This is a genomic window from Nocardia sp. JW2 (assembly GCF_051843015.1).
Taxonomy (GTDB): domain Bacteria; phylum Actinomycetota; class Actinomycetes; order Mycobacteriales; family Mycobacteriaceae; genus Nocardia; species Nocardia coubleae.
Map to the genome: position 1 here is coordinate 111,891 of NZ_JBPXLK010000010.1, position 56,676 is coordinate 168,566.

The 56,676-nt window shown below is 68.7% G+C and carries 49 protein-coding genes and 1 pseudogene (2 of these 50 running past the window's edge); 26 read left to right on the forward strand and 24 right to left on the reverse strand.

Annotated elements, in window-relative coordinates; translation table 11 throughout:
* A protein-coding gene (locus ACSVDM_RS16420) for a YqgE/AlgH family protein (protein WP_084457503.1) crosses the window boundary here: on the reverse strand, positions 1–98 show its 5' portion. 541 nt of this gene lie to the left of the window's left edge; the window shows 98 of its 639 coding nt (coding positions 1–98); it begins with the start codon at positions 96–98; its stop codon lies off the left edge, out of view.
* A gap of 105 nt (positions 99–203) precedes the next feature.
* Here ACSVDM_RS16420 and ACSVDM_RS16425 point away from each other — a divergent pair, with 105 nt between their 5' ends.
* Complete coding sequence (locus tag ACSVDM_RS16425) at positions 204–965, forward strand: lysophospholipid acyltransferase family protein (protein WP_067643509.1); 762 nt, start codon at positions 204–206, stop codon at positions 963–965.
* Here ACSVDM_RS16425 and ACSVDM_RS16430 read toward each other — a convergent pair.
* A complete protein-coding gene (locus ACSVDM_RS16430; RefSeq protein WP_439265934.1) occupies positions 959–1,270 on the reverse strand; it encodes a GNAT family N-acetyltransferase in 312 nt (103 codons plus the stop codon). The two genes, ACSVDM_RS16425 and ACSVDM_RS16430, sit on opposite strands and share 7 nt — an antisense overlap.
* A 135-nt stretch (positions 1,271–1,405) precedes the next feature.
* Between ACSVDM_RS16430 and ACSVDM_RS16435 the strand changes: the two genes are divergently transcribed.
* A complete protein-coding gene (locus ACSVDM_RS16435) occupies positions 1,406–2,530 on the forward strand; it encodes a glycerate kinase (protein WP_439265936.1) in 1,125 nt (374 codons plus the stop codon).
* An 8-nt stretch (positions 2,531–2,538) separates the two neighbouring features.
* Here ACSVDM_RS16435 and ACSVDM_RS16440 read toward each other — a convergent pair whose 3' ends face one another.
* Positions 2,539–2,865: a winged helix-turn-helix transcriptional regulator gene (locus ACSVDM_RS16440; protein WP_067497730.1), complete on the reverse strand. Its 327-nt coding sequence runs from the start codon at positions 2,863–2,865 to the stop codon at positions 2,539–2,541.
* A 144-nt stretch (positions 2,866–3,009) separates the two neighbouring features.
* On the opposite strand from ACSVDM_RS16440, the gene ACSVDM_RS16445 reads away from it, so the two are divergent.
* Positions 3,010–3,879, forward strand: coding sequence for an NAD(P)-dependent oxidoreductase (locus ACSVDM_RS16445; protein ID WP_439265939.1), 870 nt, complete (start codon positions 3,010–3,012; stop codon positions 3,877–3,879).
* A 46-nt stretch (positions 3,880–3,925) separates the two neighbouring features.
* Here ACSVDM_RS16445 and ACSVDM_RS16450 read toward each other — a convergent pair whose 3' ends face one another.
* The 3 genes from ACSVDM_RS16450 to ACSVDM_RS16460 are packed head-to-tail and all read right to left on the reverse strand — an operon-like array spanning position 3,926 to position 5,908.
* Positions 3,926–4,162 (reverse strand): helix-turn-helix transcriptional regulator, encoded by a 237-nt coding sequence (locus ACSVDM_RS16450; protein WP_067643518.1) that lies wholly within the window; start codon positions 4,160–4,162, stop codon positions 3,926–3,928.
* Positions 4,152–4,991, reverse strand: coding sequence for an ABC transporter permease (locus ACSVDM_RS16455; protein WP_439265941.1), 840 nt, complete (start codon positions 4,989–4,991; stop codon positions 4,152–4,154). Before ACSVDM_RS16455 ends, ACSVDM_RS16450 begins: the two co-directional genes overlap by 11 nt.
* Entirely contained in the window at positions 4,988–5,908 is a 921-nt protein-coding gene (locus tag ACSVDM_RS16460) for an ABC transporter ATP-binding protein (protein ID WP_357150683.1), read from the reverse strand. Before ACSVDM_RS16460 ends, ACSVDM_RS16455 begins: the two co-directional genes overlap by 4 nt.
* A gap of 132 nt (positions 5,909–6,040) precedes the next feature.
* On the opposite strand from ACSVDM_RS16460, the gene ACSVDM_RS16465 reads away from it, so the two are divergent.
* Positions 6,041–6,487: a nitroreductase/quinone reductase family protein gene (locus ACSVDM_RS16465; protein ID WP_439265943.1), complete on the forward strand. Its 447-nt coding sequence runs from the start codon at positions 6,041–6,043 to the stop codon at positions 6,485–6,487.
* Here ACSVDM_RS16465 and aroQ read toward each other — a convergent pair.
* Entirely contained in the window at positions 6,484–6,936 is a 453-nt protein-coding gene (aroQ, locus tag ACSVDM_RS16470) for a type II 3-dehydroquinate dehydratase (protein ID WP_439265945.1), read from the reverse strand. The two genes, ACSVDM_RS16465 and aroQ, sit on opposite strands and share 4 nt — an antisense overlap.
* Before the next feature lie 83 nt (positions 6,937–7,019).
* Positions 7,020–7,586, reverse strand: a complete 567-nt coding sequence (locus tag ACSVDM_RS16475; RefSeq protein ID WP_067497800.1) for a hypothetical protein — start codon at positions 7,584–7,586, stop codon at positions 7,020–7,022.
* Between the two features lie 479 nt (positions 7,587–8,065).
* Here ACSVDM_RS16475 and ACSVDM_RS16480 point away from each other — a divergent pair, with 479 nt between their 5' ends.
* Positions 8,066–9,652 (forward strand): NTF2-like N-terminal transpeptidase domain-containing protein, encoded by a 1,587-nt coding sequence (locus ACSVDM_RS16480; RefSeq protein ID WP_439265948.1) that lies wholly within the window; start codon positions 8,066–8,068, stop codon positions 9,650–9,652.
* A 25-nt stretch (positions 9,653–9,677) separates the two neighbouring features.
* A complete protein-coding gene (locus ACSVDM_RS16485) occupies positions 9,678–10,034 on the forward strand; it encodes a DUF3054 domain-containing protein (RefSeq protein WP_439265950.1) in 357 nt (118 codons plus the stop codon).
* Here the strand turns inward: ACSVDM_RS16485 and ACSVDM_RS16490 are convergent.
* The gene (locus ACSVDM_RS16490) at positions 10,031–11,113 is read right to left on the reverse strand and encodes a lysylphosphatidylglycerol synthase transmembrane domain-containing protein (protein ID WP_439265952.1); all 1,083 of its coding nucleotides are present in this window, start codon (positions 11,111–11,113) and stop codon (positions 10,031–10,033) included. The genes ACSVDM_RS16485 and ACSVDM_RS16490 overlap by 4 nt on opposite strands.
* Positions 11,114–11,117: 4 nt before the next feature.
* Positions 11,118–12,638: an adenylate/guanylate cyclase domain-containing protein gene (locus ACSVDM_RS16495; RefSeq protein WP_357150781.1), complete on the reverse strand. Its 1,521-nt coding sequence runs from the start codon at positions 12,636–12,638 to the stop codon at positions 11,118–11,120.
* Positions 12,639–12,710: 72 nt separating this feature from the next.
* On the opposite strand from ACSVDM_RS16495, the gene ACSVDM_RS16500 reads away from it, so the two are divergent.
* From ACSVDM_RS16500 to ACSVDM_RS16520, 5 genes are all read left to right on the forward strand, one after another.
* The gene (locus ACSVDM_RS16500) at positions 12,711–13,949 is read left to right on the forward strand and encodes an AI-2E family transporter (RefSeq protein WP_067643536.1); all 1,239 of its coding nucleotides are present in this window, start codon (positions 12,711–12,713) and stop codon (positions 13,947–13,949) included.
* Complete coding sequence (macS, locus tag ACSVDM_RS16505) at positions 13,930–15,111, forward strand: MacS family sensor histidine kinase (protein WP_439265955.1); 1,182 nt, start codon at positions 13,930–13,932, stop codon at positions 15,109–15,111. The genes ACSVDM_RS16500 and macS overlap by 20 nt, the downstream gene beginning before the upstream one ends.
* Positions 15,112–15,119: 8 nt before the next feature.
* A complete protein-coding gene (locus tag ACSVDM_RS16510) occupies positions 15,120–15,770 on the forward strand; it encodes a response regulator (RefSeq protein ID WP_067643539.1) in 651 nt (216 codons plus the stop codon).
* 60 nt (positions 15,771–15,830) lie between these two features.
* Positions 15,831–16,514: a DUF1707 SHOCT-like domain-containing protein gene (locus ACSVDM_RS16515; RefSeq protein ID WP_084457505.1), complete on the forward strand. Its 684-nt coding sequence runs from the start codon at positions 15,831–15,833 to the stop codon at positions 16,512–16,514.
* Positions 16,515–17,152: 638 nt separating this feature from the next.
* Positions 17,153–18,844, forward strand: a complete 1,692-nt coding sequence (locus tag ACSVDM_RS16520) for a DUF2339 domain-containing protein (protein WP_439265958.1) — start codon at positions 17,153–17,155, stop codon at positions 18,842–18,844.
* A 2,078-nt stretch (positions 18,845–20,922) separates the two neighbouring features.
* On the opposite strand, the pseudogene ACSVDM_RS16525 reads toward ACSVDM_RS16520, so the two are convergent.
* The 3 genes and pseudogenes from ACSVDM_RS16525 to trmB all read right to left on the reverse strand — a co-directional run.
* Positions 20,923–23,469 (reverse strand): annotated as a pseudogene (locus ACSVDM_RS16525) (MMPL family transporter); the annotation flags it as partial.
* Positions 23,470–24,192, reverse strand: a complete 723-nt coding sequence (locus ACSVDM_RS16530) for an NYN domain-containing protein (protein WP_067497765.1) — start codon at positions 24,190–24,192, stop codon at positions 23,470–23,472. It lies immediately after the preceding pseudogene.
* Positions 24,189–24,932, reverse strand: a complete 744-nt coding sequence (gene trmB / locus ACSVDM_RS16535; protein ID WP_243749826.1) for a tRNA (guanosine(46)-N7)-methyltransferase TrmB — start codon at positions 24,930–24,932, stop codon at positions 24,189–24,191. Before trmB ends, ACSVDM_RS16530 begins: the two co-directional genes overlap by 4 nt.
* Positions 24,933–25,118: 186 nt before the next feature.
* Between trmB and ACSVDM_RS16540 the strand changes: the two genes are divergently transcribed.
* The 3 genes from ACSVDM_RS16540 (at position 25,119) to ACSVDM_RS16550 (ending at position 29,714) form a co-directional block, all read left to right on the forward strand.
* Positions 25,119–26,213 (forward strand): hypothetical protein, encoded by a 1,095-nt coding sequence (locus tag ACSVDM_RS16540; RefSeq protein WP_245655517.1) that lies wholly within the window; start codon positions 25,119–25,121, stop codon positions 26,211–26,213.
* Positions 26,200–27,645 carry a hypothetical protein gene (locus ACSVDM_RS16545; protein ID WP_439265961.1) on the forward strand — a complete coding sequence of 482 codons (1,446 nt, stop codon included), beginning with the start codon at positions 26,200–26,202 and terminating at the stop codon, positions 27,643–27,645. The genes ACSVDM_RS16540 and ACSVDM_RS16545 overlap by 14 nt, the downstream gene beginning before the upstream one ends.
* 239 nt (positions 27,646–27,884) lie before the next feature.
* Positions 27,885–29,714, forward strand: coding sequence for a phosphoenolpyruvate carboxykinase (GTP) (locus ACSVDM_RS16550; RefSeq protein WP_067497193.1), 1,830 nt, complete (start codon positions 27,885–27,887; stop codon positions 29,712–29,714).
* Positions 29,715–29,766: 52 nt separating this feature from the next.
* Here ACSVDM_RS16550 and ACSVDM_RS16555 read toward each other — a convergent pair whose 3' ends face one another.
* Entirely contained in the window at positions 29,767–30,513 is a 747-nt protein-coding gene (locus ACSVDM_RS16555) for an HD domain-containing protein (protein WP_439265963.1), read from the reverse strand.
* Positions 30,514–30,616: 103 nt separating this feature from the next.
* Here ACSVDM_RS16555 and ACSVDM_RS16560 point away from each other — a divergent pair, with 103 nt between their 5' ends.
* Entirely contained in the window at positions 30,617–31,567 is a 951-nt protein-coding gene (locus tag ACSVDM_RS16560) for a GlxA family transcriptional regulator (RefSeq protein ID WP_439265965.1), read from the forward strand.
* Between the two features lie 202 nt (positions 31,568–31,769).
* Positions 31,770–31,949 (forward strand): hypothetical protein, encoded by a 180-nt coding sequence (locus ACSVDM_RS16565; protein ID WP_067497189.1) that lies wholly within the window; start codon positions 31,770–31,772, stop codon positions 31,947–31,949.
* On the opposite strand, the gene ACSVDM_RS16570 is transcribed toward ACSVDM_RS16565, so the two are convergent.
* On the reverse strand, positions 31,946–33,391 hold the full coding sequence (locus ACSVDM_RS16570) for an aldehyde dehydrogenase (protein ID WP_439265967.1): 1,446 nt from the start codon (positions 33,389–33,391) through the stop codon (positions 31,946–31,948). The genes ACSVDM_RS16565 and ACSVDM_RS16570 overlap by 4 nt on opposite strands.
* Positions 33,392–33,689: 298 nt before the next feature.
* Between ACSVDM_RS16570 and ACSVDM_RS16575 the strand changes: the two genes are divergently transcribed.
* A complete protein-coding gene (locus ACSVDM_RS16575; protein WP_243749784.1) occupies positions 33,690–33,899 on the forward strand; it encodes a hypothetical protein in 210 nt (69 codons plus the stop codon).
* Between the two features lies 1 nt (position 33,900).
* Here ACSVDM_RS16575 and ACSVDM_RS16580 read toward each other — a convergent pair whose 3' ends face one another.
* Positions 33,901–34,692, reverse strand: coding sequence for a class I SAM-dependent methyltransferase (locus ACSVDM_RS16580; RefSeq protein WP_067643553.1), 792 nt, complete (start codon positions 34,690–34,692; stop codon positions 33,901–33,903).
* A gap of 139 nt (positions 34,693–34,831) precedes the next feature.
* Between ACSVDM_RS16580 and ACSVDM_RS16585 the strand changes: the two genes are divergently transcribed.
* Complete coding sequence (locus tag ACSVDM_RS16585; protein WP_439265970.1) at positions 34,832–36,004, forward strand: glycosyltransferase family 4 protein; 1,173 nt, start codon at positions 34,832–34,834, stop codon at positions 36,002–36,004.
* Here the strand turns inward: ACSVDM_RS16585 and ACSVDM_RS16590 are convergent.
* Together ACSVDM_RS16590 and ACSVDM_RS16595 are read right to left on the reverse strand one after the other, a co-directional pair.
* Positions 35,994–36,392, reverse strand: coding sequence for a hypothetical protein (locus ACSVDM_RS16590; protein ID WP_439265971.1), 399 nt, complete (start codon positions 36,390–36,392; stop codon positions 35,994–35,996). The two genes, ACSVDM_RS16585 and ACSVDM_RS16590, sit on opposite strands and share 11 nt — an antisense overlap.
* An 88-nt stretch (positions 36,393–36,480) precedes the next feature.
* Positions 36,481–38,391, reverse strand: coding sequence for a hypothetical protein (locus ACSVDM_RS16595; protein WP_439265973.1), 1,911 nt, complete (start codon positions 38,389–38,391; stop codon positions 36,481–36,483).
* 255 nt (positions 38,392–38,646) lie between these two features.
* Here ACSVDM_RS16595 and ACSVDM_RS16600 point away from each other — a divergent pair, with 255 nt between their 5' ends.
* The gene (locus ACSVDM_RS16600; RefSeq protein ID WP_439266111.1) at positions 38,647–39,828 is read left to right on the forward strand and encodes a polysaccharide biosynthesis protein; all 1,182 of its coding nucleotides are present in this window, start codon (positions 38,647–38,649) and stop codon (positions 39,826–39,828) included.
* Between the two features lie 25 nt (positions 39,829–39,853).
* Here the strand turns inward: ACSVDM_RS16600 and ACSVDM_RS16605 are convergent, their stop codons facing one another.
* Entirely contained in the window at positions 39,854–41,044 is a 1,191-nt protein-coding gene (locus ACSVDM_RS16605; protein ID WP_067497175.1) for a DUF3068 domain-containing protein, read from the reverse strand.
* A 109-nt stretch (positions 41,045–41,153) separates the two neighbouring features.
* On the opposite strand from ACSVDM_RS16605, the gene ACSVDM_RS16610 reads away from it, so the two are divergent.
* Positions 41,154–42,317 carry an acyltransferase family protein gene (locus ACSVDM_RS16610; protein WP_439265975.1) on the forward strand — a complete coding sequence of 388 codons (1,164 nt, stop codon included), beginning with the start codon at positions 41,154–41,156 and terminating at the stop codon, positions 42,315–42,317.
* 66 nt (positions 42,318–42,383) lie between these two features.
* Here ACSVDM_RS16610 and ACSVDM_RS16615 read toward each other — a convergent pair whose 3' ends face one another.
* The 4 genes from ACSVDM_RS16615 to ACSVDM_RS16630 all read right to left on the reverse strand — a co-directional run bounded on the left by ACSVDM_RS16615 (position 42,384) and on the right by ACSVDM_RS16630 (position 48,703).
* Positions 42,384–46,814 carry an alpha-(1->3)-arabinofuranosyltransferase domain-containing protein gene (locus tag ACSVDM_RS16615; RefSeq protein WP_439266113.1) on the reverse strand — a complete coding sequence of 1,477 codons (4,431 nt, stop codon included), beginning with the start codon at positions 46,812–46,814 and terminating at the stop codon, positions 42,384–42,386.
* Positions 46,815–46,848: 34 nt separating this feature from the next.
* Complete coding sequence (locus tag ACSVDM_RS16620) at positions 46,849–47,019, reverse strand: DUF2613 domain-containing protein (RefSeq protein ID WP_022566695.1); 171 nt, start codon at positions 47,017–47,019, stop codon at positions 46,849–46,851.
* A gap of 67 nt (positions 47,020–47,086) precedes the next feature.
* Positions 47,087–48,178: an isochorismate synthase gene (locus ACSVDM_RS16625; protein ID WP_439265976.1), complete on the reverse strand. Its 1,092-nt coding sequence runs from the start codon at positions 48,176–48,178 to the stop codon at positions 47,087–47,089.
* A 57-nt stretch (positions 48,179–48,235) separates the two neighbouring features.
* The gene (locus ACSVDM_RS16630; RefSeq protein WP_067497170.1) at positions 48,236–48,703 is read right to left on the reverse strand and encodes a universal stress protein; all 468 of its coding nucleotides are present in this window, start codon (positions 48,701–48,703) and stop codon (positions 48,236–48,238) included.
* 105 nt (positions 48,704–48,808) lie between these two features.
* Between ACSVDM_RS16630 and ACSVDM_RS16635 the strand changes: the two genes are divergently transcribed.
* The 3 genes from ACSVDM_RS16635 (at position 48,809) to ACSVDM_RS16645 (ending at position 51,875) form a co-directional block, all read left to right on the forward strand.
* Entirely contained in the window at positions 48,809–49,978 is a 1,170-nt protein-coding gene (locus tag ACSVDM_RS16635; protein ID WP_439265979.1) for a glycoside hydrolase family 3 N-terminal domain-containing protein, read from the forward strand.
* An 85-nt stretch (positions 49,979–50,063) separates the two neighbouring features.
* Entirely contained in the window at positions 50,064–50,660 is a 597-nt protein-coding gene (locus tag ACSVDM_RS16640; protein WP_067497168.1) for a TetR/AcrR family transcriptional regulator, read from the forward strand.
* A 66-nt stretch (positions 50,661–50,726) separates the two neighbouring features.
* A complete protein-coding gene (locus ACSVDM_RS16645) occupies positions 50,727–51,875 on the forward strand; it encodes a DUF5685 family protein (RefSeq protein ID WP_439265980.1) in 1,149 nt (382 codons plus the stop codon).
* Between the two features lie 7 nt (positions 51,876–51,882).
* Here ACSVDM_RS16645 and ACSVDM_RS16650 read toward each other — a convergent pair whose 3' ends face one another.
* Entirely contained in the window at positions 51,883–53,730 is a 1,848-nt protein-coding gene (locus ACSVDM_RS16650) for a VanW family protein (RefSeq protein WP_439265982.1), read from the reverse strand.
* A 306-nt stretch (positions 53,731–54,036) separates the two neighbouring features.
* Between ACSVDM_RS16650 and gnd the strand changes: the two genes are divergently transcribed.
* From gnd to ACSVDM_RS16665, 3 genes are all read left to right on the forward strand, one after another.
* Positions 54,037–55,062, forward strand: coding sequence for a phosphogluconate dehydrogenase (NAD(+)-dependent, decarboxylating) (gene gnd, locus ACSVDM_RS16655; protein ID WP_439265983.1), 1,026 nt, complete (start codon positions 54,037–54,039; stop codon positions 55,060–55,062).
* A 241-nt stretch (positions 55,063–55,303) separates the two neighbouring features.
* A complete protein-coding gene (locus tag ACSVDM_RS16660) occupies positions 55,304–56,005 on the forward strand; it encodes a hypothetical protein (RefSeq protein ID WP_439265985.1) in 702 nt (233 codons plus the stop codon).
* On the forward strand, positions 56,005–56,676 hold the 5' portion of the coding sequence (locus ACSVDM_RS16665; RefSeq protein WP_439265987.1) for an alpha/beta hydrolase. It continues 312 nt past the right edge of the window; 672 of the gene's 984 nt are visible here — the first part of the coding sequence; the start codon lies at positions 56,005–56,007; its stop codon lies off the right edge, out of view. The genes ACSVDM_RS16660 and ACSVDM_RS16665 overlap by 1 nt, the downstream gene beginning before the upstream one ends.

The window sequence follows — 56,676 nt, forward strand, 5'->3', positions numbered from 1 at the left end:
TTACCGGCACGGATGCGGGCACCGAGCTGTCCGCGCCGTCGGTCGTCGCCGTGCCCGTCGCGAGTCCGGCGTTCGTCCGGGTCGTCTCCGCGTGCCACCGGCCCATCATCGCATTGGATCGGGGTCCCGCGCTTCCCTCGACCCGGGGAGAGCCGGAAATATCTCGCCCCGACCGGCCCGGCGCTGCCCGGTAGGGTCGCGGCATGCACACGCCCGAAGTCCTGCTCGACGACAGCGACGCCGTGTACGACTACTACCTGCGACATCGGCAGAACCGGTGGAAGGCGCTGGCTTCCTACGCGGTGCTCGCCCGGCGGTTCCGGCCGAGGATCAGCTACGCCGAGGGCGCCAAGGCACAGGTCGCCGCGCTGGTGCGCGGCAAGCGGCCGATCATCTACGCCATCAACCACCTGTCGACAAGCGACCCGTACACCGTCGCCGCCGCGGCCTGGCGGTCCCCGCTGCGCGCCAAGATCGGCCGGGTGCGGGTGCTGGCCAAGGACGAGCTGTTCGCCGATCCCGAACAGCGCCGCAAGGTCGACATGATGGGTGGGATCCCGGTGTTCCGGGGCAAGGACCACGGCATTCGCGCGGTGAACGCGGCAGGTCAGCGCATGATGGACGTGTGCGCCCAGCGCCTCGCCGACGGCGATCACCTCGCGGTCTTCCCCGAGGGCACCTGCAACCTCGTCGACCACAAAACGGTGCAGCCGGTCGGTAGCGGTATCGGGCACATCGCCTTCCGCGCCGCCAAACTCGGCGCCCCGCCCGCCCTTGTCGCCATCGGCCTGAGTTACGGGCCACGCCCCGCCGACGCGATCGAACCCGGCGCCGACGAGGTGGTGTCGTCGAGCTTCTACTTCCGAACGCCCGTGCTGGAGCTACCCGCGCGACCTGGCGATATCGCCCGCCTTGTCAAGGACGAACTGCAAGCCGCCGTCGACGGCGCCGTCGCCAACTACTGAGGCAGCCCGAACATCTCCCTGGCCCCCTGTGGGACCAGGGAGATGTAGCGAGGGTTTTCGGTGATGAAGTGCAGCACCATCGAACACATCGGCAGGATCTCGAACCCTTCTTTGCGGCTGGTGGTCAGCGCGGACTCGACCAGCGTGTTCCCCAACCCGCGACCCTGGAATTCCGGGTAGACCTCGGTGTGGACGAGGGCGCGTTCGGCACCGGTGTCCTGGTATTCGATGTAGCCGGCGGGGGTACCGTCGGAGATGAGTTCGAACCGCTCCAGCGCGGTATTTTCGCGGACCTCGGTCGCCATGGGTAGAAGCTACAGTGTTTGTTGGAGCGCTGGCGCGCTCGAGTTCGCGGCCGGGAAGGCGGGGTGGTGCGTTCTCGCGCAGTGGTGTTGTCGAAGACGGTGGCGGGTTCTGGGGTTTGCCCGGAGAATGTCGGGATGAGTGGTCCTCGAGTGGTGCTTGCCCCTGACAAGTTCAAGGGTTCGCTGACCGCGCCCGAGGTGGCGGCCGCGTTGGGGGTGGGGATCAGGCGCCGGGTGCCAGGGGCCGATGTGCGGGCGGTGCCGGTGGCCGACGGTGGGGACGGGATGGTCGAGGCCTTCGCGGCGGCCGGGTGGCAGCGGGTCGAGATCGACGCGCCGGGGCCCACGGGTGAGCCTTCGCGGGCGGTGTACGCCATGCGCGACGAGACCGCGGTGGTTGAGCTGGCCGCGGCGGTCGGGTTGGTGAAACTCCCCGGTGGCAGGCTCGCACCGTTGCGGGCCGACACCTTCGGTCTCGGCGTCGTGGTGGCGCACGCGCTGGACGCGGGGGCGCGCGAGATCGTGCTCGGGCTCGGAGGAAGCGCCTCGACCGATGGTGGATCGGGTCTGCTGCGGGCACTCGGCCTGCGCCTGCTCGACGAGAACAACGACGAACTGGACGGCACCGCGATGGACGTCGTCACCCTGCTGAGCCGGGTGGCGGCCGTCGACCGGGCCGGCCTGCATCCCGCTGTCGCGCGGGCACGGTTCACCCTCGCCTGCGATGTCGACAACCCGCTGCTCGGCCCGGCCGGTGCGGTGGCGGTGTACTCGCCGCAGAAGGGCGCCGACCGGCACATGATGGTGAAACTCGAAGCGGCACTCACCCATTGGGCTGCCATCCTCGGCACCGGCTATGCCGAGATCGGGGGCGCGGGCGCGGCGGGCGGCACCGGTTTCGGGGCGCTGGCCGTCCTCGGCGCCGAGGTGCGCAGCGGCATCGACGTGTTGCTCGAGCTGCTCGAGTTCACCGCGCTGGTCAAAGGGGCGACGCTGGTGGTGACGGGTGAAGGGTCGCTCGATCACCAGAGCATGCACGGCAAGGCGCCAGTGGGTGTCGCCGCGGCGGCCAACGCGGCGCGGGTGCCGGTGGTGGCGGCGGTGGGTCGAACGATGCTGTCGCCGGGCGAGATTCGCGCCGCCGGGTTCGCCGCCTGCTACCCGCTCAGCGAACTGGAACCCGACGCGGCCCGGTCGATGCTGACCGCCGGGAAACTACTCGAACGCATCGGCGAGCGCATCGCCCGCGAACACCTGTAGCCCGCCGGTCACACCAGCACGGCGCGATGCCGGTCGCCCCACGCCTCGAGCGGGGCGAGCGCGTCGCGCAGCGTTTCGCCGAGCGGGGTCAGCGAGTATTCGACGCGCGGCGGGATCTCCGGGAAGATCTCGCGACGCACCACCCCGGCCGCCTCGAGATGGCGCAAGTTCTCGGTGAGCACCTTCTCGCTCACCCCGTCGAGCAGCCGCCGGATGTTGCCGAATCGCTGCGGCCCTTCGCCGAGCACCCACATCAGGTGCAGTTTCCATTTGCCACCGACCACGTCGATAGCCAGGCTCATGCCACACACCTGGTGATCTGCGTCACTGCTCATCGTCTGCGCACCCTTCTGACCGTATTTCGAACCTATAGGTAAGCAACCGCACTGCGACGTGCGGTCTTCCCGCGCGCTGCCGACGCCGACACCATGGAAACCGGCGCCGAACCAATCCGTATCGAAAAAGCGAAGGGCTACACCATGAGTACCCGATCAGTTTCCGTTCTCGGCCTGGGCCCGATGGGTCAGTCCATGGTCAAGGCCTTCCTCGAGGCGGGCGTCGAGGTGACCGTGTGGAACCGCAGCACCGCCAAGGTCGACGCCATGGTCGCCCTCGGCGCCAAGCGGGCCGAGACCGTCGCCGAGGCGCTCGACGCCAACGAGGTGTCGGTGCTCAGCCTCACCCACTACGACGCCATGTACGACGTGCTCGGCCAGGCGGTCGACCACCTGCCCGGCAAGGTGATCGCCAACCTGTCCTCCGATTCGCCGGAGAAGGCGCGCGCCGGTGCGAAGTGGGTGCGTGAGCGCGGCGCCGAATTCTTCTCCGGCGGCGTGATGTCGGCGGGCGACAATATCGCCCATCCCGCGTCCTACATCTTCTACAGCGGCCCCAAGGCGGTGTTCGACGCGCACGCCGACCTGCTGCGCCCGCTGAGCCCGCAGGAGTACCTCGGCGCCGACGACGGCCTCGCGCAGGTCTTCTACCAGGCGTTGCTGGTGATCTTCCACCCCTGGCTGCTCGCCTTCGACCAGGCCACCGCCGTGATCTCGAAGTCCGGTCACGACATCGCCCAGTTCGTTCCGTTCGCGGTCCGCGCCAGCGAGGCGTTCCCGTACTTCATGGAGCAGTTCTCGGTGGCGAACCAGAACGGCGGCTGGGCCGACCTGGCCAGTCTGAAGATGATGGACGCCGGCGCCCAGCACATCATCGACGCCAGCGAGGAAGTCGGTGTCGACGCGGCGTTCTCGCACCTGGCGCAGTCGTTCTGGCGCAAGGCCATCGCGGCCACCGAGACCGCGGGCAAGCCCGTGTCGACCTATGAGCTGATGCGCGGCGAGAACTCCTGAGGCAGTAGCGAAACCGTCCGACGTGCGGTCGGACGGTTCGCTCGTTCTAGGCCGTTCCGGTGCCGAGCCGGGGGAACGGCTCGGTGGAGAACACCACCTCCACGGCTACCTCGAAATAGGCCGCGATGCGCAGCGCCAGGTGCAGGCTCGGGCTGTACTCGCCGCGTTCGAGGTAGCCGATGGTCTGGTAGTGCACGCCGAGTGCTTCGGCGAGGTCCCGCCGGGAGATGCCACGCTCGGCGCGCAACATCGCGATGCGGTTGTAGATGACCTCAGAAGGCACGCTGCATCGCCTTTTCCCGTCGCGTCGCCATGGTGGCACCCGATTCGTGCTGGGCCATCCGCCGCAGCACGAGGGGTGCGAGGGTCAGGCCGGCGACAGCCCAGATACCAAGAACCCCAACCATTTCCAGATGCCGCCAGGACTGGTCGAGTTCGATGCCGACGGCCTCGCCCGGCAACAGCGCCGAGCGCATGCCGAGGGCGAGCCAGTACATCGGGAACAGCTGGCCGAGCACCTGCAACCAGCCGGGCAGCGCCGTGATCGGGTAGAAGACGCCGGAGATGGCGATCAGGCCCATCAGCGGGATGGTCAGCAGGAAGGCCGTCCTGGTGTCGAGTACGCTGCCGAGGATGGCGCCGATCGGCAGCACGGCCAGCAGGCCGAGCGCGAGCACCCACGCGAAGGTCGCCACCGCGCCGGGTCCGCTCAGCGACGAGCCGCCGATGATCGCCATTCCCACACCGAGCACGATAACCACCTGCGCTACCACCGCCCCCGTGGTGCTCACGATTTTGCCGACGAAGTAGCCGACCATGCCCTTGGGCACCGCTTTGGCCCGCAGCAGCGTGCCGTCCTCGCGGTCGAGCACCAGCACATTGAGGATGGCGTACATCCCGTTGAAGGCGATGATGCTGCCGAGCAGGCCGGGTACCGCCAGCTCGGCGATACCGAGCCCGCTGTCGCCGTAGTCGCGGTCGCGCAGCAGGAACAGCACGCCGAGAGTGATTGCCGGGGTGAGGAATTGGCCGATCAGATCGGGTGCGTTGGTGTAGACCTGTCGCAGTTCGATCAGGCCGCGGGCGAAGCCGGCGCGCAGAGCGGTGTTCATCGGGTCACCTCCGTGAGGGCGTGGACGGTCTCGCCGGACTCGGCGCGCCGGACCAGGGTCATATAGGTGTCTTCCAGCGAGGCGCGGCGCACCTCGAGGTCGGCGATGTCGGTGCCGTGCTGGGTGAACAGCTCGTGCACGAACTTGGTGGACTCGGTGGTGGTGTGCACGAACCGCTGATCGTCGACGGTCCAGCTCACCTGCGCTTCCCCCGCGATCGAGCGGGCCAGCGCGTCGGGTGAGCCGTCGGCGATCACCCGCCCACCGGCCAGGATCAGGATGCGGTCGGCCAGCTTCTCCGCCTCGTCCAGATCGTGGGTGGTGAGCAGGACGGTGGTGTTCTCCAGATCGGCTAGCCGGTGCACCAGATCGTGGAAATCGCGGCGCGCGGCCGGGTCGAAACCGGCGGTGGGCTCGTCCATGAACAGCAGTTCGGGCCTGCCGACGATGCCGATGGCCACATCGAGCCTGCGCCGCTGCCCGCCCGAGAGGGTGGCGATCTTCGCGCCCGCCTGCTCGGTGAGGCCGACGAGTTCGATGAGCTCGTCTGTGTCCCAAGGCCGTTGGATATTCGCCGTGGCGTAGGGGCGGTAGTAGGTGCCGAGGTGCTGAAGTAGTTCGCGCACACGCCATTTCGCGTGGTCGCGCCAGGACTGCAACACCACCCCCACCCTGGCGCGCCAGTGTTCGTCACCGTGTTCGGGATCGGCCCCCAGCACATCGACCCGACCGGCCGACCTCCTGCGGAACCCCTCGAGGATCTCGATCGTGGTGGTTTTGCCCGCGCCGTTCGGCCCGAGCATGACGAGCACCTCCCCGCGCGTGGCCTGAAATGTCACATCGTGCAGCACGTCCGCCTCGTCGTAGCGCATCCGCAACCGCTGGACGTCGAGAACGACGCCGTTACTCGAAGCCATGATTCCTCCCAGTCATCGACCTTCGATGATATGTAGCATATGTACTACATCTGATCGTGGCAATGCTTTCGCGAAATCGGGCAAATCGGATCTCGATGCTCCCTCCTGATCGATGGCTGACATGCTTGGGGCATGGAGAACGCGAGTCGCTACCTGGCTCCCTCGGGTATCGAGGCGACACTGCTCGGAGTCGTCAATTGGCTGCCGAGACTCGGCATCAGCATCATGGGTTCGCGGCTGCTCGCCGTGCGCGGCCGCACCAGCGGCGAATGGCGCACCACCATGGTGAACGTGCTCACCGACGCCGACGGCACGCGTTATCTGGTCGCACCGCGCGGCCACACCCAGTGGGTGCGCAATCTGCGCGTCGCGGGTGGGGGTGAACTGCGACTGGGTCGCAAGGCCGAAACCTTCGCGGCCACCGAGGTTCCCGATGCGGACAAGGTGCCGGTACTGCGCCTCTATCTGAAGAAATTCGGCTGGGAGGTCGGCGCCTTCTTCGAGGGCGTCGGCAAGGATTCGACCGACGAGGAACTCGCCGCGATCGCGCCGGGATTCCCCGTCTTCCGCCTGGCCTAGATCCGCGTACTCAGGAACTCGATCGCCGCCGCGTAACCCTGGATGCCGAGTCCGGCGATGACGGCGGTGGCGATGGGGGAGACGAAGGAGTGGTGCCGGAACTCCTCGCGGGCATGCACATTGCTGATGTGCACCTCGACGATCGGCACCTCCGGGATCACCAGGGCATCGCGCAGGGCGACCGAAGTATGGGTGAGGCCACCGGGATTCACGACGATGGCCGACTCGACGCCGCGCGCCTGATGGATCCGATCGATCAGGGCGCCTTCGTGATTGGACTGGAACGCCACCACCTCGCGCCCGAAGCGGGCCGCCGTGCGCTCGCAGAGGGCGACCACGTCGTCGAGGGTGTCCGAACCGTAGATCTGTGGTTGACGGGTGCCGAGCATGTTCAGGTTCGGCCCGTTCAGTACGAGAATCGGACCGGTGGCCTGCACGGACGTCTCCATGCGTCGAGCCTAACCCGCGGCCCCGGCCTCGGGTCGTCGCACCGTCGTCGGGTCGACCGTTCCGTGTGCCGGGGCCGCCGAACTCAGAGGCCGGTAGGGCCTTCCGCGCGTAGGTCGTCCACTTTGCGCATGGCTTCGCGCAATTCGGCCAACCAGCTCTCGGCGTGCTTGCCCGCCAGTTTCACCGTCCAGGCCAGCGCGTCGGCGCGGGAACGGGCGACGCCCGCGTCGATCAGGGTGTCGAGCACCTGGCGTTCGGGCTGACGCAGGCGCGTCATCACGGGAACAGCCAAGTGGGTGAACAGGATTCGTTCACCGTTCACCCGAACGCCCCAGGCGACACTCCGCCCGTAGCGGCGCTGAGCCTCGTCGGCGATGCGCATGCGTGCCGGGCGGGTCGACTCGCGGAAGCGGGCGAGCGCGCCCTCGCGGGTCGCCGCCGAGGCGGGTGCGTCCGCGTCGCCGGGATCGGGGAGTTCGCCGACGACGACGATCTCGTCGCGGTCGATCTCGAGTTCGGGCGGGCCGGTGAACCAGTCGGCGGGCAATCGCCCGGCGAACCAGTCGGCGGCATCGGCCGCATCGGGGAGGTCGGCCTGTTGCCAGCCGCCGGGACGGCCGAATCCGCGTTCGCGATGGGCGTTGCGCATGATGATCACCTGCTGTCGGAGAGTGCATGTGCTGCAGTGATTACAAGATTACGCCGAAATTCGGGTGTGCGATTGTGCCGTGGGTGAACGCGAAATCGGATGGCCGGTGGCGCGCGATTGGTTGTCGGTGCCGATGGGTACCCTCGCTGTGAATCGCCAGACGATGCGAGATACTCACAAGTGTGCGGGCCTGCCGGTACGGTAAGCGCGCCAGTTGTTGCCACTGGCAGGGCGAGGTTCGAAATCACCCCCTCACGGGGTCGGAGTTCGGGCACAATCGATGTGCTGAGGTCGGATAGCGTCCCGTTTACCGGGGCATCGGAGACGGGTCAACTTCCGGTACGGTTGTTTTGTTACCGGAGTGGCAAGAGTGAAGAGTGGGCGATATGGATGTGTGGGGATCCCGCCGCTTTCGCGTCCGGGGCGCAATGGCGATCGCGGGGGTTGCGACCCTCGCCATGGCACTGTGCTCGTGCGGCGTGGGTGGGAAGACGAGTGAGTCCGAGACCGTGGTCCAGCGGTTCACCGACCTGCTCGACAAACAGGACTACACCAAAGCCGCCGACCTGACCTCCTACCCGGCCGCCGCTTCGGCAACCATCAAGCAAATGTTCGAGGGGCTACAGTCGGGCACCGTCGACTACGAGAAGACCCAGGTCATCGACCTCGACGCGCAGTCGGCCATTTTCAGCATGGACGTGGCCTGGAACTTCGGCGAGAACAAGGACTGGAGCTACACGCTGCAGGGCACCGTTCGCAAGCTCGCCATCGGCTGGCGGATCAGCTGGGACCCCGCCGTGGTGATGCCGCAGCTGGCGAACAACCGCACCGTGAAGCTCGTGCGAACCACGGCCAAGCCGCCGCCGCGCGTGGTCGACCTGGCGGGCGAGCCGCTGATGACCGAACAGATCATCAATGTCATCAAGATCGACCCAGCCCGCACCGGCGACCTCGTCGCCTCAACCAACGCACTGGCCGAGGCCATCGAACCCGTCGCCCCGCTCATCACCGGGCCCTACCTGATGGAGCAGCTCGCTGCCTCGCAGGGCAAGCCGGTGGTCGCGGTGAATCTGCGCGAGGGTGATTTCGCCATTCTCGAGCCGAGGATGGCCAAGGTGCCGGGCGTGGTGATGGAAAAGCAGCCCAAGCTGATCTCCGCCGACCGCCGCACCTGGTCGCCGATGCTCGACTCGCTGCGCGAGGTGTGGAAGGCCAGCCTGGAGGCCACGGCCGGCTGGGGCGTGCAGATCTTCGAGGCCGACGGACGGTTCGTCAACCAGGTGGCCGGATACCAGGGCCCCGCCGGTCCCGACATCGCCGCGACCATGGACCAGCGCCTGCAGCGGGCCGCCGAGGACGCGGTGGTCAGCGTCGGCACGCCTGCCTCGGTGGTGGCGATCCAGCCGTCGACCGGTGCGGTCGTCGCGGTGGCGCAGAACAGTTACGCCACCGAGAAGGGGCCCATCGCGTTCACCGGGCTGTTCCCGGCGGGCGGCACGATGGAACTGTTCCGCGCGGTCGCCGCCGCGACGAAGAACAAAGCACCACAGGATGTTTCGGTGCAGGAAGCCGCGGAGGCCGCCGCCGCGCTCGGCGTGGGTGTCGACTTCAAGGTGGCCGGGCTCGACGAGGTCACGGGACGGATCGCCGCACCCGGACGCAGCACCGAACAGGTGCGTCAGGGCGCCGGATCCGATGCGGTGCTGGCCAGCCCGTTCGGCATGGCGCTCGCCGCCGCCGCCATCGCACGCGGCGAGGTGGCCGCGCCGATGATCGAGGCGGGCAAGCCGGGCAAGGTCGACAACCCGATCCCGGCCCTGCCCCAACCCGCCGTCGACCGGTTGCGCGCGATGATGCACGAGGGCATCAACAAACCGGAAACCGCCGCGCTGCGTGGGTTCCGCGACGTCACCGCGTTCGCCGCGACCGGCGGATCCGACGGCTGGCTGCTCGCCACGATGGGCGACCTGGCGTTCGCGGTCCACATCGCCGATGTCGACAGCGGCGACGCCACCTCCCGCCTGGCCGCGGTCCTCCTGAAGTCCCTGGCCACCCCGGACGCTTGAGAAGCGCACAACTAGTCTGCTGAGTGTGAAGAGATTCGCGCCTGCTGCTGTCGACGCCCTGCTCGTGATCGTTTTTTGTGCGATCGGGCGGCGTAGTCATGACGAGGATGTGCTTGCCGGGCTGGTGAAGACGGTGTGGCCGTTCGCGGTCGGGCTTCTCGTCGGGTGGGGGGTCGCTTGGGCCGTCGCACGGGGGAGGCGGTTCGATCCGGCGGCGCTGTGGCCGAGTGGGGTGGTGATCTGGGGGTCGACGCTCGTCGGTGGGATGGTGTTGCGGGCTGTGAGTGGGCAGGGGACCGCGGTGAGCTTCATGATCGTGGCGGCCTCGGTGCTCGCGCTGTTCCTGCTCGGGTGGCGGGCGGCTGTGCGCGCGCTGCGCTAGATCCGGCGCTGCTTGAACTCGGCCTCGTATTCCTCGTCGTCGGCCTGCTTGGTGCGGAACAGGAACGCGAAGACGATCCAGCCGACGATCGCGACCAGGATGAAACTCACGAACCGGTACACGAACGCGGCGGCGACCGCCTGCGCGGCGGGCAGGCCCGCACCGGCGGTGAGACCGTAGATCAAGGTGGCGTCCACGTAGACGATGCCGCCGGGCGCGAAGGGAATCGAACCCACCGCCTTGCCTGCGGCGAACGCGATGAGCAGGCCGGACAGCTTGGGATCGGCACCCACCGCGTAACACGCCGCACCGAGACAGGCCACGTCGGCGAACCGGTGCACCAGCGCCCACACCCCTACCAGCGCGCCGTCACGTTTGCCCAGGTCGACCGATTCCAGTTGCGCCCGGATCTCGGCCAGCTCGGGGATGCCGTGGTCGGCGGGCTTCTTCCGTAATCGGTTGACCAGCGCCAGCACCTTGCGCAGCATCGCCTCGAGCGTGCCCGGATGCCTGGCCAGATAGGAGCCCGCCACCAGCACCGCACCCAGCAGCACCAGGGTGGCGATGAGTTTCACGCCGATGCCCTGGCCGACGAGGGCAGCGCCCGCGATACCGAGCAGCGCGAGCCCGGCGGCGGCGACCACGCCGGAGAACACCAGCTGCCACGACGCCACGATCGGGCTCGCACCCCAGCGCCGGGTCTGGCGGTAGGTGAAGGCGGTGGAGAACACCTGGCCCGCGGGCAGGGTCAGCGACATGGCGGTGGCGCCGTACACCACCGACACCGACTTGCCCTGGCTCACGTCGACCCCGCCCGCGTGCAGCAGTTGCTTCTGCACCCGCCCGAACCCGCTCATGGACACGGCCTGGGCGAACACGCACAGCAGCACCCAGCCCCAGTGGATCTCGGTGAGCGTGCGCCACGATTCGTGCAGCCGGGGCCACAGGTACACGCCCTCGCCGACCAGCAGCGCGAGCAGGATCGCGCCGAGTACCCACTTCACCCAGCGAAAACGGTTTCCTCGGCGCGCGACGGGATGCGCGGCGGGATCGCCTGCTAGGTCGCCGTCGGCCGTCACCATGTCAGCCTAGCGAACGCGACTGTTCTCCCTGGTCCACGCCGGGCGTGGCCGCCACCGGTTTCGGCCAGGCCAGGCGGGTTTTTCTGCGTCTGCCACGCAGCTGGACCTCGTCGCCGGTCTCCCAATGGTCTTGCTCGCTTTCCGAGGCGAAGTACAGCGCGCTACCCGAAGCGAGAACGCGGCCGGGGTGCTCTTTGGCCAGTTCGGTGAGTCGCGACGCCTCGTTGACGGGGTCGCCGATCACGGTGTATTCGAAACGATTCGCCGCGCCGATATTGCCCGCGACGGCCAGCCCCGCCGACACGCCGATGCCGACGTCGAGAGTGGTCACTTCCCGCAGCGCTTCACGCAGCTCACGGGCAGCGGCCAGGGCGGCGGTCGGCGCGTCGGGGCGGTCGAGCGGTGCGCCGAAGATGGCGAGGGCGGCGTCGCCGACGAACTTGTTGACGAAGCCGTGGTGGCGGTCGATCACGTCGACGACCACCCGGAAGAACTCGTTGAGCAGGCTCACCACCTCGGTGGGCGGACGTTCGGCCGCGGCCGCGGTCGACCCGACCATGTCGACGAAAAGCACCGCGACGAAGCGGGTCTCACCGCCGAGTTCGGTCCCGTAGTCCAGCGCGCGCTGCGCGACTTCCTCACCGACGTGCTGACCGAACAGTTCCTGCAGCTTGCGGCGTTTGGCTGCCTCTTCCATCATCCGGTTGAAACCGACCTGCAGCAGGCCGATCTCGCTGCCGTCGTAGACCTCCACCTGCACGTCACGCGCGCCCGCCTGCACCCTGTTGATGGCTTGGGACAGCTGGCGGACAGGGTCGGAGATGGACGATCCGGTGAGCATCGACAGCGCGAGCGCCTGCAGGATCACCACGCCGCACAGCAGCAGGATGGAGATGGCAAGCGACTTCGCCGAGAACTTCACGTCCGAGGAGATCTGGGTGACGCACAGCAGCACGATCGCGATGGTCGGCGCGAAGGTGCCCATTCCCCAGGTCATCGCCATGCGTGTGCCGACGCCGGGGGTGAGGGTGTGGTCGAAGGTGCCCTCGGTGAGCGCCTCGGCCGCGACCGGGCGCAGAATGCGTTCGCCGAGCATGTAGGTGAAGCCGAACACGATGGTGGCGGCCATACATTCGGTGACGATCACCGCGCCGGCCAGCTCCGGCGATTCGGCGATGATCAGCGCGGCGAGGATGGCGCCGCCGATGATCCACAGGACCAGGTGCACGATCGACTGCCGCAACGGCACGTGCAGCGCCGCCATCTGTTCGCGCCTGCTCGGCGGACCACCGCGCATCTGCCAGCGCATCACCGGGCGCAACATGATGGCGGCGGCGATGATGCTGAGCACCGCGGCGGCACCGAACACGACGAGCGGAGCGAGCAGACCCGCTTCGCGCACGCCACCCTGATGACCCTCGGGAACCGGCAGGCCGTACTGGATGAACGCCCAGACCAGCACCGCGCCGAAGGCATTGGCCAGCAGTACCGAGGTCAGATACAGCGGCCAGCGCGTTCGCATGGTCTGTTTGACCGCTTCCAGAGGCGCCGACACGACAACCAATCTAGCGTTGCGACCGATAGGCTCTCTCGGGTGACCGTCCAGAAGCCGGATTCCGGGCCCGCGTCCACGCCGTGGCGTTCCGACGCAGAGGCAGTACATCCGCTGGTCCGTAAAACGGCCGCGTGGTGCTGGCGGTTGCTGATCATCTTCGCGGCGCTGATCGCGCTCGGGATGATCGTGCAGAAGTTCGCGACGGTCGTTATCCCGCTGGCCATCGCGCTGCTGGCGGCCGCGCTGCTCGCGCCGCTGGTCGACTGGATGCAGCGGGTGGGGATTCCGCGCGCGATCGGCGTGTCGGTGGCGCTGATCGGCTCGATCGGGTTGCTCGCCGGGATCATGACCTTCGTCGTCGAACAGTTCGTCGACGGTGTGCCCGCGTTGTCCAACGAGGTCACCAACAGCGTGCACAAGGTGCAGGACTGGCTCATCAACGGGCCCGCGCACCTGAGCGACCAGCAGATCCGCAGTGCGGGCGACACCATCGTGCGCACCATCCAGGACAACCGCGAAAGCCTCACCAGCGGCGCGCTCACCACCGCCACGACCATCGGTCACATCCTCACCGGCGCGTTCCTGATCCTGTTCATCCTGATCTTCTTCCTCTACGGCGGCGATCAGATCTGGAACTTCATCACCCGGGTGGTGCCCACCGCGCATCGCGAAAAGGTCCGCACCGCAGGCGAACTCGGTTTCGGCACACTCGTCGGTTTCGTGCGGGCCACCGTGGTCGTTGCCGGTGTCGACGCGATCGGTATCGGGGCGGGGCTGGCGATTCTGCACGTTCCGCTGGCGCTGCCGTTGGCGTCGCTGGTGTTCATCAGCGCGTTCATCCCGATCATCGGCGCGGTCGTGGCCGGGTTCGTCGCGGTGTTCATCGCGCTGGTCACCAAGGGTTTCGTCACCGCGTTGATCGTGCTCGGCATCATCATCGCGGTGATGCAGCTGGAAGGGCATGTGCTGCAACCGTTGCTGCTCGGGCGCGCCGTGAGCATCCATCCGCTGGCGGTGGTGCTGGCGATCACCGCGGGCCTTGTCGTCGGCGGGATCGCGGGCGCGCTGCTGGCCGTGCCGCTGATCGCGGTGGGCAACACCGCGATTCGCTATCTGCTGGCGGACACTCCCGACGAGGCGTACGGCGAGCTCGCCGGTGCCAGGGACGGCGGCCTGTTCGACGCCGAACCCGACAAACCCGAGCCGGGCCGATTCGACGTGACCGCGCGGTTGCGCAAGGCGACAGACGAGTCCGGCGATGCGGACCCACACAGCTGAGCTGAGCTCGGCCGACGCGGCGACCGCGCCCCTGTGGCGGGCCGCCCAGGCATTCCGGCTGGTCACGTTGCTGTACGCGATCGGCCAGCAGATCGCGTCGGTGCCCTATTACCAGCATCCACGGCTGAGCTGGGTGCTGATCGCGCTGATGGCGATCTGGTCGGGTACCTCGGCCTTGCTGTTGTCGCAGTGGTACTTCCCCGAGGCCACCAGCCGGATTCGCGGGTGGGTCGTCGTCGGCGACCAGGTGGTGACGGTGCTGCTGATCGCCTCCACCCGGCTCGTCGCCGACTACGACTGGTATCACGGGCATCAGACCCTGCCGACCACGCTGTGGATCGCCAACTCGGTGATCTCGATGGCGATTCTGCGTGGACCCGTCGCGGGAGTCGTTGCGGGGCTTGTGATGTCGGCCGTTGTGGTGACCGTGCGTGACCAGTGGGGTCAGGACGTGTGGGGTGATGCGACCGCGCCCGTGCTGGTGTCGGTGGGGTTGGCGCTCGGATTGGCGGCCAATACGGCGCGGCGTGCGCAGGGGCAGCTCGAACGGGCGCTGCGGATCACCGCCGCCGCGCAGGAACGCGAGCGCTTGGCGCGTGAAGTGCACGACGGAGTGCTGCAGGTGCTCGCCTACATCAAACGACGCGGCGGCGAGATAGGCGGGGCGGCAAGCGAACTAGCGCAGCGGGCGGGTGAGCAGGAGGTGGCGCTTCGGGTGTTGCTCTCCGAACAGGGTGACCGGGCGGATTCCGGTGCGGCCGAGGTCGACCTGCGGCCGTTGCTCACGGCACACGCCACACCGAAGGTTTCGGTGGCCACACCCGGCGACCCGGTGCTCGTCGGAAGGCTTGTCGCCCAGGAGATCTCGGCTGCGGTGGCGACGGCGCTGTCGAATGTCGAATTGCATGCCGGCGCGGCGGCGAAAGCCTATGTCCTGCTGGAGGACACCGGTGACATGCTGGTGGTGAGCGTGCGCGACGACGGTGTCGGCATCGCACCGGGCAGGCTGGCCGAAGCGGCTGCCGAAGGGCGGATGGGTGTTTCGCGCTCGATCGTCGGGCGCATCTCGGCGCTCGGTGGCACCGCCGAACTGCTGAGCGAGGACTTCGGCACCGAATGGGAATTCCGGATCCCGCGCCACGCGGCGCACCGAGCGAGCTAGGAGCAGCGATGGGCGACATCAGCGTGATGGTGGTCGACGACCATCCGATGTGGCGCGAGGGCGTGTCACGCGACCTCACCGAGGCCGGGTTCACCGTGGCCGCCACCGCCGACGGGGTCGGCACCGCCACCCGCCGCGCCGCCGCCGTGCAACCCGACGTGGTGCTGATGGACATGCAACTCACCGACGGCAACGGGGCGACCGCCACCGCCGAAGTGCTGCGCGTATCGCCACACAGCCGGGTGCTGGTGCTCTCCGCATCGGACGAACGCGACGATGTGCTCGAGGCGATCAAAGCCGGGGCCAGCGGGTATCTGGTGAAGAGCGCGTCGGCCGCCGAACTCATCGACGCGGTGCGCGCCACCGCCGCCGGTCAGCCGGTGTTCACGCCCGGGCTGGCTGGAGTGGTGCTCGGCGAATACCGGCGCATGGCCACCGCACCCGCCGAACCCGATCAACCACACCGGCCGTCGCTGACCGAACGCGAGACCGAGGTGCTGCGGATGGTCGCCAAAGGGCTCTCCGCCAAGCAGATCGCCGCGCGGCTCAACCTCTCGCATCGCACCGTCGAGAACCACGTGCAGGCCACGCTGCGCAAACTTCAGCTCGCCAACCGGGTGGAACTCACCCGGTACGCCATCGAACAGGGCCTCGAGTAGGACACGGAATTGGGGGTTTGCCCTGATGCGCTGGTCGGTGTTCCTGGCTAGCCTCGAAACATGGGTGGTCCCGATTCCCTCTTCGCTCCCAGCGCCTTCGTCCCCGGCACGCCGACGGCGGGCCCGGTCGGCGACCGCGACCTGCGCGTCTCCGATTCCGAACGCGAACACGTCGGCCAGCTGCTACAGCGCGCCGTCGGCCTCGGCATGCTGTCGCTGGGCGAGTTCACCGAACGGATGGACACCGCGCTCGCGGCCAAGACGCGCGGCGAACTGAACGCCGTCCTCGTCGACCTGCCCGGCATGCGAGTCGCGGGTGCGCCGCAACCGGCCGCCATGCCCAAACCCCGGCACACCCCGGTTCCGGGCGGCACCAATCCGGCCGTCATCCGCAGCAGGCTGTCCAGCGTGCAGCGGCGCGGGCCGTGGCAGGTGCCGCCGAGGCTGCACCTCAACGGCCTGATGTCCGGGGTGACCCTCGACTTCACCTCGGCCGTGATGCAGACCCAGGTCGTCGAGATCCAGGTCGACGACTACTGCACAAGCCTCACCCTGCTCGTCCCCGCCGCCGCGACCGTCGACCTCAACGGCCTCACCCTCATCGGCTCCAGCGCCAACAACCGCGTCCGCACCGGCCCACCCATCGGCCCACTGCACCTGGTGGTCCACGGCCGCGTCCGGTTCGGCTCCGTCACCGCCAAGTACCCCCTGATGGTGCAATGGCGCCGCTTCCTCGGCCAATGATCAGGTAGGAAGAACCACCCCACCCGGGTGGTTCTACTCATGCCCGGCGACCGGGGTACGCGGACGATGGGTTCATGAACGCCATCGATCCTGCGCTGGTCGCACGCCTGTCGGATGAATTGACGACCCTCGGGACGCGGTTGGGTCGGGTCGGTGCGGATCTGGGTGTTCTGCGTGAACAGTTGAGCCGGCCTGGGCAGTCGGTCGGTACGCAAACCGGTGGGCGAGTGCCGACTGGACAGGAGTCCGCCGGGTGGTTGCTCGCGCAGGCTCGTCTGGCTGCGGCTCGTGGTGGCGCGGTTCGTGGTGACGTTCGGTCGGCTACAGGTTCCGGCGATGGTGCTGTGCGGGGCGCGACGAGTGGGTACCCGATCGGACAAGGGCAAGGAGTGCGGGAGTACGCGGCCGGAGGTTTCCCGACGCACGGTCAGGCGAGCTCGGGTGGGTCTGTGGCCGGACTCAGGCCGCCTGAATCGGTGCCCGGATCTACTTCGGCCGGTCCGGCGACATCCGGATCCGCAGTGCCCGTTCCGGGCGAGCCCGGGTTCGCGGTGCCGCCGGTGCCGGGCGGATCTCCTGCGCCGGGGACTGCCGTGCGAGGCTCCGTGCCGGATTACGCATCGGGAGCGGGGACGTATATGCAGGCGCCGTACGGTGCTCCGATCGGTGGGCGTGGCGGTCGGGGGCCGGGTGTCGGGCCGGTGAGGCCGGGTGGGGAGCCTCGGGTTGCGTGGTGGCAGCGGGAGGGGGTGATCGCGCGGGTGCTGGCGGTGGCTGGTGCTGGGGTCACCTTGATCGGGGTGTTGATGTTGTTGGTGTTGGCGGCTCAGGCGGGGTTCTTCGGGCCGGTGGCGAGAGTTGTTGCGGGCGGGGTGTTTTCGGTGGCATTGGTCGGGGTGGGCTGCCGGGTGATGGGGCGGGCCGGTGGGCGGGTCGGTGGATTGGCGTTGGTTTCCACCGGTATCGCGGGACTGTATCTGGATGTTGCCGCGGTGACCGGCTTTTACCGCTGGGTGCCGGGTGGGGTCGGGCTCGCGGTGGCGTTGATCGTGGCGTTGGTGGGGCTCGGGTTGGCGATGCGGTGGCAGTCGCAGCCGTTGGCGGTGGGGGTTGTGGTCGGGGCGGCGGTGTTGTCGCCCGCCGTGGCGAGCGAGTTGATGCTGCTCGCGTTTCTCGTGGTGTTGCAGGCGGCCGGGGTGCCGGTGCAGCTGCGGCGGGACTGGCCGGTGCTGCAGGTGGCACGCACCCTGCCGGTGGTACTGGCCGCGCTCGGGTTGATCGCCGTCAGCGGCTTCGAGGCGGGAATTGCCGGGGAGGAGGCAGCGCAGCGGCAAGGGTTGCTGATGGCGGCGATCGCGGGCGCGGTGGTCGGAATCGTCGGCGCTCTGCTGACGGTGCGGCGTCGCGCCGGGGACATCACCGCCAGTGTGACCATTGCCCTCACCGCACTGCCGGTGCTCGCCGCGGCACCGCTGTTCGACCGAGCGGTCTCCGCGTCCATCACCGGCGTGCTGGCCAGCGTGCTCCTCGCGGTGGCCGCGACCGCATTGCGACCGGAAATGGCCGCACGGCTGAACATCCCACGTCACATGGCTCTGGTCTCGGCGCTCACCGGTGCGGTTGCGCTGCTGCACACCTGCGTCACGGCGACCGGCGGCAATCCGCATTTCCTGCCGACCGCGCTGTTCACGGTCGCGCTCGCGTTCCTCGGTGTCGCCGCAGTCGGCCGAAACCGGGTTTGCGCAGTTCTCGGTGTTGCCTTCGCCCTGCTCGGCGGACTGGTGCTCTTCGCGATCGCCGACCCGGAAACCCTTGCGGCACAAAGCCTCGCGATCCGACACCTCGACGGTGCAACAGTGCTCGCCGCACTGCTCGGCCTCGGCACCGCCGCGATGGTCGCCTGGGCCGTGCGGCGACTGCCCGGCGGGAGCGACGCGCTCATCACCGGAACATGGGTCGCCGTCAGCCTCGCCAGCCTGTACTTCGTCCTGGTGGCGACGGTTTCGACGGGTGTGACCCTCAGTGGCACACAGGGTTTCCTCATCGGCCACAGCATCGCGACCATCATCTGGATGGCAGCCTCGACCACTGCCCTCTTCGTCGGCCTGCGCAACCTCCGCACCGCCCCCGCCGTCGCCAAAGTGTGCCTGGCCTCCGGCCTCCTGGTGGTCGCGGCGGCCCTCGCCAAACTCTTCCTCTTCGACCTGGCCACCCTCTCCGGCCTCATCCGCGTCGCGGCCTTCCTCGCAGTCGGCACCCTCCTACTCCTCACCGGCACCCGCTACGCCCAAGCCTTCGCCATCCCCGACCACACCGATTCGAAGCCCTGACCCCGTCGAACCCACCCCTACCGCGCTCCCAACCACGCGAGATCATCCAGCGAGCCAGTCGGCGTCGGACCATGAGGATGTGCTGAGGAGACGACTCCGGCCACGGTGATCCCGGAGGGGCCGTGGCCGGAGTTCTTGTCGGAGGGGGCTTACGGAGTCTCGTCGTTGCGGCGGCGGAGGAGTTCGTTGACGCTCACCGTGCGGCCGTCGTCGCCGTGGTGGCGGCCCTCGTCGACCGGAGTGCTGCCGCGGCGGGAGGACCGCAGTTGCGCCATCCAGTTCTCGATCTCCGTGCGGGTGTCCGCCTGGGGGTCGTCCTCGGGAGTCGCCGTCGAGCCGTTTTCCGAGGAGGCGGCGCCGTTCGTATCCGGGGCGGGCGGTGAAGACGGCTCTGCCGCATCGGAATTCGGGATCGGCGTGAATCCGGGAGGCGCTTGCCATCCGCCTGCCGTCCGCGCACTTTCACCGGTCGCGTGACCACCGTCGGCACCCTGATCGCCTGCCTCGTCGGCTGCGGTGAAGGGTGCGGTTTCGGGGTCGTCCCCCGCGGGGGACACCGGCTCGGCCGGACGCGATTCCGGCGACGTGGTCTCCGCGGCAGACACCGGAGTGAATCCGGGCGGTGCGACCTGAGGGCGCAGAACGTTCGGCGTGCGGCTCGTATCCGATTGTGCGGCAGTCTGTTCCCGCGCGGCAGGGTCCTGCGGCGTACGGCTCTCGGTCGATTGCGCGTTGTCCGGGGAACCTATTTGCGCGGACCGCCGCGCATTGTCGATCGACGCCCACATCGACGACGCACCGGCCGACATCGGCGGTTCCGCTCCCTCCGCGGTCGACGCATCGCCCGGGACACCATCGGTCCACGGGAGTTGCTGTGGGTCGACGGGAACCGGAGTGCCGAAGACGTTCTGGGCAGCCGGGGTCTGCGGTTGCGCGTCGCGTTCGTCGGGCGCGGGGCGGCGCATCGGGAGGTCCGGGAATTCCGGAAGATCGGCCGCCGGCTCGGCGGCCTGCTGCGCATCCGCGCGGTGGGCACCGGGAGTCGCGGTCAGGTCGGGTTTGGGCGGAACGAAACCCTGCGGACGTGAGTCCGGTTCGCGCGCAGCATCTTTCGTAGCGGGTCGGCTGCTCCGGTCAGCGGCGGGTGCCTGCGGTTCCGGTGCATCCTGCGATGCGCGACCCGACTCGTCCTCGCCGGTTCGCGGGAGCGGAGTGAACCCGTTGAAGGTTCCACCCGCCGGGAAGTCGGAAGGACGCGACACCGGACGCGGCGTCGGCGGGTGCACGATGCTGGGCGGTGGCGTCACTGGAGGCGGCGTGTTCACGATGCCCGACGGAGGCGTCACCGGGGGCGGAGTGTTCACGATGCTCGGCGACGGCGTCACCGGGCGCGGCGTATCGGTGCTCGGCCGAGCGGGCGTGACGATGCTCGGTCGGGATTCCGGTGTGTCCCCGGGGAATTCACCACCGACAGGCGTGCCAGGCGTCGAGATACGAGGCGTCGTCGGGCTGTATCCCGCAGGTGGCTTGACCCGCTCCGAACCGCGCGGCGCGGGCTCGTTGCCCCGGGAATCGGGCAGGTCGAGACCGCCGATCACACCATCGACGGGGCCTGCCACATCGGCCGGTCCGGAACCGCCGATCACACCGTCGACACCGAATTCCGCACGGCCCGAATGGTTCTCCGCGGCTGAATCGACGGGTGTCGAGCTCATGTACCTCTGATCATCTCCGGCATTCGAGCCGGGGGCAGGGGTTCCGGAACCTGCGCCGAAAACCTGGTGGTCGGAACGGTTTCCAGCTGCCGGATCCCCGGGCGCGACCGCACCATGATCCGGCCGGATCGCAGTCGACTTCCCGGAAGCGCCTGTATCCCCACGTCCCGATCGGAACGCGGTCGGGTCCCCAGTGGCGCCTGTTTCCCCATGTTCCGATCGGAACGCGGCCGGGTCCCCAGTAGCGCCTGTTTCCTCACGTCCCGATCGGAACGCGGTCGGCTCCCCGGGGGCGGCCGTATCCCCATGGTTCGATCCGTCTTTGGGCGATCCCATAGGCATGCCCGAATCCCCACGGCCAGAGCGATTTTCGCTGCCCGGCTCAGGGGCGGGTGAATCCGGCTGCACAGCAGGCAGCATCTGCGTCGGCTCGTCATCGGCGCCGACAGGCTTCGCCGAACCGGGCTGCACAACCGGCAGCACCCGCGTCGGCTCACCCGAAAGCATCGACGCGCGCGGCCGCGTGGGATCCGGCGACATCGGCTTGCGCGGCCGGGCCGGTTCGGCGGACTCGGTGATCTTGTCGATGCGCTGAGTGGGCGCCTCGGCCTCGATCTCGGCCACCGTGCGCGGACGACGCGGTGTCTTGGCCAGTTTGGCGTCGGGGACGGAGACCATCTGCATGGTCGGCGGGTCGGTGATCGGGGTGGTCTTCACCAGGTCGACGACGGTGCCCTTCTGTGGACGCTCGTCATCGAGGATGGGTTCGCCCAGGCCGATCTTCTCCTGGATCCGCTTCATCCACTTCGGCGCCCACCAGCAGTCGTCGCCGAGCAGTTTCATGATCGCGGGGACGAGCAGCATGCGCAGAACGGTGGCGTCGAGGAACAGCGCGGCGATCATTCCGTAGGCGATGTACTGCATCATCACCATGTCGGAGAAGGCGAAGGCGCCGGTCACCACGAGGAGAATCAGCGCGGCGGCGGTGATGATCCGACCGGTTTGCGCGGTTCCGATCCGCACGGCCTCCGTGGTGGATGCCCCCTGCGCACGCGCCTCCACCATGCGCGACAGCAGGAAGACCTCGTAGTCCGTCGACAGGCCGTAGATGATCGCGATGATCAGCATCAAGACCGGCGCGCTGATCGGCTGAGGCGTGAAGTTCAGCAGACCTGCGCCGTGACCGTCGACAAAGATCCAAGTCAGGATGCCGAGCGTTGATCCGAGACCGAGCGCGCTCATCAAGGCGGCCTTCAACGGCAGTACCAGTGAGCCGAACGTCAGGAACATCAGTACGGTCGTGGCGACCAGCACGAGCAAGATCATCCACGGCATCAGGTCCAGCAATGTGTCGATGCTGTCGGCCATCAGCGCTGGCTGACCCGTGACATACATCGTGACGCCGTCCGGCACCTCGATCGCGCGGATGTAGTCGATCGTCTGCTCGGCGCTGCCCGTGGGATCCACGAGGGTGGCGGAGGTGCGGAAAACCGTTGCGTCAGTGGGAGATTTGACCGGGACCTCGAACGGGCCGACCAGCCCGGGCGCTTGGTTGGCTTCCTTCCACACCTTGCCGATCGCGGTGGTGTTGTCCGAGACGAAGACCAGCTGAATCGGGTCGGTCTTCTTCTGCGGGAAGACCTCGTAGAAGTGCTCGAGCGCGAGACGGGTCGAGTTGTCCGGCGGAAGGTACTTCTCGTTGATGCCGCCGAATGCCAGGTCTTTGACCGGGATGATCAGCAGCAGCAGGCCGACAGTGATCGGAATGGCGATCTTGAGCGGGTGCCGCATGACCCAGCGGGTCGTGTTGCCCCAGAAACCGTTCTCGATCTGGTCGGCGGTCTTGGTCTTGCGGAATCGCTTGAGCCCGAGCATGTCCACGCGAGGACCGAGAATGCCGAGCATCGCGGGCAGGATCGTGATCGCGGTGAGCGCGGCCAGCGAGACGGCGGCGATCGTGCCGTACGCGACCGACCGCAGGAAGCCCTGCGGGAAGATCAGGATGCCGCCGAGGCTGGCGATGATCATGGTCGCGGAGAAGACAACGGTTCGACCGGCGGTCATCACCGATCTTCGAACGGCGGCAGCCGTGTCGTACCCCTCGGCCAGCTCTTCTCGGAACCGGCTGACTATGAAGAGTCCGTAGTCGATCGCCAGACCGAGACCGATCATCGATACGACGCCACCGACGAAGATGTTGACCTCGGTGAAGTTGGTCAACCCCATGACGAGGCCGTTCGCGCCGATGATCGTCAGACCCCCGATGATCAGGGGCAGGGCGGCGGCGACGATGCCGCCGAAGACGAAGAACAGCAGCACCGCCACCGCCGGAAAGGCCAGCAGCTCCATGCGTTTGGAGTCGTGGTCGAGCGTGTCGGTCAGGGTGACGCCGAGTGGCTGCAAACCCGAGACTTCGACATCGACGCCGGGAATGTCGAAGGCGCCCTGAACAGCGCGATAGTTGGCCATGACGGTGGTGTCGTTGTCACCGATGATGGCTATCGAGGCGAATGCGTGCTTCTTGTCCTTGGACCCGAATGCCGACGGCACCGCGGGCGCATCGCCCACCTTCCAATAGGTGCCGTTGATCTTGTCGATGTGGTCGGGGTGATCGGCGACAGCCTTGCTGAGGCTGTCCACGGCCTTCTGCCGGAACTCCGGGTCGTCGATCGTTTTGCCCTCGGGGGCGTTGTACATGACGATGACATCCGCCATGTGGTCGCGGCCGAAGGACTGGTCGGCGATCTCCGCGCCTTGCACCGACTCCGAGCCGGGGTCGAACCAGCCGCTCTGCGTCAGGCGCGGGCCGAGGCCCATGCCGTAGGCGCCCAGCGCCAACAACGCGGCCCCGACCACACCGATGACGGCGAATCGGAACCGATAGACCAGATCGCCCCAGCGGGTGAACACTTAAGCGACTCCTTGACCAGGGCGAGATGTGAGTAGCGCAGAAAGCGGCCGGAAGGGCTGCAACCATGCGCCCTCGTCGGGCAGCGAATCGAGGCTCACCCGCGGTAGCGGTTCCCGGAATACTCCCGGGATGTCCTCGAGGTCGACGAACTCGAGAGTATCGGAAGTGACAGCCCAACTCGCGTGCTCACGGAATCCGAGTACCTGAGCTGGGGTTCCCTTGGCGGCGATGGCTTCCAACGGTTCGCGGAAGGCTTGACCGTCGGCGGAGGCGACCATGATTCCGGCCAGTCCGCCGTGCCGGGCCCGCATGGCGATGTGGGCGAGCATGTCGGCGTCGACGTCGGAGTCCTCGTCGATCTTCGGCTTGGCGAAGACCGCGAAACCCACATTGCGTAATGCCTCGACCCAGGGTCGGACCACGTCGGCGGTGCCGGGGGCGATGTTGGTGAAAACGGTTGCTTCGGCTTCGATGCGGGTTTTGGAACCCACCGACAGCTCGGCGGTCCTGGCGAGCAGCCAGCGGCCGAGCGCGTCGAAGCGGGGACGATAAGCGGCCGTGGGACGTCCACCGAGGATGGCGCCGAGTCCCATGTCGAGGTTCGGCGCGTCCCAGACGAGCAGGACGCGCCGGACATCGGGCCCGGAACCGCTCAACGCCTCGGCGCCGGCACCTGACTGGTCGAGTTCCGGCATCTCGGGGGCGATCTCACTCACGCTCATCTCTCGATCTTCCCCCATATGAACTCGTTGATGACGCTTCCGGCACGCAGGCCTTTGCCCTCGAACTTGGTGACCGGCCGGTCGAAACCGATCGGCGCGGTGTCGCGGTTGGCCGCGCTGTCGCCACCTGTGGTGTCGTTCAGGCCGGTGAGCAGCGGTTCCTGTGAGCCTACTTCGAGAATGTGTTCGGCGTAGTCGGCGTGGTCGGTCGCCACGTGCAGCACCCCGCCGGGCTTCAGCCTGCTCGCGATCAGCGCGAAGGTCGGCGCCTGCAGCAGCCGGCGCTTGTGGTGGCGGGCCTTGGGCCACGGGTCGGGGAAGAACACGCGCACACCGGTCAGCGACTCCGGGGCAACCATGTTCTCCAGCACGTCGACGGCGTCACCGCGCAGCAACCGGATATTGCCGATCTCCTCGCGTTCCACCTGCTGCACCAGCTGGGCAAGGCCCGGTTTGTAGACCTCGATGCCGATGAGGTTCAGGTGCGGCTCGGCCTTGGCCATGGCGGCCGTGGCGGTGCCGGTTCCGCAACCGATCTCGATGACCAGCGGCGCGCTGCGCCCGAACCAGGCGTCGGCGTCGATGGGCTCGTTGGACACGTCCCGGCCGATCACCGGCCAGGTGCGTTCCCAGGAGGCCTGCTGGTTGGGCGTCAATGCCCCTCGGCGCGAGCGGAAGCTCGTCACGCGGGGGTAGAGCCGGGAGCCGGTGGTCGAGCGGCGGCCCGCTTCGTTCGGCATCTCCGAGAGCTTCAGGTGCTCCGGGGCAGTGGACGGCGGCCCGGGAACCGACTCGACAGGGTGGTTGGCGGCGTCGTTCACGTCGTCCATTGTCCAGCATGCGCCGAGTTACGTCGCAGCCGCCTCACGCCGGATCTGACAGAATGCCCTCCGAAAAGGGGGTGCGCGCAAATGCCGACAGGGACCATGACCGCACAGACACGGCCATCCGACCAGCTCGATCAGCTGATCTCGGACCTCGGCGCAGGTGGGGGAACCGACCCGGTGATAGCCGAGCGGCTCGTCGAGGCAGTACACCGCAGACGCAGGCCGTTGCGGATCCAGGTTGCGGGGCGCGCGCTCAGCGGGCGGACCACCGTCCTCGCGGCGCTGGCACTGCTGTCCGCGCAGGAGACCGACCCGGTCGACCAGCCCGAGCTGCCCGATCCCGTGCTCGACGGTGATCTGGTGGTGTACGTGCTGGCCGGCGCGCCGCAGGCGGCCGATCTGCGGGTACTGGAAACGTTGCCGAGGGACCGCAGCATCGTGGTGTTGAACAAGGCCGACGCGATGGGTTCGCGCTGGGGTGATGCCGTGGCAGCCGCCGAACGGTTCGCCCGTGAGCTGCGCTTGCCGGTGGTTCCGGTGGTCGCCTCGCTGGCGGCGCGCACCCGGGCGGGCAGCGTCGACGCGGCCGATCTGAGTGATCTGCGCAGGCTCGCGGTCGGCCCGGACGTGCCGTCGGTGCTGGCCGCTGACCTGTTCATCGGTGCCGGTTCCGATCAGGACGCCCGCAGGCGCCTCATCGAGAACTGGGACCTCTACGGCGTGGACTGCGCGCTCACCGCGCTGCGCGCCGACCCGGATCTCACCTCCGCCGCGCTGATACAGATCCTGCACTCAGCGGGCGGCATCGATCCGCTGCACCGGCTGGTCCACCGCCGTTACGAGCAGGTCGAAGCCGTGCGCGGGGGCGAACTGCTCGACGAGCTGGTCCGGCTGGCGGCACGTGCCGTCCCCGGTGACGGCGGCCGCGCCCGCGCGCTGATCGAGCAGTACCTGGCCGGTGACGAGGCCTTGTGGATCGGTCTGTGCGCCGGTCTGGCCTGCCCGCAGGTCGCCCACCTGGCCGCCGGATATCCCTCGCCCGCGCCCGGCGACGCCGACGAGGCGCTCTCGCGCGCCACCCGCTGGCGGGCCGTGGTGTCGAGCGACATGCCGCCCGCCGCCCGCCGCGCCGCGCTGCGCGTGCACAACGGGTACATCAGAGCCTGGGAGCGGATGAGCAGTGCCGGACTCTGACGAGGCCGCACTGCCCGCCGACGTCGACGCCGTCATCGAACGATGGAATCCGCAGGGTAAGGCGCTGCTGGGGGCGATGGCCGGTTCCGGCGCCGCCGCGAGCGTGCTGTTCTACGCCCCCGACGACGCCAACACCACCCTGCTGCGTACCGAACTGGCCCGCTTCGAACCGCGCATCGACCTGATCGATCCGGCCACCCCGACCACCGAACCCGCCCCGGCCCTGATCCTGTTCGACGCGGGCAGCGTGATCGGTGCCGACCTGCTCGCCCTCATCGACCGCCTGCGCGGCGCGGGCGCCCCGATCCTGCTCGCCATGAACGGCTTCCACGCCTATCAGGACTGGCGTGCGATGCGCGAACGCAGCCTCGCCCTGCTCGCCGCCCGCGGCAGCACCGACCTCGACATTCTCGCCGTCTCGGCCCGGCTGGCCGCCGCCGCCCGCGCCGCCGACGACTCCGCCCTGCTCGACCGCTCCGGTCTCGGCGCCCTGCATGCCGCCCTCGCCGCGGCCACCGCGCAGACCCCGGTCGACGGCGCCCGACGCCGTGCCGCCGTGCTCGCCCGCGTGCTCGCCGACACCAGGGCGCGCATCGCCGAGCAGATCGCCGCACTGCGCGCGGGCACCGAGACCGCGCGTATCCGGGAGGAGCGGGTCGCTCTGCTCGCCGAGCGCGACGGCGGCCGTCAGACCGGTCTCGCGGCGGTGCGCAGCCAGGTGCAGCTGGCCCGCGTCGACCTGTCGACCGAGGTGGGGGCCATGGTCCGGGCCCTGCACATGCGCTCACGCGCCGAACTCGACCGCTGCGACCGCACCGAACTGCGCGCCTACCCCGAGCGCTTGCAGCAGGCCGCCGGTGAGCTGTCGGCCGCGGTCGACGCCGTCATCGACGAGCGCGTGCTCGAGACCGCGCGGCGTGTCGGCACCGCCGCACCCGCCCAGCGCCGCTACGACGCGGCGCCCCGAGTTGGCCCGGAACCCACGCCGAGGCACCGTGGTGTCGAAGATCACCTGGTGATCGCGCTCGGCGCGTCGGCCGGTGTCGGTCTAGGCCGGTTGATCGTCGCGCCGCTGTCGCTGGTGCCGACGCTCGATGTGGCGAGCGTGCCGGTGGCGTTGCTGCTCGGCGCCGGTGCGGCGGCATGGGTGGTGCGTGCGCGCGGGCAACTGGCCGAACGCAGTCACATGTCACAGTGGGTGTCGGAGGCGCTGGTGAATGTGAAAGCCCAGCTCGAGCAGCGTGTCGCGGCCGTGCTGGTGGACGTGGAGGCGGAGCTGGCCGAACATGTCGTCCGCGAATCCACAGCCCGCGCGGTGGCGGTGGACCGGCGCATCGCCGAGCTCGACACGCTCGTCCGGCGCCTCGCCGCCGAGCGGCCCGCACAACTTTCCGCCTGCGAACGCGATATCGAGACACTCGACAAGGTGTGACGAGAACGATTGGTCCACCCGCCGATGGGTACTAGGTTGGGCGAACCCGATTCCTTATCGATCGTCATATCGCGTTAACCTTTAAGCAGGAACCTGGGCGTCCTGCTCCGTGCCAGTCGATGCGCGGCTCCGTCCGTGTGCGGCCCTGTACGCCGTCCATTGGGGTTGTGCGGTGGCTGGTTCGCTGCCGGACGTCTTCCCGCCACGGTGGCGCCCCCGCCCATCTCAGGAGAGTTTTCATGACCTCAGCGACCATTCCTGGTCTTCGTGGATCCGACGGCACCGCGCCGACCGAGCACAGTGAACTGCTCGCCTGGGTACAGGAAGTCGCAGAGCTCACTCAGCCTGACCGCGTTGTCTGGGCCGACGGCTCCGACGCGGAATGGGATCGCCTGACCACGCAGCTGGTCGAAGCGGGCACCTTCAAGAAGCTCGACGAGAAGAAGAAACCGAACTCCTTCCTCGCTCTGTCCGACCCCTCCGATGTGGCCCGCGTGGAATCGCGCACCTACATCTGCTCCAAGACCGAGGCCGACGCGGGTCCGACCAACAACTGGGTCGACCCCGCCGAGATGCGCGCCACCATGACCGAGCTGTACCGCGGCTCGATGAAGGGCCGCACCATGTACGTGGTGCCGTTCTGCATGGGCCCGCTCGGCGCCGAGGACCCCAAGCTGGGCGTGGAGATCACCGACTCCGAGTACGTGGTGGTCTCGATGCGCGTGATGACCCGCATGGGCCAGGCGGCGCTCGACAAGCTGGGCACCGACCGTCCGTTCGTGAAGGCGCTGCACTCCGTCGGCGCTCCGCTGGCCGAGGGCCAGGCCGACGTGCCGTGGCCGTGCAGCGACACCAAGTACATCACCCACTTCCCCGAGGACCGCGAGATCTGGTCCTACGGCTCGGGCTACGGCGGCAACGCGCTGCTCGGCAAGAAGTGCTACTCGCTGCGCATCGCCTCGGCGATGGCCCACGACGAGGGCTGGCTGGCCGAGCACATGCTGATCCTCAAGCTGATCTCGCCCGAGAACAAGGCGTACTACATCGCCGCCGCCTTCCCCAGCGCCTGCGGTAAGACCAACCTGGCGATGATCCAGCCGACCATCCCCGGCTGGCGCGCCGAGACCCTGGGCGACGACATCGCCTGGATGCGTTTCGGCAAGGACGGCCGCCTCTACGCGGTGAACCCGGAGTTCGGTTTCTTCGGCGTCGCGCCGGGCACCAACCACAGCTCCAACCCCAACGCGATGGCCACCATCGACGCGGGCAACACCGTCTACACCAACGTCGCCCAGACCGACGACAACGATGTGTGGTGGGAGGGCCTGGAAGGCGACCCGCAGCACCTCATCGACTGGAAGGGCAACGACTGGACGCCCGAGTCCGGCACGCACGCCGCGCACCCGAACTCGCGCTACTGCACCCCGATGTCGCAGTGCCCGATCCTGGCCCCCGAGTGGGACGACCCGCAGGGCGTGCCGATCTCGGCCATCCTGTTCGGTGGTCGCCGCAAGACCACCGTCCCGCTGGTGACCGAGTCGTTCGGCTGGGAGCACGGCGTGTTCATGGGCGCGACCATGGGCTCGGAGCAGACCGCCGCCGCCGAGGGCCAGGTGGGCACCGTCCGCCGCGACCCGATGGCGATGCTGCCGTTCCTCGGCTACCACGTGGGCGACTACCTCGACCACTGGATCGAGCTGGGCAAGAACGCCGACTCGACCAAGCTGCCGAAGATCTTCTACGTCAACTGGTTCCGTCGTGGCGCCGACGGCCGCTTCCTGTGGCCCGGATTCGGTGAGAACTCCCGCGTGCTGGAGTGGATCGTCGGCCGCATCGAGGGTTCGACCGGCGCGTCGTCCACCCCCGTCGGCCACGTCCCCACGGCCGCCGACCTCGACCTGGACGGCCTCGATGTCGACCCGGCCGACGTCGACGAGGCCCTCGCGGTGAACGCCGACGAGTGGCGCCAGGAGATCCCGTCGATCGAGGAGTGGTTCGAGTTCATCGGCGACCGCCTGCCCTCGGGTGTCCGCGACGAGTTCGAGGCTCTCAAGCAGCGCCTCGGCTGATCCCCCGAACAACGAACCGCCCGCGCCGATTTCCGGTGCGGGCGGTTTCGTTCTATTCGGGGAAGGGCGCGAACTTGACGAGCTGGATGAATCCGGTCGACGTCAGCCAGGCCACCCGCCCTTCGGGGACCGCGGCGGCCTCGGCGGCGAACACCGCGGCGAGGTGCTTCTTCAGCTGGTGACGAGGGTGCCGGGCGAGCAGTTCGCCGACCCATCGGGGATCGAGGTCGGCCAGCCGGTCGCCGAGCACGTCCACCGACGCGCCCGCGGATACGAAACCACCCGGGTCGCCGAGGTTCGCCGCGACGCCGGGGGTGAGATGGGCGGCGATGGCCGCACCGATGATCGCGGCCCGTTCGGCGGAGGCGCCGTGCCGCCGGGCGAGGCCGACCGCGCTCTCCCCGCCGACCACCGCGAAACACCTTCCAGGCGTCGGTGTTTCGAGGGCGATGTCGTGCAATAGACAGGAGACGTAGGCGATTTCGTCGTCGTACTCGGCACCGTCGAGGTCGGCGAGGGCGCGGCCGAAGAAGTAGGTGCGGAAGGAATGCGCCAGCAGTGCGTCCGAAAGTTCCTCGCGCGCGTGTAGTTCCGCCTCTCTGGCCAGCGGGGTGTCCGGGAGACGCACGTCCTCGACGCGTCCGGTGCCGCGCCGGCCGAGTGCCAAGCGCAGCCGTCCCGGCGCGAATCTCGGTACGGTGCGCCCGAGTACCGCCAACAGCCGACGGCGCTGCGCCGCGGTGAGGTTCCCGCCGGTGCGCTGTGCCCAGGTCCAGTCGAGGCCTGCCGGATTCGTCATCAGATCTCCCTTGTCGTGCCTGCGTCAAGCAAAGCCGGACCGGGGCGGGGAGAACGAGTGGCAGGTATGCCAGCAGTGCCCGGATTCGTGCCAAACTCGAGGAGTGATCTCGGTGGCCGCACTCGCCCTGGACGGCGTGATGACCTACGACCTCGCGTGTGTGGTCCAGATCTTCCGCCACGGACCGGGCCGGACCGGCGAGCCCGCCGGCTTCGACATGCGAACCTGCGCTGTACGTCCCGGTCCGGTGTGGACGCCGAACGGCTTCGAGCTGCGGGTGGAGCACGGACTCGAGCTGCTCGCCGACGCCGATCTGATCGTGGTCCCCGGCATCGGCCTCCCGACTCTGCCCACCCCGCCCCCGGCGCTCGACGCGCTGCGTGCGGCCGCCGCCCGAGGCGCAACCATCGCCAGTATCTGCGTCGGCGCCTTCGTCCTCGCCGAGGCCGGGCTGCTCGACGGCCGCCCGGCCACCACCCACTGGGGCTACTGCGACGAGTTCGCCCAGCTCTACCCGGCCGTGAAACTCGATCCCACCGCCCTCTACGTCGACGACGGCGACATCCTGACCTCGGCGGGCCTGTCCGCCGGACTGGATCTGTGCCTGCACATCGTCCGCCGCGAACTCGGTGCCGCGGCCGCCGCCGACCTCGCCCGCTGGAATGTGGTGCCGCCGCACCGCGAAGGTGGTCAGGCGCAGTACATTCCGCGGCCGATAGGGCGCGTTGCGGCGCACGGTGGCCTGGCGGCCACGCTCGATTGGGCAGCGGCCGATCCCGTGGCCGCCGTGGATGTCTCAGCGCTTGCCGCGCACGCGTTGATGAGCGAACGGACTTTCATCCGCCGCTTCAAGGCCGAGGTCGGCACCACGCCGCGCGCCTGGCTCGATGCGCAACGGCTCGGACGGGCAAGGGTACTGCTCGAGCGAACGACCTTCACCGTGGAGACCGTTGCCCAGCGATCGGGCTTCGGCAGTGTGACAGCCCTGCGCGAGCACTTACGTGCGGCGACCGGGCTTACACCGTCCGCATATCGACGCTCATTGCGTCATTGACCCACTTTCCCGACGCGAAGTTTCCTTTCGGGCACAAAATAAGACGATTCCCCCGTGTGAATTTCGGGTACCTATTTCGATGACAGAGAGTCGCTGGGGCAAGGGAATCGCCGTCACCTATATTCCCAGTCAGGTTTCTGTGAACGTCGCACCATCCCCCGAGCAAACTCCGTTGAGATCGACGCTGAGAGGTGGTTGACGCATGACCGATCTGGTGACCCGCCCGGAGGACGACACCTGCTCGAGCACGCCACTGCACCGGGTGGCAGGCCGCCTGCAGCGCGTCCTGCCACCCGGATGGCGCGTCGACGTCGTCGACCTGCCCGCCAACGGTGAGGTAGGTGCCCAACCGGTGCTGCGGGTAGTGATGCCCGAGGACTAGCCGGTCCAGCCCATCGGCATCAGGACCGACTTCTGCTCGCAGAAGGCGTCCAGGCCCTCGGGCCCGTTCTCGCGGCCGATGCCGGAACTCTTGTACCCACCGAACGGCGCGGTGGGGTCGAAGGCGTACCAGTTGATCGCGTAGGTGCCCGTGCGCACCCGTGCGGCGATCTTCGCGCCGCGTTCGATGTCGGTGGTCCAGACCGAGCCCGCCAGGCCGTACACGGAGTCGTTGGCGATGGCGACGGCCTCGTCCTCGGTGTCGTAGGGGATCACCGACAGCACCGGCCCGAAGATCTCCTCCTGGGCGATGGTGCTGGAGTTGTCGACGTCGGCGAAGATCGTCGGCTCGACGAACCAGCCGCGCTCCACCCCCTCGGGCCTGCCGCCGCCGAGGACCAGCCGCGCCCCCTCGGCCTTGCCCTTGGCGATATAGCCCTCCACGCGCTCGCGCTGCCGCTCGCTGATGAGCGGGCCGAACTGCACCGACGGGTCGGTGGGGTCACCGGTCTTCAGTGTGCTCACGTGGGCGACGAGCGCGTCGAGGATCTCTTCGTAGCGGCTGCGCGGTGCGAGGATGCGGGTCTGCGCGACACAGCCCTGCCCGCTGTTCATCAGACCGGAGAACGCGAGAACGGGAATGCTCGCCGCCAGGTCGACGTCGTCGAGAATGATCGCGGCCGACTTACCGCCCAATTCGAGGGAGACGGTCTTGAGTTGTTCGCCGGCGATAGCGGCGAGTTTCCGGCCGACGGCGGTACTTCCGGTGAAGGTCACCTTGTCGACGCCGGGATGACGGGCCAGGTATTCGCTCGCCTCGGCCTCGGCGGGCAGCACGGAGATCACACCGTCCGGCACACCTGCCTCGGTGAAGATATCGGCGAGGATATTCGCGCTGAGCGGGGTGAGTGGCGACGGTTTGAGCACGATCGTGCACCCCGCGAGCAATGCGGGCGCGAGTTTGTTCACCGCGAGGAACATCGGAACATTCCATGCGGTAATAGCGGCGACGACACCGCGCGGTTCCCGTGACACACGGGTAGTTCCGAACGGGCCGACCCGAGTCTCGTTCCAGGGGAAGGTCTTAGCGAGCGAGACTAACGCGTCGAGCGCCGCGACGGCGGGAATTTGGTTGAATGTCAAGGCGCCTACCGTTGTTGCGCCCATCTCGGCCGTGAGTGCGGCGAGCAATTCCGGGGAACGCTGCTCGATGAGGCGCGCGGCCTTGCCGAGCACCTCGGCTCGTTCCAGTGGATCCTTCTTCGGCCACGGTCCGCTGTCGAAGGCGTCGCGCGCCGCGGCGACCGCGGCGTCGACATCGTCCTTCGTTACCGCGGGCACGCTGCCCACGGTCTCCTCGGTGGCCGGTGAGACCACGGGAATGCGGTCACTACCGGCCGGGGTGGTCCACTTGCCGCCGATGAACAGACTGTCGTAGTGCATGAGAACACGTTACAGTTTCGCGGCCGGATTGTCTGCAACACGTTCTACTTTGCCTGGTCGCAGGCACTCTGAAGTGCGTGAATTCCAACCCGTCGGTTCGCTTTTCGGGAAAACGCACTATTGCGTTCTCGTGGTGAAAAGGGGATGCTTTAGCTACTGATCAGCTCGCTCGATTCATCGGACCTTTACAGCGAATTGGGGAGACCGACTCATGGCTGTGCAAGTGATCGGCCGATCGTTGATGACCAGCGACCAGACCGACCATCAAGCGAAGAGTGTGGGCAGTGGAGGATGGGTTGTGTCATTCCTTCCGGGCCGCACACTGACGATCGAGCAGGCAACTGCCGCCATTCAGGCCGCTGAGGCGGTCGCGATGGTCGGGGCGCTCGCCGATCAGGTCGGCCTGACCACGTTGGAGACCGTCGGCCTCGCGATTCAGGAATCCCCGTGGGCCAGTGCGTTACCCGAGCCGGTGCGCCGGACGCGGCGATTGAGCTGGCTGGCCTGAATCACCGTTTCGTCGCCACCACAACGAGATTGCTCACGAGTAGCTCGCGAATCACCGGAATCCGAACCAGCCACCACGCCCAGCGCGGGTGATAACGAGGAAAAACGGTTCGCACGTCCGCCGGTGTCGTTGCCGCCCAGCGCAAACCGTCGGCGGCGGTGACAGCGAACAGTGACCTGCCGAATCTGTTCTTGGGTTCACGACCGTGCTTACGGAAGTACCTTCGGGCCGCATACTCGCCGCCGAGGTAATGCCACAGCCCGGTCTCGTGCCCACCGAACGGCCCGTGCCACACCGTGTACGAGTAGACGATGAGCCCGCCGGGCTTGGTCACGCGGACCATCTCGTCGGCCATCGCCCACGGCTCGGGGACGTGTTCGGCGACGTTGGAGGAGAAGCACACGTCGAAGGCGTTGTCGCGGAACGGGAGCGCCATGCCCGAGCCGCGCACCGAACCGGCCACCCGCAGGCCCGCGGCGTGCATCTCCGACGGGTCGGGTTCCACCGAGATATAGCGCGCACCGCGTGCGGTGAACTCGTCGGCGAAGTAGCCGGGCCCGCCACCCACGTCGAGCACCACGGTTCCGGCGAGATCGCGGCCGGTGATGTCGGCGTAGAAGTCGTCGATCAGCTCGGCGCTGTCGGTGGCTATGCCGCCGTAGAACCTGGCCGGGTCGGACTGCTCGAACCGGAAGCTCGTCAGCAGGCGCACGGAGCGGCGCAGCGTGGCGCGACGGGCGAAGCGGGGGGCTCGGCCCGGCTGGTCGGTTCTCGGCGGGGATGCGGTCGGCACGGCAGGAGTTTAGGGGCTCGGCGGCGGCGCATCGCGGCCGTGTGCGGGTTCGGCGGTGATATTGCCGTGTCGCGTGGGCCACACCCGCTAGGGTGGTGGCCGACGTTTGTCCGAAGCCGATCCGATTGCGAGCCCGACCGTGCGTGAAGTCCTCCTGTTGTGCTGGCGTGACACGGGGCACCCACAGGGCGGCGGCAGTGAGCGGTACCTGGAGCAGGTGGGTGCGCAGCTGGCGGCCCGAGGGGTCAAGGTCACCCTGCGTACGGCCGGGTACCCCGGTGCGCCGCGCCGCGAGCGGATCGACGGTATCGACATCAGTCGCGCCGGTGGCCGCTTCACCGTGTACCCGCGCGCGCTGGCCGCCATCCTCGCCGGTCGGCTCGGTGTCGGCCCGCTGCGCGGTGTGCGGCCCGACGTGGTGATCGACACCCAGAACGGCATCCCGTTCTTCGCGGCGGTCACCGGTGTGCCGTCGGTGGTGCTCGTGCACCACGGACATCGTGAGCAGTGGCCGGTCGCCGGGCGGCTGGTCGGGCGGATCGGCTGGTGGATCGAGTCCAAGCTGTCGCCGCGCGTGCACCGCGACAACCAGTACCTCACGGTGTCGCTGCCCTCGGCCGAGGAGCTGTCGGTGCTCGGGGTGGACCGCGAACGCATCGCCGTCGTCCGCAACGGTGCCGAGCCGGTGCCCGCCGAGGTCGTCCCCGGCGGCGCGAGCACCCGCGCCACCCACCCACGCATCGCCGTGCTGTCCCGTCTCGTCCCGCACAAGCAGATCGAGGACGCCCTCACCGCTGTCGCCACGCTGCGCGAACGCTTCCCCGACGTGCACCTGGACGTGATCGGCGACGGCTGGTGGGCGCCCAACCTGCGGGCGTGCGCCGACGACCTCGGCATCACCGACGCCGTCACCTTCCACGGCCACGTCGACGAACGCCGCAAGCACGAGATCCTGGCCACCGCGTGGGTGCACGTGATGCCCTCCCGCAAGGAAGGCTGGGGCCTGGCCGTCATCGAAGCCGCCCAGCACGGCGTGCCGACCATCGGCTACCGCAGCTCCCGCGGCCTCACCGACTCCATCGTCGACGGCGTCACCGGCCTGCTGGTAGACGACGCCCCCGCCCTGGCCCGAGCCGCCGCCGACCTCCTCGCCGACCCGGAAACCCGCGCGATGATGGGCGAAAAGGCCCGCGCCCGCGCCCACGAATTCTCCTGGGAACAAACAGGTTCCGGCGTCTACGAAGTCCTCGCCGCCGCAGCCCGGGGCACCTACACCACCGGCCTCGTAGCCCCGTCAGCTCTCAATCACTGAACACATCGTCAACGCTCTGCGCCCCGATCGCCCGATCGAGCCATTCGCCGAGCTGTACTCGGTCGTGACACGACACGATCTTGTCTTCGGCCGCCGAGGAAACGTCTATCCCTCGGCGGCGCAGAATCCGCAGAATGCTGTGCGAAACACCCTCTTCGCGCCCTTCTGCGCGGGCTTCTTCACGCATCCGCTGCGATGTCTCGGAGCGGAAGAACGACAGGTCTACCGACATCAACTTCCTCCAGATTCGGGCGCCTCGCGTACGGCCGAGGCCCAGTTCGACAAGTTCGGCATAAAAGGGAAGGTCGAGTGCGTGGAAGGCGCGGGCGAAGGTGCGCGCATCGTGCCGGAAGATCCGGTGCATAGCCTCGTGCTGTGAGGTGACCATAGCGAGCGAACATAGGTCGTCGATGGCTCGCGGCGGTATTGGTGCGGTGTGTTGTGCGACGCGCGAGGAATCGCCGGATGACACTCCGTCAGTTGGGGTTTCGGCGGAGGCCGGCAGTGACCAGCGCTGCGAGGAGGAGGGTGGCCCAGAGGAGGTGGGCGGTGGCGGAGATTCGGCGTTGGGTGGGGGTTGCGGTGTCGGTGAGGGTTGGGTTGGGGATTCGGTAGAGGGCTAGGTCGGGGTCTTCGTAGGTGAGTTCGGTTGTGGTCAGGGTGGATCGGGAGGCGCCGAGGGGGCCGGGGGTGGTGCGTTCTATGAGGATCCAGCCGACGCCGAGGGCGGCTAGGTCGGTGGCGGGGGCGCCTTCGAGCAGAGCCGTTTCGACTGTGCGGGCGCGGTTTCCTTCGCCTGCTACGGCGTAGCCGCGGACGCGGAGTTCGCCTGTTTGGAGGACGTCGTGGGGGAGGATGCGGGGGGCGGGGTCGAGGACGGGAGCTGTTCCGCTGTAAGGGAATCGGCGGAACATGCCTGCGGGGAGGACGGCCACGTCGCCCGGCGCGTCGATGTGTTCGACGACTTTTTCCCAGCCTGCGGGGTAGCGGACGGGGCGCATCTCGCCGCCGACGCCCCACGCCAGATCAGGGAGAGGGAGAATCAGCAGTCCGATGAAAAGTGTTGCGACAGCTGCTGTTCCGGTTCGCACGCCGTCGTGGATCGTCGGCGCGAACCTGCGGGCGAAGGTGAGCACGGTGGTGCAGGCGGCCGCCGCACACAACACATACGCGGGCATCGCGAGCGCCACGTATTTCTGGCTGTCACGCAACAACCCCGCACCGGGCACGTGCGCGACCAACCATTCGCCGACCGCGATCCCCCCGCTGGTCGCCCCGAGCGCGGGCACGACCACGGCCACCACCGCGATGACCAGCAGCGCCCGGTGCCCCCGCGCCCACACCGCCCGCACTCCGAGCGCGACTATCCCGAGCAACAACATCGTGGCGACGAACGCCACCGGCGTTGTCCGGCTGCCCGGAACCGCTTCCGCGTTCCAGATCCCCCCGAGCCCGGCCAGGCTCCCCAACGTCCCCAACCACGGCTCCGCCCGCGCCGCGAACGCCGAAACCCCCTCGGGATCCGACGGCTCGGCACCGGCTCCCAATGCGGTCGCCGTCAACCACGGCGCACACGTGAGCACCCACAGAACGGCAGCGGGCAGCATCTTCCGCCACCCGATCGTCGCCAGTCCGATGACGGCCGCCAGCAACGACCCGGTCGGCGTCAACCCGGCTGCCGCGAACGCCGCGACCAGCGCAGCCCACACACCGACACGTGCTCCAGCGCGGGAACGGCGGGCCTGAACACTGCTCCATGCGCGTCCGATAATCGACCCGGACGCACGTGCCGAGTCGACCTCGCTGAGGCTGCCCGGTGATCCTCTGCCGGCGCCGGTCTCGGCGGTCGAGTCTGTACCCGACCCGGTTCCAGAGGCGAGGCTCGCCTCGGTGTGGCCGCGCCCCGAGCGCACGTCGACTGACGAATCGACCTCCGGCTCGCGCAAACGCGCTGCCGCCAACGCCACCCAGGGCAAAGCCGCATACCCCGCGAGCAGACTCCAATGCCCTTGGAGAAGACGTTCGGCGACGAAGGGATTCCAGAGGGCCAGGGTCGCGGCGACGAGTTGGGGGCCGGTGGTCGCGCCGACGAAGCGGCGGGCGAGGACGGCGGCGCCGTACCCTGCCGACCACAGGGAAACGATCAGGATGGCTTTGACGAGGATGCCGCCGTCGACGACGGGGGAGAGGACGGCGAGCAGCGCGTCCTGGGGCACCGCGCGGGGTGCGGCCGCGCCGAGACCGAGCGCGGAGTCGGTCAGATAGGAGCGCGGGGTACTCACCGCGTCGCGCAGCAGCAGGTACCCGGAGCCTGCCAGCGGGCCGACGATCACAGCCGTGAGGAGCGCGCAGTACGCGGCAACCCAGAGCCTCGCGCTACCTGTCACATCAGAGCACCCTAGATGCTTGCGGTGAGCGCAGCGGGGCCCGCCCTGATCTGGATCGACCAGAGAGTGCGACAACGCGAAGGGCCCCGCCTCGAGCGCGCCGGCGCTCCAGAAGCGAAGCGCAGGGTGAGTCCGCTCGGACTCACATTTCGGGGTACCGCCCACCGCAGGGGCGATGAGGTGCGACGATGGGGCGTGTCTTCGGTCCGCCGCCCCCCTGTTGTTGCCGACCTGACGTGGGTCACGGCCGGCGCGATGACCGCCAATGTCGCCGGTTACCTGCTGCAGATGTTGGCCGGTCGCTGGCTGGGTGTGGCCGGCTTCAGCGAGTTCGCGAGTCTGCTCGCGGTCCAGTTGTTGTGCGCGGTGCCCGCCCTGGCGATGCAGAACGTGGTGGCGCGCGAAGTGGTGCGCGGCGCCGGTCTGCGCGCGGTGCGGGCGATGCAGTGGCGGTGTGCGGCCCTGGTCGCGGCGGTCGCGGTGGTGCTGATCCCGGTCGTCGCGACGGTGCTGCACGTCGGTGTGCCGGCCGCGGCCGCTGCCCTCGGCGCCGCGCCCGCCCTGGTGATCCTGTCCGGTGAACAGGGAATCCTCCAGGGCGCCAATCAGTTCCGCGCCCTGGCGACGGTGCTGGCCCTGGCGGGAACCGCTCGCGTCGCACCCGCACTGATCGCGCTCGCCCTCGGCGGCGGTTCGGCGGGGGCCCTGCTCGCCGCGGCAGGCGGACTCGTCGCCGCCGCCTTCCTCGCGGGCCGCATCGTCCGATCGGCGACGGCGAGCGATTCAGCGGACCTGTTGCTCGATGGGCGGACCGCTACCGTCGAACCGCGCGAGCAGGCGATCGGCGTCCTCCCGGTCTTGCGTGCCGTCCAAGTGCAGGCCGCGCTGATGGCCCTGTCCTCGGCCGACCTGATCGTCGTGCGCATCGTCCTCGACGACGCCGACGCCAGCCGCTACTCCCTCGGCACCATCGCCACCAAGATCGCCTTCTGGCTCCCGCAGGCGGTGGGCGTTGTGCTGTACCCGCGCATGGCCCAGCCGACGCATTCGGCCCGCGCCATCCGCGACGCCCTGTCGGTGCTGTCGCTGATCGGCGTCGTCGCGGTCATCGGCGCCGCCCTGGCCGCCCCGCTCGCGCCCCTGTTCGCGGGTCAGGACTACGCGCCCATCCAGGGCATGCTGTGGATTTTCGCGCTGCACGGCGCCATGCTCGCCGTCCTGCAAGGCGCGTTGCTGTCGGCGATCGCGGTGGAACGCACCGGCCTGGCGATGGTCACCTGGGTGGGTCTGGCCGTCGAGGTCGCGTTGATGCTCGCTTTCGCCGACAGCATCGGTTCGCTCATCGGCATCGCCGTGTGCGTCGCCGCCGTCACCACGACGATCGTCGCCTTGGTCGTGCTGCGCGCCGCGCGAAACGACGACGGCCCCGGTCGGTGACCGGGGCCGTCGTGAACCGCTTGCCTCAGGGGCGTTTGTTCGTGTCGATCTGTTCGGTCGGCGAATCGTAGTCACCGCGCGGGAACTGGGTGGTCGGCGCTTCGTCGCCGTCCCAGCGGGTGGCGCCGGTGTCGGCGGCGGTCGGCGCGGGCGTGGGCCGGGTGCCACGCGGCGAGGCGTGGGCCGGGGCGCTACCGCCGCGCAGACCGAGGAACAGGCCGGCCAGCAGCGCGATCACGCCGAGGATGCCGAGCACGATCGGCACGATGCGGCCGAACAGCGACAGCTTGTCGGTGTTCTCCTTGGCGATGGCCAGCTGCGACTCCACGGTCGACTCGTCGAAGACGATGTGCGACTTGAGCGCGGTCACCTCGGGCTTGTCGGCTGTGCGCGCGTAGAACAGGTGGATCGATTCGCCACCCTTGACGACGGTGCCGGTCTGCGGCTCGACCCACAGGTCACGCACGTTGGTGTAGTAGCGGGTCATGGTGACCGGCGCGTCGGCGGGCACGTCGGTGACGCCCCACTTGGCGGCGGGCAGGGTGAGCCGGTTGGTCGGCGACTGCACTACGTCCCAGGTGCTGGTGACCGGCGCGATCATCTGGAACCGGTACACCTTGGTGCTGTTGATCTCGGTCTCTTCGATGAAGTTGGCGTCGAAGGACTTGCGCACGTTGATGTCGAAGTACGGGTACGTCTTCTTCTCGGTGCCGATCGGGAAGCGGTAGCCGATGCCGGTGTGCTGCACCGGTTCCATCACGCTGCCGTCCTTGTTGACGGTGACCGCGATGGAGCCGTTGGGCTCCTCGTCGACCGGCATGCCGGTGGTGCGCGAGATGGTGACGCGGTCGATGGCCGCGGTGAGCAGGCCCGTGTCACCCTGCACATCGGTGCGGCGCAGCGTCTGACCCGCCTGCAGCGTCATCTTGTCGGCGTCGGAGGGCTCCTCGACGGTGACGAAACGTTGCGAGATCAGCGGCACGTTCTTGTTGACAACGGCCGGACCGTCACCGGAGGTCAGCGACTTGGAGTCGAGGACGAGACTGTCCTCACCAGGCTGGTTCTCCGCGATGGTGGTGATCTCGAGGTCGAGCGGAGTCTTGGCCACCTTGCTCACGGTGTAGGTGGGGATCATGAGCGCGGCAACAAGCAATGCCGCGCCCAGACCCACGAGCACGCAGGCGACCGTCCTTCTGGTACCGGCACTCAGTGCCATGCAAACTCTCCTCGTCGTTCGAACACGGATTGAGCCGACACTAACAGCCCATGACGACGGAAGGCGGCGCTGTGCCCGCTAAATCGCCGACACGGCAGACTGGACCCCGATGACGAGCCCGCACACCCCCGTTCCGCCGCCGCGCACCTTCATCCCCGCCCTGGAAGGAATGCGTGGGATGGCGGCGCTCGGCGTGCTCGTCACGCACGTCGCCTTCCAGACCGCGGCATCCGGAACACCGGTGCTCGGGCCGATTCTGGAACGCTTCGACATGGCGGTCGCGGTGTTCTTCGCGCTGTCGGGTTTCCTGCTGTGGCGGCCGCACGCGGCGGCCGCGCACGGGGTGGGTGCGGCGCCGTCGACGGGGCGGTACCTGCTGCACCGTTTCGCCAGAATCATGCCCGCCTATTGGGCCGTCGTGGTGTTCGTGCTCGTGTTGCTGCCCGGCGCCGCGCAGACGGCGAACCTGCGGGTATGGGTGTCGAATCTGTTCCTACTGCAAGTGTTCGTCCCCTTGACGCTCACCGACGGCCTCACCCAGATGTGGAGCCTGTCGGTGGAGGTGGCCTTCTACCTGGTGCTTCCGGTGCTCGCGTTGGCGTTCGTCCGGCTGCGTGGTCCGTCGGCGCGGTGGCGGGTGCCCGTGCTGTGCGTGCTGGCCGCGGTGAGCCTCACGTGGAACCTGTGGCCGGTGCCGACACCCGACGCCATCCACGCCGACAACTGGCTGCCCGCCTACATCCCCTGGTTCGCGGCGGGCATGCTGCTCGCCGAACTGATCTACCGCCTGCGCACCGATGCCCGCTGGCCGAAGCTGCTGGCGAATCAGCCGCTGATGTGGGGCTTCGCGCTGGTCGCGTTCCTGATCTCGGCGACGGAGTTCGGCGGGCCTGCCGGTCTGGAACGTGCCGAGCCGTGGCAGTACGCGGTGAAGATGCTGCTCGGGGCGATCATCGGCTTCGGCCTGCTGGCGCCGCTGGTGCTGCGCCCGGCCGACGCGCCACCGCATCGCTGGCTGGAATCGCGCACGGCGGCGGTGCTCGGCCGGTGGTCCTACGGGGTGTTCCTGTGGCACCTGGTCGTGCTGTCCATGGTGTTCCCGGTGTTCAGCCTGTTGCCGTTCAGCGGCAGCTTCCTGTACGTCCTCGTGCTCACCACCGCGCTGACCTTGCCGTTGGCCGCCGCGAGCTACGCGCTGATCGAGGAACCCGCGCGTCGGCTGGCCCGACGCTGGGACAAGCGGAGGGCTGTGAAAGAAACCGCCCGCGTCTGAGCCGGTGAGCGGCATTGTCGGGCGCCATCCCGTCCGTCGGGCCTGATGGAGTCGGTCGGCCACAGGTCAGCGCCGGCGTGGAAGTGCGGCGACTCCCACCGCGACAACAGCGATGACCGCGGGTGCTTGCGCCCAGATCGAGCCACCCATATAGGTGGTTCCCGACCGCCACGTGCCGGTCGACAACGCCGCCACAGAAACCAACGTCCCGACACCGGCGACCCAGGGCAGTACCCGACTCGTCACAGCGGGCCGGAAGTGACTGCACGCCACCGCGACAACGGTGCACACCACTCCGAACGGACCGGAGACCACCGCCACCGCACCGGTGAGCCCGAGCGCGGCGAGTGGGCGGGTACCCCATGTGGTCGGTGCGGGGCCGACGTCGGGAACCGGCCGCCGACGCGGAATGGCAAGCAACACAAGTGGAATCAGCAGTAGCAGGCCACCGAAGATCGCCAGCCGGTACCACCGGTCGTCCGGGAACGACACGGTGATCTCCCCGCTCGTCCCCGCCGGAACAAGCCAGGCCTGTTGCCAACCGTCGACCACGACGGGCTCCAACAGCTGCCCGTTGGAGGTGTGTGCTTCCCAGCCGACGTTGGTGCTCAACGGCAGCACCAGCAATCGTGCCTTCGTCGGATCGGCTGCCGGCGCAGAGGGGTCTTCGTGGGTGGCATCGCCGCCAGGGCTCGATTCGGAAGAATCGCTTGTCCCGCCCAGGATCGGGGCGGCCGTGAGATCGGTGCGGGGCAGCCGAATCCGGTCGACCGTGAACAGTTCCGTCGGCACGACGGTGAGGTCGGGCTTGCCGGGCAGCAACTCGATATCGGCCGCGTCCAGTTCGCAGGGGCGTGCGGAAACCGGTGCACCCGAACGGAGTTCGTCGGCGGTCGCGGTGACGGTCGTGTGTACTGCGCGCCCGCCGATGGCGATCACCGGCCCGGCCTCGCAGCCGATGGTCACGAGCCGGTCGCCGGGGGCGTGGGCCGGGTAGTCGGGGCCGAGTACTTCCACTTCGGCGAGCCCGGCCGGCTGGGTGAGGACGAAGCCGAGTGCGGTGCGGTCGAGCACCTCGTTCCACTGCTGAATGCTCACCTCGATCCGATCGGTGACGGTGGGGTGCAGCGAGATTCGTGCGGGTTCGCCGTGTTCGCGTTCGGGCAGTTCGCGCATCTGCGGACCGTTGCCTAGGTTCACCACCACGGAGGTGGCGGTGGCGGGCAGACCGCCTAGGGCCGTGGTGATGTCGAGCCCGGTCACCAGCGCGGGTTCCGGAAGTTCAAGCACCAGCGTGGGTTTGGCGCCCGCGAGTCCACGGACGGTGGCTTCCGGGGCGGTCCAGGTGGTTCGGGGGTCGCCGTCGGTGGCGGCGAAGGCGGCGCCGCGCAGGTCGGCCACATCGGCCTTGCCGCGCGCGATCGGCCTGGCCGGGTCGGTGAGCAGCGCTTCGAGCGCCGGTCCGGGGCGGGTGCGCACGGTCAGGTCGGTGCTCACCCGCATCGGTTCGGGCACCGAAAGCGTCCGCCCGAAGACGCCGGGTTCCTCGGCTGGCAGACCGAGTCCCTTGCTGCAGTGCACCCGCAGCGGCCCGTCGAAACACGCTGTGCGACCGGGGAATTCCTGCCCGAGGTCCCAGCCGGTCACCGTGGTGCCCGCCGGAACATCGGGGAGCACGACTCGATGCCGGATATCGACGCGTACCGGCGCCTCGCGTACCGAATAATCGTCGAGGGTGAGTTCGCTGATCCCGAATTGCCCACCTCGGGTGCCGGTTTCGGTGCGCGCGGCGGTGATCATCACCCACTCGGTGCGGCCCGCGGGCAGGGCGACGGTGACCGGCGCACCGGGTTCGGTGATCCGGGCCGACACCGTGCCGCGCGACGTGCGCACCTCCACCCACTTCACCGGATCGCCGAGCGCGGCCGCGGTCGTGGTGAACTGCAGCGAACCGCTGGTGATCGGCTTGTCCAGATCCAGCCGGAGCCACTGGCCGAGTGCGGATTCCGCGCCGTTGCTGATCCATGCGGTGCTCGGATCGCCGTCCACGGCGGCGGCGGTGGAACTGCCGGGCGCTGCGCCGCCGATCTGGGTGGCGTCGGCCGCCGAACTCGAGGAGGTCACCTTCGCGCCGGACCACTGTCCTCGGACGAGTTCGGTGCCGTCGACGGGATAGTCGGGGACGAGGTTGTGGGTTCGGCGGGCGTCGTCCGGAGCGCGGACGGCGGAGTTGTGGTTGTCCACCCGCCCGAAATCCGATTCCCGGTCCATCGGTGTGTCGGTCAGCAGCACCGGTTCGGTCGGGAGCCCGGCGCGTGCGGCGTCGGCTTCGAGAAGTACTGGGCCGCTCGCCCCGTCGCGACGAACACGCTCGAGCACCTCGGGTCCGCCGCGCACGACGGGCACCGAGTCGAGTCCCACCGTGTAGGCGCCGGGGATCGAGTCGGGGGCGCCGGTGCCGCTGCGCACCTGCGTCGGCGTGCCCGGCGTCGCGTGGTCCACCCGGTAGATCTCGATGGCCGGGTACGACGGCAGCAGGTCGTTGTCGACGACCAGGCCCGCGTCGTCGGCGCGCGGTCCGATGGGCGTGCCGAATTCGGCGACCTTGGTGAGCCCCGGTGAACCCTCGATGGCCTGGTGCGCCAGCATCGGCCGGGTCGAGCGGGAGGTCTCCGGGTCGAGGTCGTTGCGCAGCACCACGATTCCGATGCCCTGGTTCGCCAGGGCGGTGGCCAGCCCGGTCGACGGTCGTCCGTCGGCGATGAGCCGCTGCACCGAGTCCATGGCGCGGATGCTGCCCGGCGGATTCAGCGGCACCGAATCGCGCACTGCCCACGGGGTACTCGCCAGCGCCTGGAGTGGTTCGTCGCGGGTGAGTCCCCAGATCTGGCTGCCGAAAGGCGCCCCGGGGACGACCAACGCGCGGGTGTCGGCGGCATTGTCGGCGAGCCATCGCGCGGTGTCGGTCCAGTAGGCGGGCACCCGGTCGTAGGCGCCGCGCGGGGCGAGTCGGCCGGTCCACGCCAGCGAGGTCGCGAGGGTGAGCGCGGCGAGAACCAGGGCCGCCACGGCCACGACACGATCGCGTTCCGGATGGGCGAAGGCATTGCGCCACACCGGCATCGGCACCGACGCGGGCAGTGGCACCCGGCCGAGCAGGTGCGCGAGCCCGACCACCAGCGGCAACCGGATCAGCGGCTCCAGCTTGTGCACATTGCGCAGCGGCGCACCACCGGAGTCGAGGAAGATCCGCACCGATTCCGCGAACGGCCCACCGAGCGTGCCGACATACCCGGCGCAGATCCCCGCCAATCCCACACACAGGATCAGCACGAACCGCCCGCGATACGGCATCGACGACCGCGCGAGCCCCGCCATTCCCGCCGCCGCGAGCAGCCCGGTGGCGAGCACCGCGGCGGGCTGGGTCACCAGCACGGCCCCCGCGATGCGCTCGGGCGACACGAACGGTGTCCAGCTGTCGGTACCGCGCAATACCTCGCTCAGCGCCGCCCACTGCGTGGTCACTCCCGACGACTCGATGTAGTCGAGGAACGGCGGACTCACCTTCCCGAGCAGCAGCAGCGGCACCACCCACCAGAACGTGGCGAGCACGAGCAACGGAATCCACGCCCGCGTGAACCGCCACCACCGCCGATTCGGCCGGTAGGAGGCCCACCACAGCGCGGCGGGCAGGAAGGCCGCCACCGTCGCGACTGCATTCACCGACCCCATCAAAGCGAGCGCGAGCGCACTACCAGCGGGCGAGAGGATTCCGCCGCGCGTGGGCCCAGACGCAACCGACTCGCCGGTGCTCGAGCCGCGACCGGCCCGCACCACTCGGCCACGCAGGCGGCCGACTTCGCCGGACTCGGCGTTCCCGACCGCGCTCCCCGCAGTGCCGGTGGTGACAGGCTCGACCACGCCGTCGTCCGGCGCGTTGTCGCCTGGACTGTCGGGCCGCGGACTTTCCGGCGCCGTGTCGACCCGCGTGGACTTACCGCGCAGTGCGACGCCGAGCGCGGCGGGCGCGAGCAGTACCCACGGCGCCAGCATCATCGGCAGCGTTTCCGAGGAGATCGACCCGAGCGTGGTGAGCACCCGTGGCGACAACGCGAACGCGACACCCGCGATCACCCGCGATCCGCGTGCCCCGATGCCGAGCGTTTCGCAGAGCTTGACGATGCCCCAGAATCCGGCGAGCAGCAGCAGCGCCCACCAGACGCGCTGGGTCACCCACGCGGGCACATGCAGCAGGTGACCTGCGGAGAAGAACGCGCCGTGCGGGAAGAAGTAGCCGTAGGCCTGGTTCTGCACCTGACCCATGGGCGCCTGGCTGCTCCACAGGTGCGCGGCGCGCGTAAGGAAGCCGAGGGGGTTCTGGGCGAGGTCGTATTTGGTGTCGGCGACGGTGAGGCCGGGCGCCTGCGCGAAGGTCAGGACGAAGGCGGCTACGACCGAGCCGACGAACCAGCGCCAGCCCAGTGACGCCTTGTTCAGGTGCCCCGAGGGGCGCGACGCACGGGCCTGCGCGTCAGCGGCTGCCGTATTCAGGAGCGTTGAGCAGCGAGGAGTCCTTGTCACCGCTGCGGTCGATCGAGGGAGCCGTGTTCTGCTGCACCGCTGCCGTGATGGCGAAGACGGCGATCGCGCTCAGCAGGGCGCCGCCGACCGCGCTGGCAACAGCCGGAACAGCAAACTTCATCGCGCACTCCAATACGTCGACGTCGGGGCCTGTCTGGTGGCCAACCTAGCAGGTGTGCGCCGGTAGGTCAGCGTTCGGGCAGTTCGCAACGCAGGGCGGCGAGCAGAGTGCGGAATTTGGCGGTGGTCTCGGCCAGTTCCTCGGCCGGATCGGAGTCGGCGACGATCCCGCCGCCCGCGCTCGCCCGCAAGACGCGCCGGTCGGCCGACAGTTCCCCGCCCCGGATGGCGACCACCCATTCACCGTCGCCGTTGCTGTCGCACCAGCCCACCGCCCCGCCGTAGAAACCGCGCCGTTCGTCGGCGGTGACGGCGTCGAGCGCCGCGGCGAAGGGGGTGCCGTTCACGGCGGGCGTCGGGTGCAGCAGCAGCGCCAGGTCGAGCGCGGTGGTCGACGGGTCACGCAACACCCCGCTGATGGGGGTCGCGAGGTGCCAGACCTGTTCGGTGCTCAGCAGTTCGGGCCGCTCGGGGATGTGCAGTTCCACGCACACGGGCCCGAGCTGCTGCCGGATCCACTCGATGACGAATCCGTGCTCGTCGTTGTTCTTGCTGCTGGACAACAACTTACGGGCCTGCGCCGCGTCGGCTTCGGCATCGGGCAGGTGCGGCAACGTGCCCGCGAGCGGATGCAGGCTCACGCGATCACCGTGACGCGTGACGAGCACCTCGGGCGTCGCACCGAGCAGTGTCTCCGACGCCCGGCCCGCCACCGACAGATCGACCGCGTACACATTGGCCGTCGGGTGCCTGGTCAGCAGATACCCCGCGAGCACTTCGGGATCCAACGGCTCGTCGGCTTCGACGACAACGCTGCGCGCGGCGACCACCTTGCGCAACTCGTCGGCCGGATCGGCCAGCTGTTCCACCAGCTTCCGAACACGCGCCACATGCTCTGCCGCACTGGGTGATTCGGCCACAACGCGCATCTGCGGCAACGGCGGCAGCGCGGCCGGGCGCCACGGCCCGGCCGTGTGCAGAGCGGTCTCGGGCTGCCACAGCGCGGCGGGTTCGCGGGGATCGAACGGCAACGCACCGACGACCAACCCGGCCGCCCCGTCGCGCAGCGCCGCGACCGCCGCCGTGGGATCGGCGAAACGCGCGCGCACCCCCTCGGCGCGCAGCACCGCCTCCGGCCGGGCCAGCAGAAATCGGTTCATAGTGGTTCGACCATAACGCCGGGTACCCATCGCCGAACCGCGAGAGCGACGCAACTCTCAGTGCTCGGGCGGCACCAGGAACACCGGCCGGTGCCCGTGCTTGAGCACCGCCTCGGCCACACTGCTGTGCAGCAGCGCACGCAATCCGGTATTACCCCGTGTACCTGCGACGATGATGTCCACATCGAGTTCGTCGGCACAGTCCACGATGGCGTTCCAGATGGTTGTCGTGCACTCGACGGTTCGGGCCTCGGCATCGATACCGGCCTGCTTGGCCAGTTGCACACCTTCGGCATTGATCTTGCGGGCATCGGTGTAGGCGATGTCCTCGATCTCCTCGTCGGGCACCCATTCCGGTTGCATCACCCCGGCGAGCCCGGAGATACGGGCGGCCTGGCGGACCATCGGTTCCCAGGCGGTGAGCAGAATGGCGCGTTCGGCGGAGAGGAACCGGCCCGCGTACTGCACGGCGCGCTTGGCATGTTCGGAACCGTCGTAGGCGATGAGCATCCGATCGCACGGCATGACGACCTCCTGCGCAGGGTCTTTCCCCCAGGTTACCCGGCCTTTTGCCGCTTGAACCCAACCTGACGACGGCACCGGTTCCGGTCCGGGTCTACCGTGGAGTGCATGCGGAAATCGCCTGTGGTCGTGTTCGCAGTTGTCGCCGCCGTCGCCACCGCGTGTTCGGGAGGGTCGTCGACCGAGACGACCACCGCCGCGAGCAGCAGCGGTACGGCGCCGTCGTCGGAGAGCGGCGCGCCCGCCGCCACCACCGGAGCCCAAAAACCTTGCGGCGCCGATTATCTCGGCACGTTCTCGCAGCGCGAGAAGCTCGCCCAGCTGCTCACCGTCGGCATCACCGGCGCCGACGACGCCACGAATGTGGTGACCACCGAGCAGGTCGGCGGCATCTTCGTCGGTAGCTGGACCGATCCGGGCCTGCTCGATCGCGCCCAGCTCGACGCGGTGAAGGCTCTCGCGAAGGCGCCGTTGATGGTGACGATCGACGAGGAAGGCGGGCGTGTCTCGCGCGCGTCGGCCGTGATCGGTGAGGCGCCCTCGGCCCGGGTGGTCGCCCAGACCCAGACGCCCGAACAGCACTACCAGAACACCCTCACCCGGTCGAAGGCGTTGAAGGACCTCGGCATCACGGTCGATTTCGCACCCGACACCGATGTGAGCGCCCAGCCCGACAACAGCGTCATCGGCGATCGCTCCTACAGCGACGACCCGCAGGTGGTCACCGAATACGCCGACGCCTACATCCGCGCCTCCAACGAGGTCGGCCTCGGTTCGGTCATCAAGCATTTCCCCGGTCACGGCTCGGGTTCCGGCGATTCGCACACGGGCGCGGTGCGCACGCCCCCGTTCGACGAGCTGAAGACCAAGGACCTGGTCCCGTTCCGCGAGCTGGTGAACTCCGGCGCCGCCGTGATGGTCGGCCACCTCGACGTGCCCGGCCTCACCGAACCCGACACCCCGGCCAGCATCAGCCCGGCCGTGATGTCGCTGCTGCGCCAGGGCACCGGCTACGGCGCCGCGCCGTTCAACGGCCCGATCTTCACCGACGATCTGGGTGGCATGGCCGCCATCACCGACCGCATGACGATCGCCGAAGCCGTCGAGGCCGCGCTCGTCGCCGGGGCCGACAACGCGCTCTGGATCACCACCGATGCGGTGCCGCAGGTACTCGACCGCTTGGAGCTGTCGGTGTCGAGTGGCAAACTGCCCGCTGATCGAGTCGATGCGTCGGTGCTGCGGATGGCCCGCTACAAGGGTGTCGCACTGGGCTGCTGAGCGGCGTGGCGACTGTGCGGCAAATGGGCACAGGCTGATCTTACCTTGCAGTAAGATGGGGTCTCACCCTGCGGTAGGAGAGTGGATGGCAGGCGGGACGAAGCGGCTTCCCCGGGCGGTTCGCGAGCAGCAGATGCTCGATGCCGCCGTCGAGGTATTCGCGCGCAAAGGCTTCCACGACACATCGATGGACGCGATCGCCGCCGAGGCGAAGATCTCCAAACCCATGCTCTACCTGTATTACGGCTCCAAGGACGAGCTCTTCCGCGCGTGCATCCAGCGTGAGGGACTTCGCCTGATCGAGGCCGTCGCGCCCGCGGGCAACCCCAAACTCAAGCCGCACGAGCAGGTGCGAACGGCGCTCGAGGGCTTCCTCGATTTCGTCGACCGCAACCGGCAGTCCTGGCAGGTTCTCTACCGGCAGGCAATCGGTCAGCAAGCATTCGCCGCCGAGATCGAGAACGCCCGCGAGCGGGTCATCGAACTCACCGCGAAGCTGCTGGAATCCAGTGCCAGGCACGCCGAGCCCGGCACCAATTTCGAGGTCGTCGCCGCCGCTGTGATCGGTGCGGGGGAGGCCATCGCCGACCGGGTCGCCGGTGGCCGCATCGAGGTGGCCGAGGCGGTCGACCTGCTCGACGATCTGGCCTGGCGCGGTCTGGCGGGTCGCAAACCCGAGTAGCGGTTGCCCTGGCCGTCGCGACCTGCGATCGTGCTTGTCTGGTAGTTCACGACCGACGGGGTGGCAGTGTTCGGAGTGTTGAAGCCGTGTGCGCACGGTGCGGCGAAGTACGGCATCGATCCGGACCAGTGGCAGGCGCACATGTGCGGGCTGTGTCTGGGCCTGCGCGACGGTCACGGCCAGCTGGCCCGCGCGGCGACCAATACCGACGCGATCGTGCTCAGCGTCCTCACCGAGGCGCAGGCAGGCGCGAGTTCCCGGACGAACGCCGCACCCTGTCCGTTGCGCGGCATGCGCCGGGCGTCGGTGGTCGCGGCCGACGCGCCAGGTGTGCAGCTGGCCGCCACGGCGTCACTCCTGTTGGGCGCCGCCAAGATTCGCGATCACGTCGACGACGGTGACGCGGGAGCGTTCGCGCGCCGCCCGATGCGCAAGATCTCCGATTCGTGGGCGACCCGTGCGCGACGCCAGGCCGACGCCATCGGGCTCGACGTTGCTCCGCTGCTGACCGCGATCGCCGCACAGCCGGGACTCGAAGCGCGTGCCGCGGAGGGGTGTCTCGACGACCTCACCGGCCCCACCCAGCTGTGCGCGGCCACCCTGTTCGGCCACACCGCCACCCTGGCCGGTCGCCCGGAAAACGTTGCCGCCCTGGAGGAAATCGGCCGACACGTCGGCCGCATCGCCCACCTCGCGGACGCGATCGAAGACCTCGAACGCGACCGCGCCCGCGGCCGCTTCAACCCGCTCGACGCGACCGGCACCGACATGCCGCGCGCCTACGAACTGGTCCGTGAGAGCGAGGCGAGTATCCGCCGGGCGGCGGTCGAGGCCGAACTCGACCAGGTGCCGACGGTGCGCTGGGCGCTGCTCGATCCGCTGGCGGCGCTCCTGCGCAACCTCGGCCGCGGGCTCGGGCTCGTCACCGGGCACACCTGTCGCGCCTCGGCGAATCACGAGCCCTACCAGTTCCCTTCCGCGCCGAAGCAGAAGTCGTCCGGACCCGGCCCGCTGCAGGCGATCGGCCAGATCTGCGGTGTCTACTGCACCGGTGCGGCGTGCTGCGTCGACCACAACAGTCCTTGCGACGGCAGGCGAAAGAAGGCCTGGCGCAAGAAGTGCAAGGACTGCTGCGACGCGTGCGAGTGCTGCGGCAACTGCGGCGAGTGCGGCAAATGCTGCGGCGACGGTTGCTGCTGCGACTGCAACTGCTAGGAAAACCTCACTCGCACTTCACGATCGGGATGGGGTCGTACTTCACGGTCCGCGTGTGCCGCGAGATCTGCTGCCCCGTCTTGCGATCGGTGATCACCCGGGTATCGGAGATGGTGAATCCGGGCGCGCCCTCGGAGGCGATGCAGTCCTTGCCCTTGGGCAGGGTGATCTCGGTCGGTTCCGTCGGCTTGGACTTCTCGCCCGTGATCGACTCCACGTCAACAGTTTTCGTTCCCCACAGCCGCACCGTGATGTCGGACCCGGTAGCGATGGCCTGGATGAACACACCGTGTTCGGAGTTGTTGCGGAAGGCCAGGTCGATCGCGCCGTCGAACACCGTCGCTTCACGCGCGGCGGGGTAGCGCGAGATGTAGTAGCTGTGCTCGGTGTGCCCGGCGTCTTCCATGCCCGCGAAGTAGGCGGCGTTGTACAGCGTGGTGGCGAACTGGCTGATGCCACCGCCGACCGCCGTGCTCGGCCTGCCCTTGTCGATGATCCCGGACTCGACATATCCTTCCGCGGCGGTGCGCGGACCGGTGAAACCGTTGAGCGAGAACGTATCTCCGGGTTTCACGACGGCACCGTTCACCTTGGCGGCCACGGTCCGGATGTTCACCCCGGAGGGTCCGCTGAACCCGCCGGTGGTGAATTCACCGATGGTTTCGTTGATGCCGAGCTTCTCGGCGGCCTCGGTGGTGAGCTTCGGTTCGATGCGCTGGTAGACGGCCTCGAATGCCCGCTCACCCGGCTGGGTGAGCAGCGCGGGCAGCTTTTCCAGCGTCTTGGCCCAGTCGATCTTTTCGCCGACCACGGCCGGTACCACCGTCGGCTTTCCGGCGCCGACGGTGAACGTGGCGTCCTTGGGCTCGATCTCGGTGGTCACCACTTGCGGACCGAGCAGCCCGATCACGGCGTCGTTGTCGATCTGCGGGGCGAGCCCGCCCTTGCCGTCGGGTACGAAACTCAGCACGCTCGCGATCTGCTCGGGTGTCAGGGCCACCCGGGTGTCCTTGGCCGCCAACGTGATCGGCGAGGCGACGGCGGGCGTGGCGATATCGCGCAACGCCGCCTGCACCGCTTCGGTTCGCACCTCGACCGGCGCCGCGACGACGGGCAGGTCGAGCAGGCTCACCTCGGCCCAGCGCTCGGTGATGGTGCTGCGCGCGCCGTCGATGTCGAGCACCCGGCCCGGGACCGGCGGCACCGCGACGGGTGCACCGTTCTCGAAGCGAACGGTGCCTTCCACGGTGGGGTTGTCGTGAGTGCGGAACGTGCTCAGCTGCTGATCGAGCGCCGCGTTGTCAACGGTGCTGGACACGGGGACGTCGCGCGTCCCGAACAGTGAGACCAATCGGCCGACCGGGTTCAGCGGCTGACCGCCGACGGCATCCCAGGTGGCGTCCCAGTCGATGCCGAGCCCGGCCGCCGAGGGCACCATGCTGGCCTGCACATCGCCGATGCGCACGGGCAGCGGTTGGTCGGCGCGCGGGCCGAGGACGCTGCGCAGCTTGGCGTCGGCCTCGCCCTGGTCCATCCCGCCGACCTCCACGCCGGCGACGACGACGCCGCGCGGCACCTCGCCCACGTTCAGCGCTAAGTCGGCCAGGTAGGCGGCGGTGCCGACCGCGAACACGGCACCGACGGCGATCCCGATCCGCTTGACCAGCTGCTGGTCGCCCGGCGGGGTCGGCTGAGGCGCCTGTGGGCGGTGGTCACGGGCGATGGTGCTGATGGGCTGGGTGGGCAGGGCGGTGGTGTCGGCATCGAAAGTGCGATTTGCTTCGAGCAGCTTGCGTAGTCCGACCTCGCCCCGCCCTCGGTCCGCCGGTCGTCCGGCGGTCGACTCGCTGGGCACGGAGGTCCTTCCGTTTCATGGGCCCCGTTGGGTTTACCGGGTGCTCGCCAAGGGTAACGGCCCGGCGCGCACTCGGCAGCCCGGCGAAGTGGGGCAGACAACAGGAAGGCCCCGTGTAGTTGCCGGGTCGGGGGTCTGGCAACTACACGGAGCCGATCTGTTTATCGCGGCCCTCACCGGGGCGTTACAGCCGATTTTCGGTCGATTTCGACCGGGCGCGCGATGCCGCCGGGCAGCTGGGCTCGGTCGCACGCGACAATCAGGGGTGAGACTCGCCACCAGGGACCGGACAACGAGGGAGAACTGATGCAGTTGGGAATGATCGGCCTCGGCCGGATGGGCGCCAATATCGTGCGCCGCATCGTGCGTGACGGGCACAGCGCCGTCGGGCACGAGCGCCACCAGGGCCACATCGACGAGCTGGCCGCCGAGCTCGGCGACAGCTTCCGGGGCAGCACCGACCTGAAGGAATTCGTCGGGATGCTCGACGCGCCACGGGTGGTGTGGGTGATGATTCCCGCCGGTGCCACCGGCGCCGCGATCGACGAGCTCGCCGACCTGCTCGAGCCGGGCGACACCATCATCGACGGCGGCAACAGCCGCTACCACGAGGACATCAAGCGCTCGAAGGCACTGGCCCCCAAGGGGATCCACTACCTCGACGTCGGTACCTCGGGCGGCGTCTTCGGTCTGGAACGCGGCTTCTGCCTGATGATCGGCGGCGAGGACGAACAGGTGCGCAGGCTCGAGCCGCTGTTCAAGTCGATCGCGCCCGGTGTCGATGCCGCACCGCGCACCCCCGGCCGCACCGGTGAGCCGACCCCGTCGGAGCAGGGCTGGCTGCACTGCGGCCCGGCGGGTGCGGGGCATTTCGTGAAGATGGTGCACAACGGCATCGAGTACGGCGCGATGAGCGCCTACGCCGAGGGCCTGAACATCCTCAAGCACGCCGATATGGGCGCCGATCACGGCGGCGAGCACTCGGCCGAGGAAACCCCGCTCGAGCACCCGGAGTATTACCAGTACAAACTCGACATCCCGGAGATCACCGAGGTGTGGCGGCGTGGTTCGGTGGTGGCCTCCTGGCTGCTCGACCTCACCGCGGGCGCGCTGTTCGCCGACCCCAACCTCGATTCCTTCAGCGGCCGGGTGTCCGATTCCGGCGAGGGCCGCTGGACCATCGACGCCGCCATCGACACCGCCGTCCCGGTTCCGGTGCTGTCGGCCGCGCTGTTCCAGCGCTTCTCCTCGCGCGGGGAGGCCGAATACGCCGACAAGATGCTCTCGGCCATGCGTAAGGCGTTCGGCGGCCACATCGAGCTGCCGAAGTAGTCGTCCGCACCCGGCCTCCCGTCATCACGGGAGGCTGGGCCCGCGTGGGGGCACAAACTTGCGGAGATTACCTGGTCACACGCGTCCTGGAGAGTAAAACAAGGATGTTCCACAAATATTGGAACGCGTTCTTGTTTTCCAGGACAACTGTCCAGTTCCACCGTTACCTTGTCGCCAGAGGGGGAGCACCACTCGATGAGGATTCGCCCCACCCGTCCAGGGTGCGGCTTTGGAGGAAATCATGATCCGGACTTCGCGCACCGCCGCGGGAATCGCCACGACCGCGCTGGTCATCGCCTGCGCGGGCGTAGCCCTCGGCTCCGGCGTCGCCGCCGCCGACACCACCTGCTCGGTTCGTAGTCACGCCGAGAAGCGCGATGCGAGCACCGTCGGCGTCACCCACGTCTACGACAAGATCGCGAGCGGCGAGGAGATCGGCGTGGGCACCACGGTCACCTACAAGGTGGTCGTCGGGACCACAGGCATCGGCAACCCCTACGTCAACACCATCACCGACTTCCCGCCCAGCGGCTTCGGCGCCCCCGTCAAGACCACGGTCACCGCCTATCACGCCATCGGCGGCCAGGTCACCGAGGATGTGACGCCCGAACCGAACGCCGGCGGCTGGAAGGTCACCAGCACCGGCTGGTTCGTGAACTCGGGCAACCCCGTGACCCTCACCATCACCTACCCGGTCCCGTCCTCGTTGCAGCCAGGTCAGCAGGTGACCAGCGGCGGTGTCGGCGTCGCGGGCACGGTCGGCGTGAGCAACGAAATGCCCAACCTCACCGCGTGTTTCACCGCGCGTGGCGCCAACGCGGGCGAGACGGTGATCGGCAGTCTCGGCGAAAACGGCCTCGGGTCCTCCGACGGTCAGCTGAGCTCCACCGGTTCGGCCACCGACATCCTCTCCGACGTGCTGCGCAACCTGATCGGCAGCTGATGTTCGCCCGGCTGTGTTCGATCGTGGCAGCGATCTCGGCGTCGATCGTGCTCACGGTCGGCACGGCCGGGGCCGACGTCTCCCGCCTCGACAGCGTCGAGCGGCCCGGTCAGCGGCAGCAGACGCTGCACGTGTACTCCGCGTCGATGGACCGGGTGATCCCGCTGCGGGTCATCACACCCTTCGACACCAGCGAACCCCGCCCGACCCTGTATCTGCTGAACGGGGCGGGCGGGGGCGAGGACGTGGCGAACTGGTACGACCAGACCGACATCGTCGAGTTCTTCGCCGACAAGAACGTCAACGTCGTCACCCCCGCCGAGGGCGCGTTCTCCTACTACACCGACTGGCAGCGTGACGACCCGAAGCTCGGCCGCAACAAATGGCAGACCTTCCTCACCGAGGAGCTACCGCCGATCATCGACGCCACCCTCGGCACCACCGGCGTGAATGCGGTTGCGGGCCTGTCTATGTCGGCCACGGCTGCCCTGAACCTGGCCATCGCCGCGCCCGACCGCTACCGTGCAGTCGGCGCTTTCAGCGGTTGCGCCACGGTCGAAGATCCGATGAGCCGCGCGTTCATCGACCTGGTTCTGGCCCGCGCCGGCGCCGATCCGGTGAACATGTGGGGCCCGCCCGACGACCCCGCCTGGCGGGCCAACGACGCCTAC

Excerpts from the sequence above, each read along its gene's own strand:
- ACSVDM_RS16425 (WP_067643509.1), top strand. The coding sequence starts at position 204 with ATGCACACGCCCGAAGTCCTGCTCGACGACAGCGACGCCGTGTACGAC.
- ACSVDM_RS16430 (WP_439265934.1), bottom strand. The coding sequence starts at position 1,270 with ATGGCGACCGAGGTCCGCGAAAATACCGCGCTGGAGCGGTTCGAACTC.
- ACSVDM_RS16435 (WP_439265936.1), top strand. The coding sequence starts at position 1,406 with ATGAGTGGTCCTCGAGTGGTGCTTGCCCCTGACAAGTTCAAGGGTTCG.
- ACSVDM_RS16440 (WP_067497730.1), bottom strand. The coding sequence starts at position 2,865 with ATGAGCAGTGACGCAGATCACCAGGTGTGTGGCATGAGCCTGGCTATC.
- ACSVDM_RS16445 (WP_439265939.1), top strand. The coding sequence starts at position 3,010 with ATGAGTACCCGATCAGTTTCCGTTCTCGGCCTGGGCCCGATGGGTCAG.
- ACSVDM_RS16455 (WP_439265941.1), bottom strand. The coding sequence starts at position 4,991 with ATGAACACCGCTCTGCGCGCCGGCTTCGCCCGCGGCCTGATCGAACTG.
- ACSVDM_RS16460 (WP_357150683.1), bottom strand. The coding sequence starts at position 5,908 with ATGGCTTCGAGTAACGGCGTCGTTCTCGACGTCCAGCGGTTGCGGATG.
- ACSVDM_RS16465 (WP_439265943.1), top strand. The coding sequence starts at position 6,041 with ATGGAGAACGCGAGTCGCTACCTGGCTCCCTCGGGTATCGAGGCGACA.
- aroQ (WP_439265945.1), bottom strand. The coding sequence starts at position 6,936 with ATGGAGACGTCCGTGCAGGCCACCGGTCCGATTCTCGTACTGAACGGG.
- ACSVDM_RS16475 (WP_067497800.1), bottom strand. The coding sequence starts at position 7,586 with ATGCGCAACGCCCATCGCGAACGCGGATTCGGCCGTCCCGGCGGCTGG.
- ACSVDM_RS16495 (WP_357150781.1), bottom strand. The coding sequence starts at position 12,638 with ATGCGAACGCGCTGGCCGCTGTATCTGACCTCGGTACTGCTGGCCAAT.
- macS (WP_439265955.1), top strand. The coding sequence starts at position 13,930 with ATGCGGACCCACACAGCTGAGCTGAGCTCGGCCGACGCGGCGACCGCG.
- ACSVDM_RS16510 (WP_067643539.1), top strand. The coding sequence starts at position 15,120 with ATGGGCGACATCAGCGTGATGGTGGTCGACGACCATCCGATGTGGCGC.
- ACSVDM_RS16515 (WP_084457505.1), top strand. The coding sequence starts at position 15,831 with ATGGGTGGTCCCGATTCCCTCTTCGCTCCCAGCGCCTTCGTCCCCGGC.
- ACSVDM_RS16520 (WP_439265958.1), top strand. The coding sequence starts at position 17,153 with ATGCAGGCGCCGTACGGTGCTCCGATCGGTGGGCGTGGCGGTCGGGGG.
- ACSVDM_RS16530 (WP_067497765.1), bottom strand. The coding sequence starts at position 24,192 with ATGAGCGTGAGTGAGATCGCCCCCGAGATGCCGGAACTCGACCAGTCA.
- trmB (WP_243749826.1), bottom strand. The coding sequence starts at position 24,932 with ATGCCGAACGAAGCGGGCCGCCGCTCGACCACCGGCTCCCGGCTCTAC.
- ACSVDM_RS16540 (WP_245655517.1), top strand. The coding sequence starts at position 25,119 with ATGACCGCACAGACACGGCCATCCGACCAGCTCGATCAGCTGATCTCG.
- ACSVDM_RS16550 (WP_067497193.1), top strand. The coding sequence starts at position 27,885 with ATGACCTCAGCGACCATTCCTGGTCTTCGTGGATCCGACGGCACCGCG.
- ACSVDM_RS16555 (WP_439265963.1), bottom strand. The coding sequence starts at position 30,513 with ATGACGAATCCGGCAGGCCTCGACTGGACCTGGGCACAGCGCACCGGC.
- ACSVDM_RS16565 (WP_067497189.1), top strand. The coding sequence starts at position 31,770 with ATGACCGATCTGGTGACCCGCCCGGAGGACGACACCTGCTCGAGCACG.
- ACSVDM_RS16570 (WP_439265967.1), bottom strand. The coding sequence starts at position 33,391 with ATGCACTACGACAGTCTGTTCATCGGCGGCAAGTGGACCACCCCGGCC.
- ACSVDM_RS16590 (WP_439265971.1), bottom strand. The coding sequence starts at position 36,392 with ATGGTCACCTCACAGCACGAGGCTATGCACCGGATCTTCCGGCACGAT.
- ACSVDM_RS16600 (WP_439266111.1), top strand. The coding sequence starts at position 38,647 with ATGACCGCCAATGTCGCCGGTTACCTGCTGCAGATGTTGGCCGGTCGC.
- ACSVDM_RS16605 (WP_067497175.1), bottom strand. The coding sequence starts at position 41,044 with ATGGCACTGAGTGCCGGTACCAGAAGGACGGTCGCCTGCGTGCTCGTG.
- ACSVDM_RS16610 (WP_439265975.1), top strand. The coding sequence starts at position 41,154 with ATGACGAGCCCGCACACCCCCGTTCCGCCGCCGCGCACCTTCATCCCC.
- ACSVDM_RS16620 (WP_022566695.1), bottom strand. The coding sequence starts at position 47,019 with ATGAAGTTTGCTGTTCCGGCTGTTGCCAGCGCGGTCGGCGGCGCCCTG.
- ACSVDM_RS16625 (WP_439265976.1), bottom strand. The coding sequence starts at position 48,178 with ATGAACCGATTTCTGCTGGCCCGGCCGGAGGCGGTGCTGCGCGCCGAG.
- ACSVDM_RS16630 (WP_067497170.1), bottom strand. The coding sequence starts at position 48,703 with ATGCCGTGCGATCGGATGCTCATCGCCTACGACGGTTCCGAACATGCC.
- ACSVDM_RS16635 (WP_439265979.1), top strand. The coding sequence starts at position 48,809 with ATGCGGAAATCGCCTGTGGTCGTGTTCGCAGTTGTCGCCGCCGTCGCC.
- ACSVDM_RS16640 (WP_067497168.1), top strand. The coding sequence starts at position 50,064 with ATGGCAGGCGGGACGAAGCGGCTTCCCCGGGCGGTTCGCGAGCAGCAG.
- gnd (WP_439265983.1), top strand. The coding sequence starts at position 54,037 with ATGCAGTTGGGAATGATCGGCCTCGGCCGGATGGGCGCCAATATCGTG.
- ACSVDM_RS16660 (WP_439265985.1), top strand. The coding sequence starts at position 55,304 with ATGATCCGGACTTCGCGCACCGCCGCGGGAATCGCCACGACCGCGCTG.